The following is a 45,913-nucleotide window of genomic DNA, read 5'->3' as shown; positions in this document are numbered from 1 at the left end:
GGGTCTGGTAAAATCCGGCCGTCAGCCTGTTGAGCTTATCGTACACATAGCCGTATCTCTTGGGTGTCGTGGAAGGGTTGCTCCCAATATTCTCCATGCTTCGCCAGTCCACCTCTGCAATGTTCCCATTGTATTTTGCTTTCACTTCTTTACCCGGGAACTGCACCGGATCAGGACTGGTGATTCCTTCCTTTTCATTGTATTTGATCTTATAGGAAAACAGCTTGCCGCCAAGGTCCGGAGCCGACATCTGGTCTCGGTTGATCCAGGTCAGCCAGCCACGGATGTTATAAGCATAATCGATGCTCTGAAGATTATTTCCTACTTTTTTGTTCGTAAGCTGGGAAAGTTCGTTATAGGTATTATCCGCAAGAAGCACTTCATTTTGATCATCTACTTTATGGTAATGCTGAAGCAGCCGGTTCTGGGTGTCGTAGACAAATCTTTCCTGAAGCGTTACCCCGACTTCGCCCTGCTTTCTCAAATGATACGTATTGGTTCTCTGGGCCACCCCTGCAAAATCAAGCTCGGTTTCGGTTTTGGTATATCCGCCCAGGTGATTGATGGAGTGGGTACCGATGGTTCTTCCTTTTTTATCATACCAGGTGTAGTTTTTGGTCCAGTTATCGTCTTCAATGTTTTTAACATACGAAGCCACCGGTAAGCTTTTGGTACTTACGGGAGAATTCTGGGCATCCTGCGGCAAAACATCCTGTCCTAAAATCTGGGTAGGAATCGCCGGGGTTCCCGGAGGATAGGTATCATAATAATTAACGCTCAAAACCTGGAGAATCGCATTAGTAGGAAAGGTATTGTTTCCATAATAAATATCCATTCCGCTTTTCGTAAAGCCTACAGTACTTGTCCTTTCCTCTGTTAGAGAAGATGCCGTTACAGAATGGAAGTCTACAGCATCCTGGATATCTTTTCTTATATAAGTACTTCCTATGCCTGCTATGGCAGTATAAACAACCCTAGATAGCTTATCATAACGGGTAAGCAGCCAATTTCCTGAAGGTCTCATATTGGCATCCTGGGTCAGGAATACACGGTCTGCTTTGTCATATACAATATACTCCCAGCCTTTTCCGGGAAGTTTCTTTTCGACAAGCCTTCCCTTACCATCGTATTTGTACTGGTAGCAGAGATCGCCAAGTACCGTGTTGGGATCCGCTTCCACAGCCGCTTTCGGGGAAATTACAAAAGCCAGCTGGTTGTATTCGTTGTAGACATAATAGGTATCCGCCTTTTCGGTATCAGTGATCATTTTTCTGACCAGAAGAACCTGCCCTTCCCCGTTTTTGAACTCGATGGTGACATTCCCGTCTTCATCGGTAACGGTATTTTTATACAGCTGGGCTGTCCCATAATTTGTGCTTTGGCTTAAAACCGAACTGGTGGCACCGTTTACCCAAGTGGTAACCGTGGTGTATTTTTTTACCGCATCACCGGTTGTATTGGCATCATACCCGAACTGTATCGGCTTCGTTTCCCAGGCTGTTCCGACCTGCTTCTGCTGGAGGATCCGGTCCAGGGGGGAGCTTTCCAGAACTTTTTCAGAAAAAGGCCTTTCATTCGCATAGATTCCGCTAGGGTCGCCTACAGGAAAATATCCGGAATTTTGCTGGGAGTAGATGGCTCCGTTATTTGTTCCCTGCTGTGGAACAGGAAGGTAATCCATAATCTGTCTTCCGAAGCCGTCGTATAAAATAGGGGTTACCAAATCTTTCCCTTGTGGAGTTGCTTTTACATTCACAATCTGCTTGGGCCGGCCCAGCCCGTCGAAATACTGGACCGTCTCGATCTGTTTTGCCGTGGTGCTGCTCGTGGTAACAGGTTCAAGATATGTCCTGCTCTGTACATAGTTTTCTGTAGAAGTAAGCTGGGCCTGCACAAATCCTGATAACAGGATCGTGCCTATGGGAATTACTATTTTTTTCATCGGTATTAGTTTTTATAATTGTATTTGAATTCTTTCAGGATTTTACCGAATTGGTTATCTTCTCTTATTTCCTTTAATCTATTAGCTGCATCGTAAATGTAGACTTCCCTTATTCCTGAAGGCGGGGTGATGCTTCTTACGCCGATAAGCGGATCATAGGAATAGGTAGTAACCTGATAGTTAGCTAGTGTAGGATCTTTTCTAAATGCATCCAATGCATTGAGTAAGGCCGTTTCATCGTTTCCGGGAGCTGCAGCGGCATCAGTATCTGAAGCACTTACAATAGCATTCTCTAAATTTAATACCTGTAGATAAGTAGCACCCTCTATTTTTGCAATAGGCCTACTTCCATTATAACCCCAAATAATCGCTGTTGGAATTCCGGATTTGCTAATATATTGTCTTGGATTTCCTTTTGCATCGTAATATTTATACGTAACTTCTGTATCACTGTTATTTTGCAGATCAGTAGATATCACGGAAATCGGTAAAGCAAATCCAGTAGTGGTCGTCAATGCCTGGCTATAAGAATAGGGATATAGCGTTTCTACTTTCGAGATGACCTTGCCAGCATCTAAAACATCACTTTTTTTGACTGTGGTGATTTCTAATGGAATGCCCAATTTATTTTTCTCAATTAAAAACTGATTTGCTTTTTCATCAGCGTATTTATAAGATGTTTCCTGTACAGTTCCATTTTCAAAATTTGTTTTCATCTTAGTCAACATATTATGATTGGGATTATCATAATAATATTTCGTTTCTGTTTGCAAAATATTACTTCCAAAATATTTTTTTGTAATATTGGAACTTACGAAATCATTATAATAATACGTTTTTAACTTTTGTGCCCACGCGTTAGAAATATTAATGGAAAGATGGAATTTATCGTATCTGTTAGGATTATCATTATAGGTAATATTCGTTTCTTCCAATAAATTATTGTTTTCGTCTCTAACAAGTTTTTTCGAGAGTTTACCTCTTTCAATGCTCGTATCATCAGGCATTACAAAAATATTAATGGACGAAGGAGAAGGTGTGTAGGTACCGTTCGTTAATTGTGTCATGAAATTAGAATAGTAGATGTACCGGTCCGGCTTATCAATATAAGAGGTGTAATAATCAATAATGCTCCCTTTATTAGTGAGCTTTTCGGTAACCTTAGAATAATTTATTACGGAACTTTCAAATAAATTTTTTGAATATCCGGATGAAACCTGATAAATAACAGTTTCATCTACGGCAACTGGAAATACAGCTGAATTATTAATTTGCTTACGTATTTTAAAGAAATATCTGGGCCAATCCATTAGTATTCCCGAACTTTGGTTCAGATCATTGCTGTAAAAGAATTCACGGATATTTTGATTAGTGCTGGAATCAACATCATAAATCTTTTTAATCCTTGTTCCACCAGCTATTCCTGTCACGGCATATAATGCAGGAATGAACCCATTATTGGAACGTCTCTCCAGCCTTTGTCCATATTGATGAGGTTCATATTCGAAAATAGAGCTTCCACCTGTAGGATAGGTAACTCCTGTCAGTGCATACATTTTAGCATAATCAAAATTCGGCTCCCTAACATCGGTGGTATACTGAAAATCACCATTGCTGTAATAATTAACCCCTGGTACTAATTTGGGTGTTGAAAAATATGGGTCATTTGTTAGCTTCCCATTATAATATCCCCAATAATCCAATGCACAGGTATGGGGAATCGGAGTGCCTGTAGCATTTGTTGCATCATACGATAATGCATAGGGAGTCTTTCCTCTTTCCTGTATATTTTTTAGGAAAATACGTGGATATTGTGTATTGTAGACATCATAAGTGAAATTAATGTCATTAATAAGGTTATTCTGATGATATACTTCAATTCTGTCTAATTTTTTTTGATTTGGCTTGGTCATGGGAGTAGCCGAACCGCTACTACCAAAAATATCGACATTTTTATATAAATTATTCTGGTCAGAATACACAAAATTTATTTTTGTGCCTTTATATACTATGTTAGAAAGCAGTGTTTTCTTTATTATTGAATAAACATTTGAATATCCTGACGAATATTCAGCAGTCATGTGGGTATATTCCATTCCCCAAGCTTGTTGGTCAGTAGAGACGCCTTTACCATACTCATTAACATGTACATTAAAGTCCAAGAGCTTTTTTGTTTCCGCATATTGAGTGAGAGGTTTCCAAAATTGGAGTGGCTGGACATGGCAAAAAGAACTTCCACTCCCATTTATAGGCAGATTATCTTCTTGATAATTATAATTTACAGTCTCCCCGTTCGTAAACTCCATTTTGTATAAATACCAACTATTAATCACAGGTAAGTTACTGGAGTTGTCACCATTGGCATCGGTTCCGAGAAAAACGGAATATTCTATATTTTTACCCTGCTTTCCAAAATAATATTTATTACCAAGTTCATCAGTGATCTTAATTTCCGACTCATATCGAGGAGTACAATAGTTTACATAAGGCTGAGAACTTACTCCTGACAGATCTACGGATAATTTATGAGGTTCTGAAGTTGTAACTTCAACATTGCCATTGGGAGCTATAAAAAATTTCCCTGAAATTCCATTAAAGTTAAATGAAAACATATCAGGTGTTGTTTCATAACGGGTAGTATTATCGTCGGGATATCCTTTGAGCCTGAATTCATAAAAATCGTCATCCTGATTATCCAAGGCTGGTGTCATTTTTGGACTGGCAAAATTATTAAGATCATTGTCTGTTGGCAATAAATTTACATTAGATCCAAATTGCCGAATTCCTGCCAGGTATCCATGCTCGTGACGCCCGTTTATTCCATTCAGGGTCTGAGGAGAGCCTAACTGATCATCTGCCTCACCTCTCACTTCTCTTGTAATAACTCCACCAGCCATCAAGCTCCAGTTAAAACCTACAAGTCCTGATTTTTTGCTTGGGATAAACCCTGAGGCATTATATGCAAGTGAAATATCAATAGTATTACCGTCTTGGGTTGGTATTGATAATAATGGAATATTTAAATCCAATTCCCCCACATTTTTCTTAATTGGAATATTACCGTACCTTATAAAGTCCGTAATTTGTGGGCTTTTTATATTATTTATAAATCCTTCTTTTAATGTATTATTCTGGGCACTTATACAAATACTACCCAGTAATAAAACTGGTATTATATACTTTTTCATTTAAATGTGTATTTATTTTTTTATTAATTTCGCACTTGCCGTCTTCCCTGAATCCGTCTTTACCGATACCAGGTATGCCCCCTGAATTAATGGCTGCGTATTGAGTTTGGTTACTTTGTTTTTTGTCTTAATGCTCTGAAGCTGTCTTCCGCCCATATCGTACATTACGATTTCCACTTCTTTAAAATCAAATCCCACTTCAACATATGCGTAATCACTCACCGGATTCGGATAAATCCTAATATCCTGCTTCTCAATCAGCTGATCAATCTGCTTGTCGCCCAGTTTCACGATCTTCCAGTTCTCTTTGCCAAGTTCTTCGGCACTAGTTCCAGCCAGAATGATCGAGCCGTCACGGTTCAGTTTTATATCAGACAATCTTTCTTCTCTCTTACTTGATTCTCCTTTCACGTGCTTTCGCCATTGCTCATTGCCGTTCTGGTCCAGGTACAGCATCCAGAATTTTTCATCGTCAGCTTCGATCCTGCCCTCCGCCTGCGTATAGCCACCCAACAAAATCCCTTTCGTACTTTTATCATCGGAAGCATGCAACACACTCATTCCCATTAAAACATCGCGGTTTTTAAAACTGTAGGATTTCTGCCAGATTTCTTCGCCTCTTGTGTTTACGGAGATTAACCAAAGGTCCGTCCCCTCTTCAATGCCTACGGTCTTATTGCCCGATATATCTGATCTGGATTCTCCACCAATTAGATACCCCGTGGAAGTCATGGCCAGGGTTCTCAGATGGTCATCGCCTTTTCCGCCGAAGTTCTTTTCCCATTCAACCTTATTATCTTTTGTGAGCTTAACCAAATAATAATCGCCCTCACCATAATTTTCAGACTTTTTGGAGCCTCCAGCACTACTTCTGGAGTAGATGCCCAGCAAAGCTCCGCCATCAATCGTCGGAATCATCTTCTCTACTTCATCAAGTCCTCTTCCTCCTAAAACGAGCTGCGAGATTTCCTTTCCACTTTTGTCCAGCCTTATCACCAGCACATCTTTGGAGCCGTAGCCTTTATCCGCTAACTGAGCCGAGCCGAAGTTAACATTCCCTGCGACAAAGAATCCGAGATCCGTCGTCTGGATCACCGCCCGGGCTTCTTCATCCGCTGCACTACCGATGGTTTTCTGCCATAATNCTAACTGAGCCGAGCCGAAGTTAACATTCCCTGCGACAAAGAATCCGAGATCCGTCGTCTGGATCACCGCCCGGGCTTCTTCATCCGCTGCACTACCGATGGTTTTCTGCCATAATTCATCACCAAATTCGTTAATTCTAATCAGCCAAAAATCGCTTCCCCCTTTGGATTCATCCTTCTTATCAAGCCCTTTTCCACTGTATGAAGTACCTGCTAGTAAAAATCCGCCCTCCTGCGTATTGACGGTCGCCGATAAAAAATCGTGATTTTTTCCGGAGAAGTATTTTTCCCAGACTTCTTCCCCTTGTTGGTTTAATTTAACCAGATGAAAATCGTAACCATTGTTTTGTTTTACGGTCCCTGATCCTATTGAACGGGCTTGAATAGAACTGCCGGTAATCAAGTATTGCTGATCAACAGTGGTAGTCATTTTCGAAAGAAAGTCCTGCGTCGAGGATTTGATATCCTTCTGCCAAATCACTTCCTGGGCAGAGATACCCAGAGATATACATAGAAGAAGTGCGCTCATGTAGAGTTTTTTCATATCATTAGTAATTAATTATTTATCTTTTTTAATTCCTGCAAAAATATAATTTTTACTTCACAATCTAAAGATTTATTATACATTTTTTTATTAATAAAAACAGAATATATTATTCTTATAAATACTATTTATTTTTTACTGATCCATATCCCAATTCAGAATCTCAATATTTCTCTCTGCATAGCCCATTGCTTCCTGTACGGACAAAAAGGGGCGCGAACTGCTGTCGGAGGAGACATAGCCTTTTTCATCGATCAGATATTTTCCGAAATGCAGATAATAGACTGTCTTGTCTTTTCCGATGTTTGATGAAAAAGCAACGGATGCAGATGGTGGCAAATGTGCAGGATCCTGCTCCACCAGTAAGATCGGCAGATAGGTATTTCCGGAATATTTCCATTCTCCTGTTTTAATTATTTTATGCATGATCTGAATGTCTTTTATGGCGTAAAAATAAGCTGTTCAAAAATTTTCAGGATTTCACAAGTATTAATTTCATATTAAATAATGCATACAATAGAAAAACGCAGTACAAACTGCGTTTTTCTATTGTATGCGTGAATGGTCAATGGTCAATTTTGCTATGCAAGTCAATCGTAGATGGTGAATTTTGCTCTGCAAGTCAATGGTCAATTAATTAAAAAATTCATCATTCATCCGAACGAATTTACTGTGGACAAGTGAATTGTGAATGGTCAATTTTGCTTCGCAAGCCAATCGTTAATCTATTAAAATTCACCATTCACCCGGAGAAATTCACTATTGACCTTTTAAGAGTACTCAAACTTTCTCACTGCTTCCAGCGTCCTATCGATCTCATTATCTTTAATAGCATCACTGATGAAATAGGTTTCATAGCCACTCGGCGGAAGGTAGATCCCGTTCTGCAGCATCTGGTGGAAGAAATTATTAAATAAGGCATGGTTGGCCTCCTGGGCTTCATCAAAATTAGAAACCCTGTTCGTATGGAAAAATACGGACATCATCGATCCTTTTCGGTTGATTTTATGGGCAATTCCTTTTTCATTCAGGATTTTCCCGATTTCAAAATCAAGGGTTTCCGTGGTTTTTTCAAGCCTGTTGAAAAATTCAGGGTCGTTTTTGATGAGCTGAAGGGTTTTCAATCCGGCCCTCATCGCCAGAGGATTTCCGCTTAAGGTTCCCGCCTGGTAAACGGCTCCTTTAGGTGCCAGGTAATCCATGATTTCATTTCTTCCCGCAAAAGCCCCAACCGGAAGTCCGCCTCCGATTACTTTTCCATAGGTCACCAGATCTGCCTTCACATTGTAAAGCTCCTGTGCTCCTCCGAAAGACAATCGGAAGCCCGTCATTACCTCATCAAAGATCAGCAAGGCCCCGTTTTGGTCACAGAGGGTTCTCAGTTTCTGAAGGAATTCGTTTTCCGGGAGAACGCAGCCCATATTTCCAGCAACGGGTTCAACAATAACCGCTGCAATTTCGCCCTGGTTATGCCTGAACAGATCTTCTACCTGCTCCATATCGTTGTATCTTGCCAGCAAGGTGTCTTTTGCCGTACCTACAGTTACTCCGGGAGAATTCGGGTTTCCGAAAGTTGCAGCACCGCTTCCCGCTTTGATCAGGAATGAATCCGAATGACCATGGTAGCAGCCTTCAAACTTTACGATTTTATCCCTTCCGGTAAAGCCTCTTGCCAATCTGATCGCACTCATGCATGCTTCTGTCCCTGAAGACACCATTCTGATCTGGTCGATATTCGGAACATTTTCGGTAATAAATTTTGCGATCTCCGTTTCAAGCTCCGTCGGTGCACCGAAAGAAAAACCTTTTTCGGCCTGAATTTTCAGCGCTTCCAGAACCTCGGGATGGGTATGGCCGAGAATGGCCGGCCCCCAGGAATTGATGTAATCGATATAGGTATTGTCATCGGCATCAGTAAGGTAAGCTCCTTTTGCAGATTTCATAAAAACCGGCACTCCTCCTACGGATTTGAATGCACGGACCGGGGAGTTTACACCGCCGGGAATGTATTGGTAGGCTTCATCAAATAAAGCCGAACTTCTTTGGTATCTCATTTTAAAATCTTTCTGTATAATTAATCCTTGAAATAAAGGGTTCCGTCTTCTCCAGCATAATTCCTGACTCCGTTGATCATTGTATAATATAACTGAAAAGCATGGCCGTTCTTCGAAACCGTTCCGAAAGGCTCAAATCTTCCGTTTAAAGTAACCCCATTGGCAAGAATGGTTTTAAAGCGTACATTTTCTCGGTCAGCAGGATCAGGTTCTGAGAGCAGGATCAGATGATGGTGGTCCATCATTAAAATGGAAGCATATTTTACAGGATAAATCTCGTGGGAAAATTCATCGGTTAAGCCGAACAATCCTGAAGAATCTGTAGTTAACAGATAGGGTTTTCCGCTGAATACCTGCCATCCCACATATGCAATATCGGGTGTGCTTCTGTACATTTTCCCGATTTTAGGAATATAAATTCCGATGTGGGCATTTTCTGACAGAATTTCAATATAATCAGCTTTAAAGTTGATCCGGTATTTTGTTTCATCTTCATAGGGTTTCAGCATTTCAAGGTCTCCCGAACTTAGGTCATCACGGGTCAGTGTGGGTACTTTACCGGTTTGGGTACCTGAAAAGCCTTTGTCTTCCACCCACCGGTCACGGACAGGAAATTTTTCAGGGTTTGCGTATTCGCCGAGCCGCATCCTTGTTTTCCTGGAATAGCGGTAATAACCAAAGCCATCAAACACTATGTAATCGGTGCCCTCCGCAAAAACTGGCTGTTCCGAAATAAATGGCATCACCTGTCCCGAATGATAATCTATAATTTCGAATTTCCTGTTTTGTTCTGCATGGAAACCCCCTACCGACGGATCATACCAGCTGATGCTCTGGTACTGTGGCTGAACCACAATGAATTTGCCGGCATCACACAATCCCCACAAGTTTCCCTGCCGGAACGGAATGTACTTATCCAGATCCTGTGAAAAGATTTGTACAGGAAAGAGCAGTAAAAACATCCAGTAAATCCCGGATTTTATGCTGTAAAATTTCATTCGGACATCCAATTTCTAAGGGTTGAAAAATATCAGCCGGATATTAATTTCTTGGTTTTTTATCAATCAGATAGATCAGCTGTCCGGGCGTCGGTTTCTGTCCTTCATCCATTCTGTTTTTGGCGTACAGCTTGTTTAATTTGATTCCTAATTTCTGGGCAATGTCATGCATATCTTCGCCGGGTGCGGCAGTATAGGTTGCCGTATTTCCTTCGGAATTTTTGGATTCAAGGAAAACGATCTCATTTTTCTTCAGCACATCACTTTCCAGTTCGTTCCACTTCATCAGCCTGCTTTCACTGATCCTGAACTTTTTGGCGATAAATTCAACGCTGGTATCCTCAGGAATGATAATGTATTTCAGGCCGTCGTTCGGGTGGCTTTTAATTAATATCGTATTCAGTATTTCCGCCTTAGTCTTAATACGCTCTACCCTTTTCTGCTGTTGGGCGTAGGAGGTCTGCTTGTACGGAACCTCAACGGTAACCGGTACTTTTGTCTTTTTAGTATATTTTTCCGGTTCCATCTGGGCCATAAAGCTCACGTCATTTTTCAGATCCGGATACATTTTCAGGACCGCATACAATACTTCTTTGGAACTGGTATTGTCGAACTCATATAATTTATACCGCTCTATTTTACCGATCAGGATCGCGGCGTAGCGCGGATTGGTGGCATATCCTGCTTTTTTCAGTCCGGTAGCCCACGCTTTGTAATCTTTCATGTCTAAATTGAAGAGATTTGCGTAGTACTTTCTTGTTGATAAAAAGATGGAATGGTCTTCGTAAGACTGTCTCGGATCATCATAAACGCGGAAGCATTCGTTCGGAGCGTCATCGGTATGCTTCATCGTTTTCCCGGTCCAGTCTTCCTTGCATTTGATCCCGAAATGATTTTTGCCTTCCAGTGCCAGCCGGCTCTGCCCGCCTCCGGTTTCCAGCAGTCCCTGCGCCAGAGTGATAGAAGCCGGAATTTTGTATTTTTCCATTTCCTCTACCGCATATTTTGCAAATTTCTGGATGTATTGGTCTTCAGTAGCCCAGGTCTGGGCGGAGAATGTAGATAAAACTAAAAGGCTTATGAGCGTGAAAAGTCTTTTCATCTTATAATTTTTATTGTTTTAAAATGAAAGATGGAACACCGAGTGTTTCATGTTTTCCAATTTTACTTTATACGATTAATGTTCTGTTCTGTTTTTCCAACATCCGGTTTGCTCCCTCTATTCCCTGCAGGCCGCCGGTATGAAAGCATAAAACCCTGCTGTCTTCAGGAAAAAAACCATCTTCAATCAATTCAAAAACTTTCTGCATCATTTTTCCTGTATAAACCGGCTCCAGAGGAATACTGTATTTCTCTTTAAAATCATTGATAAAACGGATATTTTCATCCTTTATTTTACCATAACCCCCGAAGCTTGAATCTATAAGACTGAAATTCTTCTTTGAGGTTAATTCCCGGATCCTCTGTTCCAGCGAATCGTCGTTCACCACTTTAAATCCGATAACGTTCTGATTGTCTCCGCAGTATTCCGAAATCCCGGCAACGGTTCCTCCGGTTCCGACTGCAGTGCAAAGATAATCAAAATCTTTTGTTTCATCATTCAACATCATTTTTACGCCCGCTACGGCGTCTTCATTGGTTCCTCCTTCGGGAACGGTCAGGGCCTCCGGGAATTCCTTCTGCAAAAATCCGGTTAATTTTTCTTTGTGGCGGTATTCTTCACGGGTAACGAACTGCAAGTTCATGCCGTTTCTTTTGGCAAAAAGCAACGTAGGATTGTCGCGCCATTTATCTTTCAGCTCTTCTCCACGAATGATCCCCAACGTAGGAATCCCGGCAAGATTTCCCACTGCGGAAACGGCAGCAATATGATTGGAAAAAGCGCCTCCGAAAGTAATGATATAAGGTTTTTCCGGGGGTTTATCCAGATAACGGTTAATATTAAAGAACAGCTTCCAGTATTTATTCCCCGAAATCTGAGGATGAATAAGGTCTTCTCTTTTCATAAAGAGTTTTACTTTGTTCTCCAAAGGAATTTCAACAATGGGAATATGGATATCCGGAATTTTCATCTGGTGCAAATTTCCGAATTTATTTTAAATGATAATTTTTAAATTCGTTAAACTAAACTTAAAAAATATTTCCATGAAAAAAACTGTTGTTTCTCTTCTTATTGCTGCCTTTGTGATTGCCTTTTGCGGTGGAATTGCCTTTATTACCTTCAGGAATTACTTTCCTTCCAAATCAGTGTTCGATACACCCAATATGCTGAACGACAAGATGGTCAACATGCTGAACACCGAGATCGAAAAAGAAATATACCGTCACACACAGAGCGTTATGTATCCCGGTTACATTCCGGAAGCCGGGCAGAATACGATCAGGTATTTAAAAACGATAAAGTCCATTGAAAGCTATGCAAGATACGGGGTCAACTCTACCCAGCCAAGGAATTATATCGAATTGAAAATTACCTTTAACGACGGAAGCCAGGCCAGCGAAATTTATACGGGCCGCCCCTGCAGTGCGTATATCGAAACCTGCCTCCTGATCAAAGCGGAAATGAAAGACGGCAAAGCGGTGAAAGTATATACCAACGGCCAGGAAAGAAAAGGTTCTCCGGACCGGATAATACCGGACCTGAGCTTACTCATTGATAAAGCCATTGCGTACGACATCGATAGAAATAGAAACCATTATTTCGAGCCTGAAAAGACTCAGAAAGATTTTGACAGGGAATGGGATAATCAGAAATAATATTTTAACAAGATGCCCGAAGTTATGTTTAAAACAAAAATTTCATTAGCAACGCAACTTTGTTATTAGCTTTTGCGCTTTGTTGGTCATCACCGTAGGAATTTAAACATAGTATTAGAATGCAGTGCGGGAAGATTCGCATTTGGATTCTTTTAGAGTGACAAAGATATCGGGAAAATATGGATATAGAAATTCAATACTCTGTTTATCATCATCGCAGGGAATTATTAGATATAAGTGAAGAAAAATTCTGCAAATATAATAAAACACCAAACTCTACAATATTTAACCGCCAAAAACTTTAAACTTTAAACTTTAAACATTAAACCCTGAACTTAGAGGTATTTCGTGAAACTCCAGAACTTCCTGTTATCAAGATAGCCCAAATCCCGTTCATTCGCATAAGCTTCTCTCTCAAAAGAAATTCTCAGGTATGCCTGATCAGCATTCTTCAGCCTGATCAGCCAATAATAATACTCAATCACGTAAAAGATATAAAAGAAAACAATCAGCATTTCGATCTGCTGCCTCAGGTGGATTTTTTCGTGGTTGATCAATATGTTATTTTTCTTATCTTCGGGGTTCCTAATGAAGATAAAAGGAAAAAGAGCAATGCCGTTAATTTTTAATTTTTTTAAAGGCTTTTGGCATATAATTATCATAATAACAAATATAAAGTTTTTTGACTTAGAGATTTAACCTATGGCACTTTTTGACATCAAAGAAGGTGAAGACTTTTACTACAATGAACAGGGTTATAAGGTTTTTACAGAGAAATTTCACCTTAAGCGGGGACATTGCTGTAAAAGTGGCTGTAGACATTGTCCTTACGGATACGATAAAAAAACCGATACATTTATTAAAAACGATAAAAAAAATAAATAAAATGAAGCGCTACATTTTTATTTTGCTAGCTTCGGCTACTCTGGGTTTAACATCCTGCAGTCCTTTCAATGTACGTTCCGATTATGCAAGTACGGCTAATTTCAACACGTACAGAACCTACAAGCTGAGAATTGACGATCTGAAACTGAATGACATTGATAAAGACCGTGTTCTGAACGAACTGTCGAGGCAGCTTCAGGCAAAAGGTCTTCAGCCGGGTGAAAATCCTGATCTGATCATCAATGTAAAAGCCAATCATAAAAAAGTAACCGACATTACCTCCACCTCGCCTTACGGAGCCTGGGGATGGGGAGGTCCTTTCGGATGGGGAATCGGGATGAACAGAACCTGGACCAGCAATTACAATGAAGGGGCCATTATTGTAGACATGGTGGATGCAAAATCCAACAAACTGGTATGGCAGGGAATCGGAAGCGGAATTTCCGTAGACCGTCCGAAAGCCAAACAGAAACAAATCCCTGAAATTATGATGGAAATTATGAAAAACTACCCGCCGCAACCGGGAAAATAAGGCTTCAGTTAATCAAATATACAGAAAGCCGATGCAGTATTGCATCGGCTTTTTTTGCTTTTATAATGAACAGCATGGTTATTATAAAAATTAAATGGTTATCTTTCAAAAGTTTATACATTTAAAAATTAAAATTCAGCCATTTCTTTTTAAAATTAACAATTTCGCAATTTTTTATTGATAGATTTATAGTAATCTTACCTACTTAAATATTCATATGAAAAATTCATTATTTATTATTATCCTGGCTTCCGGGCTGACAAACGCCCAAGCTCCTTCGGGATATTACAGTTCGGCCAACGGTCTTTCCGGAGCTTCTCTGAAAACCGCATTAAGCACCATCATTACAAACGGCCATCAGGACAGAGGGTACAACGGTCTATGGACCGGCTATAAGACAACCGACATCGATAAAAATTATGAAAATGACGGTTCGATCCTGGATATTTATTCTGAAAAACCATCCGGAGCAGACCCGTACAAATTCACTCCCGTAACCAACCAGTGCGGAACGTATTCTACGGAAGGAAACTGCTACAACAGAGAACATCTTGTCCCGCAGAGCTTATTCAGTGAAGCGGCTCCGATGGTTTCAGATATTCATTTCATCAGGGCTACCGACGGAAAAGTAAACGGGATGCGTTCCAATTATCCTTTCGGAAAAGTAGGAACTGCGAGCTTTACCTCCAAAAACGGCTCCAAGCTTGGAAACTCCGTATCTTCAGGATATTCAGGGACGGTATTCGAGCCGATTGACGAATTTAAAGGAGATGTGGCCCGGATGATCTTTTATTTCGTAACAAGATATCAGAGCAAGCTTTCAACGTTTTCTTCGGGAAATATGCTGGGAAGCTCGGCTTTTCCGGGACTGCAGACCTGGGAGCTGAACGTATTGCTGGCATGGCATAATCAGGATCCTGTTTCACAGGCGGAAATCAACCGTAATAATGCCTCTTATTCTTTCCAGGGCAACAGAAACCCGTTTATCGATAACCCGAACTATGTCAGCCAGATCTGGGGACCAAGCTCCACATCGGGCAGCAGCACAACAACTCCGCCAAGTTCTACAGCCTGTGCGAATGAAACGTTTGAAACAATTCCAACGGAAAGCTCAGCTTCTTATCTCACCAGAACCTGGACGAATAACGGAATTTCATGGACGGCTACCGATGCACGAACCGACCAGACTATCTCTTCAAAAGCGATTACCGTAAGAGACGGATCTTTAACTTCCGGCAGTTCCGCAAACGGAATCGGATCTCTGACGGTTACCACCCAGCTGAAGTTTTCGGGATCAAACGGTACCTTCAATGTAAAAGTGAACGGAAATACGGTAGGAACAGTTCCTTATAATACCAATGCCACTACAACCACCATTAACAACATCAACATTTCCGGCAATGTAGCCATAACCCTGGAAAACAATTCCGCCAGCAACCGGGTGGCGATTGATAACCTGAGCTGGACCTGTTATTCGGGAACGTCAAGACAGGCGCAGAACATTAGCTCAACAACTGATGCCGATCAGAAATCATTACGGATTTCCAATAATCCGGTTTCAGGCAATGAAATTTTTGTAAATGGGGAAACACAATCGGTTCAGAAAGCGGAAATCTATAACCTTCAGGGGAAAGTATTACAGACCATTAGCCAACCCTTTAAGAACAGCAGGAATTCCATCAGGATTAAAAACCTCCCTTCTGGAATCTACCTTTTGAAGCTTGACACTTCTGTAATAAAATTTATAGTAAAGTAAATTCAATATCCAATATAAAAAGTCCGTCTCATAATTGAAAACGGACTTTTTTATGATTTTTATTAACCTTCCTGTCAAAGAATTATTTTCACACAGGTAATTCTCAATTAAAATCATTAAATTGTGAAACTAGCTCTAATTTATTTGGACAAGTTCCCAATGATTATTTACCTGCTCTTTTGCTGGTTTCATTATACCCTCTTTTCTCAACTGAGTACCGGCCCATCTCATATCGTACTGCCATGTATAAAGTAAATCTCCTGAATCAGCCAGTTTTTGGTTATATTTTGACCAAATAAATTTACATATCTCTACTATATTTGCTTTTCCTTTATAGTATTCCAATGCTTCTACTACTAGCCTCTTTAAATCATTTTTATTCATAATCTTTATTTGTTAATATAATGATTTTATATTATTAATGATTTTTTTATTTAACATAACAAAGACCGCTTTTCAGCGGTCTTAATTTTTATCTTGTTCTTCCCATGGTGGTAATCTGATTGATTTGCTGCATATATCCGTCCCAGCCTACCGTAGCCAGCATGAAAACGAAATACAGTATCTGAAGACCTCCCAATACAAGACCGATGATACATAAAATACGTCCGGTATTTAAATTCCCGTAATCCGAATAGGCCTCCGGGGTTTTATCATACAGCATTTTATCGTTTTTGTATTTGCTAAGACCGATCAATCCGCAGATGATTCCGATCAGCCCCGTACAGCAGCAGGTTCCTACTACTGAAATAATTCCTAAAATAAGCACCGTTTGTGCATTTGGCAGTTTTTGTTCCATAGTTTAATTTTTATGTGTTGTTGTTAATGGTTTATAAAATGATGTTTGTAAAAGTAGGAGACGACCATAATAATCGCATTCAGAGCTGCTAAAATAACCAGTACGTTTCCATAATTCCTTTTTTTATCTACAAAATTGAGAACAACAGTTGTAAAAAAAAGCAATAAAGTATACACTGCCGGAAACATGTGAAATGCTTCTGTAAACCTACCTTCAAAAACCATGACAATAGCCCTTTGCGTACCGCAGCCGAAGCATTCTACCCCGAATATTTTTTTTATCGGGCATGGGAGCATAAAGTCTTCTATTTTCATCGGAAAGATTTTTGTTTCTCAAATATATAATAAATAATTAAGTAGAAATTTTAGCTCTTAAATATTGATGTGGGAAAAAGCAGTCTTCATCCATTTCGAACGATCCCTGGACTGCTTTATACGGATTCCTTAAAATTTCCCGGGCAATAAAAATAAGATCGGCTTCTCCTTTCTGAAGGATTTCTTCCGCCTGTTCTGTAGTGGTAATCAGTCCAACCGCTCCGGTTTCAGCTTCCGCTTCGTTACGTACTTTTGAAGCAAAAGGAACCTGGTAGCCTGCACGCACTTCAATTTTAGCACCGTGGATATTTCCGCCGCTGGAAACGTCTACCAGATCTACTTTATGCTGCTTCAGGATTTTGGATAATGTAACACTGTCGTCTACATTCCAGCCGTTTTCCGCATATTCCGTTCCGGAAATCCTGACGAACAGGGCAATGTTCTCATCCAGCTCTTCATTCACAGCGTCCACAACCTCCAGCAGGAACCTGATCCTGTTTTCAAAATTTCCGCCGTATTCATCTGTCCGGATATTGGAAAGCGGTGATAAAAACTGGTGAATCAGATAGCCGTGCGCCGCATGAATTTCAATGACATCGAATCCGGCCGCTGCCGCCCTTCTTGCCGCCAGCTTAAAATGCTGTACCTGCTCTTTTACCTCTTCCAGCGTTAAAGCATGCGGAATTCTCTCTTTCGGATGGTACGGAATAGAACTCGGGGCCACGGTTTCCCAGCCTTCTTCTACCGGAATCTGAACATTGTTCCAGGTAGAACCTTTTCTTCCGGAATGGGCCAGCTGGATTCCTATTTTACTTTCCGAATGGCTGTGAACAAATTCTACGATTTTCTGAAGCTTCTCTGCCTGTTCATCCGTCCAGATTCCCATACAGTGGTTGGTAATTCTTCCGCGGGGTTCTACTCCGGTAGCCTCCAGAATAATTAAACCCGTTCCGCCCTGCGCACGGCTGCCGTAATGTACAAAATGGAAGTCATTGGCCAGCCCGTTTTCACAGGAATACATACACATGGGCGACATCACCCAACGGTTTTTCAACTCAACATTTCTGAATTTAATTGGAGTATATAACATTTTAATTTGGTTTTAAAAAATTGAAAGTTGCAAAGAACAGGCCTATATTGCCCAGCTCATGAAAAAGAAGTACTTTTATCCCCCTTTTTTTAATCCACAATATATGAAAAAAGAAACTCAGATCAGTTACGAGTATTTTAAGAATAGCACCGAGCTGAACGATATTGAAAAAAAATTATTCGGAAAAGCCAAAGAAGCGCGCGAAAATGCGTATGCTCCCTACTCCAATTTCCTGGTAGGTTGTTCCGTCCTGCTGGAAAACGGGGAAATCTATTCGGGAAACAACCAGGAAAATGCGGCTTATCCGTCCGGCCTTTGTGCGGAAAGAACGGCTTTGTTCTGGATCGCCGCCAATTTTCCGGATGTGAAAATCAAAAAGATCTTCGTGGTTGGCGGACCGAAAGAATTCCATGAGAAAAATCCGCCGATCCCTCCTTGCGGTGCCTGCCGGCAAAGCCTGATGGAGTATGAAACCAAACAACATGAAAATATCGATCTTTATTTTTCGAGCATGAATGAGGAAGTGGTGAAAGTACATGCGATCAAGGATCTGCTGCCGTTTTATTTTGATGCTACTTTCCTGTAAGGTCTTATCCATTTTTCTACTTCAACCAGCTATACTTTCCAGACCACCCCGTCTCAATTTTCTTTGAAAATTGATCCGCCCCTCCAGCTCGGAGGGGAGTGTTTGCGCATATTTTTCTTGTTATTTTTTTTATCCTGATAAAACTGATGTTCCGATAGTAGCTGAAGGTCGTCAAGATATTCTTTTATGGTTTTTAGCCCCGATAGAAGCGGCATCCTTTTGGGTTGCGGATGGAGCAGAGCAGAGGTTGTGACCCAAAAGATACAGCGGATAGCGGGAAACAGCTCCTGATATTTTAAAAGGTTTTAAGTTTGAGGGTTTAAGAACGAGTGAGGAAATAGACGGGAATTTGGAGAAGGCTTACTTATGGCAGGTTTTTTATTTATAATTGCTTATAGTTTTTATAGTGGCCATACCACAGTTCGGGGTTATTCGGTTTCGGAATTTGCTTTTCCGGTGAATAAGTTTATCTTTGCAAAAATTTTGGTTTCCAATCATTTGGAATGAAAAGGGAATCGGGCGAAAATCCCGAACTGTCCCCGCAACTGTAGATCGCGCAAAAGATTTCTACGACAAACCACTGTGCAAACGGGAAGGTGTAGAAAGCGAAAGTCAGGAGACCTGCCAGAATCTAATTTTTTAAATAATTGTCTTCGGAGGAAAGGCAAAAAAAGAATGGATATAAAAAGATCTCTAGTACTGCTGTTTTCGTCTTACGGTTGTTTTCTTTTCGGGCAGGAGAAAACCATCGATACGGTGTATGTTTTCGATAACCAGATGAGCAAAGTGAAGCTTTTCCATAAAGTGAACAGCATCAGTCCGGAAGACGCAAAAAAAAACTCAGCGAATCTTTCCGAGATATTACGTTTTCAATCGCCGGTCTACATCAAAGAAAACGGACGGGGCGCAGTTTCTTCGCCTTCCTTCCGGGGAACCGGGGCAGGCCACACCGCTTTTGTCTGGAATGGTATTAACATCAATTCTCAGTTTCTGGGACAAGGAGATGTGAATAATATTCCGTCGATGGGATTCGACCAGCTTGATGTAAAAGCAGGAAGTGTGGGCGTTATTTATGGAAGCGGAGCCATCGGGGGAACAGTACATCTCAACAACAGCCTTGATTTTAATAAAGGTTTTCATGCTTCCCTTTTTTCCGAAGCCGCCTCTTTTGGCACTTATAATAACTTTGCAAAAGCTTCTTTTTCAAACAAGAAATTCAGCTTTAAATTTTCGGGGAATTACTCGGTGAGCGAAAATGATTATGAGGTGAAGGAATCCCGAAATTATATCAACCTAAACGGGGAATATTCCAATACGAACTTCAATTTTGCAGCAGCCTATAAAATTGCTCCACATCACCAGGTTTCATGGATTTCCGAATTTTTCAACGGAGACCAGCATTTTCCTGTATTTTTCGACAGCCAGACCAAAACCAAATATGAAACCCAGAATGTAAGAAGCCTTCTGGTCTGGGACTGGAATGCTCCTAAGCTGAATAATGTTTTCAGGGCTGCCTATACGGAAGAAAACTTCCAGTATTTCGACAACATCAGCAACCCCAAAAGCAGTGGCGGAACAGGTAAAAATTATATCCTGAAGAACGATTTTAATTATTTTCTGAGTCCGAAATGGAATCTCAACATCATTGGAGAATTCCAGGTAAACAAAGGAGAAGGTTATATGAGCGGCATTAAAGAGGTCAGCCGGAAGGTAGGTTCGTTAGCCGGATTGCTGCGGTATTTCGCAACAGAAGATTTACGTTTTGAAGCGGGAATCAAAAAGGATTTCGTTGAGGATTATAGTTCACCGGTCCTGCTCTCGTTTTCGGGAAACTGGAATCTTACAAAATGGTATAACCTTAACCTGAATACCGCTAAAAATTTCAGATACCCATCTTTTAACGACCTGTATTGGCAGCCCGGCGGAAATATGAACCTGAAACCTGAAACAGCTTATCAGTTTGACCTTAAAAACCAGTTTACCATCGCCGGGGTAAAGCTTATGCTGACACCTTACTACATCAGGATCACCGATATGATCACCTGGATCCCTACCAGTATGGGGAATTATTCGCCGGTAAATACATATAAAGTGCAGTCCTACGGCCTGGAATCTCAAATTGAATATGAAAGAAAATTCGGGAAACATAGCCTGAGGTCGAATCTCGGATATTCTTACACGAAATCCACCAATGTGGAGACGGGTAAACAGATGATGTATGTTCCGCTCCATAAGTTTTTCGGAAATATCGATTACCGCTATTCTTTCCTGAAAATATATGTCCAGGGGATGTACAACGGACTTACCTATGCCGACAGTGAAGAAAAAAGAAGTACGGCCATCGAACCGTATTTTGTAATGAATGCAGGAATCTCGGGAACCTTCCTGAAGAATTATACAATCGGTGGCAAGGTGAACAATATTTTTAATGAAATCTATCAGACTACTGCTTTCTATCCGCTGCCCAAAAGGAATTACAGCGTCTATTTGAATATTAATTTTTAAATAAAAATAAATGAAAATCAGAAAAATTTTATCTCTTGCATTTGCTTCAGCGCTGTTGTTCAACATTGCCTGTAGCGATGATGAAATTGTAATGGAAACACAAAAGCAGGATTATGCCAACGGTATTATCATTGCCAATGAAGGAGGGTTCACCACACCAACTTCTGATGTTTCGTATGTAAGCAACGATCTCACGGTTATGCAAAACGGAATTTATGCCCAAAACAATAACAAGGAAATTTTAGGAAATGTCCTGCAAACCATCGGCTTCAGAGGAGACAATGCTTACCTTGTGATGAACGTACCCAACAAGATCGAGATTGTAAACAGGCTTAGTTTTAAAAAGCAGGCTACCGTTACTGCCAACCTTGATAATCCTAGATACATCGCGTTTTCAGGAAGCCAGTATTACGTAACGAACAATAACTTCGGATCGGTAAAGAAAATTAATGTTTACAATACCAGTGATAATACTTTTGTAAAAAGCATCAATTTCGACCGTTATTCGGAAAAAGTTGTGGAAGCCGGAGGAAATATCGTGGTACAAACCGATGGTATTTACTATGATTCTACACCACCGTATGCAAGCCATCCGACAGGAAACACCATCACGATCATCAATCCTTCCAGCAACTCGGTTTCTGCTACGGTAAGCTTACCGAACAACGGAGCGATCATCAGGGATCTTGTTTCATACAACGGATCCGCGTACGTACTTACTTCTAATGATACCGCTTCTTATATTTATAAGATCAATACCGCGACCGGAGCTTACCAGACAACTACGCTGGCTGCAATTCCCCAGGTTCAGAAGCTGAAAATCGATTCGGATAAATTTTATTTCGTAGACTACAGCAAGGTGTACTCGATGAGCATTACCGCAACAACGCCACCTACAACGGCGCTTGTTTCATTAACGGGAGTAACGAATCTTTACGGATTCAATGTAATCGACGGAAAACTGTATATCGCCGATGCGAAGAATTTCACTTCAGACAGTAAAGTATCGGTTTACAATGCCAACAACGGATCATTGTTAACCTCTTTCAATACAGGAATCGCCACCAACGGTTTCTATAAAAATTAATATTCGACAACTGCTCGAATACGAAAAATTATTTTTTTTCATCATTTGTGTTTTTTCCGGCCGGTTCCTTTGAAACCGGCCGGATTTAGTTTTCAATACAAGCTGGAAGTGGGAAGCCGGATGCTGGAAGTTTCTGTGAATCTTCCGATACCAGTTTCAAATATCAAATGATTTTGTTACTCTTCTTGAAAGATAAACTTTATTCAAATCCTGATTCATCCAAATGACTTTTTTGTTTTTATCTGATTGAAATAAGCAAATATTTAAAAATTATTTTACTTTACACTATATCTTAGCCAATATAATTCCAGCAAACCGATCAGTCACCAGACAGGAAACCTGATGAAAGTATATAATAGGTAAAGCTACCAACAAATAACTGATCTTCAACTACTTTCTGAACTTCAAAATGAATGGAAATAAAAGGAACGGTCATTGCGAAAAATAAAAATGCAACCAGATAAAATATCCAATTGCATTTCTTTATGATTCTATATTTCCAGACTGAAAAGTCGAAAATTAAAATGATCGTTATAAGGATAACCTGAAAAACATTTAAACTAAAGTTAATCCAAGTTTCTCTGCTTCAGCAATGACGAATTTCCTGGCTTCCCCACTGTCGTTGCCAATTTCGCCCTCAAGGATCGCCTCCTTTACTTTTTCCTTTAAAATCCCGATTTCACGACCGGGCTTCAGGTTAAACATCGCCATGATTTCTTCCCCGGAGATCGGAGGTTGGAAGTTTCTTACCTGATCCTTTTCTTCGACCTCTTTTATTTTAACAGCTACATATTCAAAATTTTTCTTGAACTTTTCCTGCTTTCTGGAGTTTTTTGTTGTAATGTCTGCTTTGCAAAGGGTAAACAAATCTTCCATGTCTTCGCCGGCATCAAAAAGCAGCCTTCTTAATGCAGAATCCGAAGCATCATCGGTAATCAGGGCAATCGGACGGGAGGAAAGCTTTACCATTTTCTGTACATACTTCATGTCCGGACCCAAAGGCAGTTTTAACCGCTGAAACAGGGTTTTCACCATTTTGGAACCTAAAAACTCATGTCCGTGAAAAGTCCAGCCCGTTCCTTCCACGAATTTTTTAGTCGGCGCTTTTCCAATATCATGAAGTAGTGCAGACCATCGCAGCCAAAGGTTATCCGTGTTTTCAGAAATATTATCGACAACTTCTAAAGTATGGTAAAAATTATCTTTGTGGGTCTGGCCCTCCACCTCTTCTACCCCTTTTAGGTCGATTAGTTCAGGTATAATAAGCTTCATCAGGCCGGTCTGCTCCATAAGTTTAAGACCGATCGAGGGTTTTTCCGAAAGCATGATCTTGTTGAATTCCACCATGATCCGTTCGCGGGAAACGATTTTTATTCTTTCCGCTTCCTGTTGAATCGCTTTCAGTGATTCTTCTTCGATCTGAAACTGTAAGGTCGATGCAAAACGGATGGCTCTCATCATACGCAGCGGATCATCGGAATAGGTCTGCGCGGGTTCCAGCGGCGTTCTTAAAATTCCTTTTTCCAGGTCTTCCACGCCATTAAACGGGTCGATCAGTTCCCCAAAATTGCCTTTATTGAGAGAAATCGCCATCGCGTTCACGGTAAAATCCCTTCTCTTCTGGTCATCCTCAATGGTTCCGCCTTCCACTTCCGGCTTTCGGCTGTCTTCCGTATAGCTCTCTTTTCTCGCGCCTACAAATTCCAGCTCCAGGTCTTTGTACCGAATCATAGCCGTGCCGTAGGTTTTGAAAACCGAAACTTTCATTTTAGGATCAATTTCCTTTCCTACGTTTTGCGCCAGTTCAATACCGTTTTGTTCAGTCACAAAATCAATATCCGTAGATGCTTTTCGCTTCATTAGTAAATCACGGACGTAGCCGCCCACGATATATACAGACTGGTTATTCCCGGCGGCGACTTCAGAAATGATCTTGAAAAGCTTTAAATTTTTATTTTGATTAAGATTAATTTTCATTTTAAAATAGCATCAATTCTCACATTAATCATAGTGAGCAAACATTTTATTAATTTTTCCTTCTTCATTAAAAAACATCACTTCAACGGCGTGTTTCTCCATGATTGACTGGTAAAACAATGCCACGGAACCGACGCCCGCAGCAGAATGAATCAGTTTAAAATGCAGGTCCGGAAATTTATCCAGTGCTTTTTGCCAGTAGTCACGAACCGCATCCTTACCGGTTAATGTGCTTTCTTTACCCCCCGTTGCCAGAGTAATCATCGGAGTTGTAATCATGAGATCATCCGAGTAATGTGAAAGGATATTTTCCAGATCATGAGAATTCCAGGCAGAAATCCAGGCTGCAGCAAATTTTTGATGGTCCATCGCATTTATTTAACCGTTGAATTTGCAAAGATAGAATTAAAAAAAGAAATCCTGCCGTCATGAAAAGCAAGACTCTGAAAAGGCCGGGTGGAATAAAAAATTATTCCCTCAAAATTTTTATCCTGTTGTCATTCCATATTTTAATAACCGACGAACCGGAATACCGGGAAACTTTTTCGCGGTCTTCTTCTACGGCATAATCCACCAGGCTAATCATTTCAGGAGAAATATCCGAAAATTTAAGCGGGCTTTTTTCACCACTGAAATTGGCCGAAGTAGAAACCAATGGCCGGTTGAGTTTTGTGATCAGCTTTTTGCAGAAATCATTCTTCACCAGACGGATGCCGATGCTTCCGTCTTCTGCCAGCAGTTCTTTCGGCAGACCCCGCGGATTTTCGTAAACGATCGTCACCGGCTTTTCGCTCAGGTCAATGATTTCCCAGGCCATCTCCGGAACATCCACCAGGTCCTGCAGTCTTTTTTCGGATTCCACCAGGATAATCATGGACTTGTTTTTCTCCCGTTTCTTGATCTCAAAAATTTTGTTGACCGCCTCTATATTCGTCGCGTCGCACCCGATTCCCCAAATCGTATCGGTAGGATACAGGATGGTACCGCCGGATTTTAATATGTTGATAATGTTGTCCATAACTCACTGAAGGCGGGCTTTAGCCCGCTTTTCAAAGATAAAAATTCTATACACTTCAGCCAAATGAATTGTTTTAAAAACAGGTAGAGGTATGGAGATTTTTCTTCAGATTTTATCATAAATAAATATTGAAATCTTATGGCATTATGGGATAATATCAATAGGAACGGGCTTTAGCCCGTTTAAAAAAAGAAAAATTCCATCGGCTTCAGCCGAAACTTACTCGAAGTTGTACTTCTCCTTAAACTTCAGATATTCTTCCGCAAAAGTTTGTTTTGTATGATGGACTTCCTGATTTCTAATGTAATTCCGTACCGGCTCCAGCATGGATTCTGAAATGGAAACTGCAAAATATTCATCCTGCCAAACAAATTTCTCCCGGGTCAACTGGTTTTTATTAATCCAGAAAGAAGATTCCCCCTTGATCAACTGGACAATTTTCTCTATATTCTGGTTTGAACCCAACGAAATTAAGCAATGGCAATGATCAGAAAACCCATTAACCATATCTACATAAATTCCTTTTGCTGCAGCATTTTCTTTGATGTGCTTCCAGACTTTGACTCTTAACGTAGAAGTGTGTAAATAGGGAGTTCTGTTTTTTGTGGAAAATACAGTGTGAATGTAAACTTTAATAAAGGGCATTTGTGTTTGTTTTGCCAAAAATATAAATTATTTTTAAATTTTGGCTAAAGCCGTATGAATGGCGTTACAGGGAAAACGGGCTAAAGCCCGTTCCTACTGATATTTATATTATTTTTAATTCTCAGATATATTGAAGAAAATGCAGCAAATAAAATCGCTACCAGCCACAGAAAATACCCTGAACTTAACTCAACAATCGGAGCGATTCTTCCGCTTTTGGTCATTGTCAGATTTTCAAAACCCAGGAATGACAATGCTAATATGGAAGAAATGAATAAAAGGAAAAAAGCAATATTTTTTTTCATCCTAAACAATAAGAGTAAACCTGAAAAATATAACGGATTAGCCAGCCAGATATATCCTTCGTAAAATCCGCCTCCTCCGAAATGCAGCCACCCAAACAGAAAGGCAAAAAAAGACGGATACTTAATTGTTCCGAAGTATTGATAAGTAACACAATTCTGCGTCAGTGACAGTAAAAATATAAAAACACTGATCACAATTGCATGATATGTCTTATCAAATCTCATAACTTCGGTAAATACCTCTCCTCAATAACATTCAGATGATGCAGATTATGACCGACAATCAGCTTGCCGATGGTTTCTGCGGAAATCTGATTTCCGTTGGCTTTCCCGATATTGCCCAAAGCTGAAGGATTCATGGTTTCCAGTAAAATCAGGGAGGATTTCCTGATTAACTTATATTCTTCGATTAAAGAGTTTAGACTTCTATCACTGGCAAAGGACTGGTTGGAATAAAGGTCTTCATCAAAACCAGGAAGTTCATTTTGGTCTCCTCTTGCAATGGCCAGGATTCTGTATTGGAAAACCCTTTCGGTATCGGATAGATGCAGAAGCAGTTCTTTCAGGGTCCATTTCCCTTCGGCATACGAAAAACGGGATTGCTCTTCCGAAAGCTTTGAATAAATTGCTGCCGTTTTCTCGCCGGATTTTTCCATTTCTTTCAGCCAGTTTTCAGATGGAATCAAATCTAAATAACGCTGGATATATTTTTGAAAATCAGTTATAATTAAAAGTTTAACAATGTATCAGTCTGGCAATGTAACAATTATTGGTAAACTGTTACATTATTAAATTGTTACATTAATTATTAGTCCATTCATAAAAATTCACTTCATCATATATTTCAAATCCGCAGGATGGATATAATTTGTTTCCAATATCGTTGGATTTTCCGGTTTCCAGAAGAATTCCGCAGGCATCGGTTAATTTTGCCATGTCTTTTGCTTTCTCAATTAATTCTTTTGAAAAGCCTTTTCCACGGTCACTTTTTTGGACAAACAAATCGTTCAGCAGCCAGTAGCGCTTCATTCTTGTCGATGAAAACAAAGGATAAAGCTGTACGAATCCCACGAGTTTCCCTTCACTTTCTGCAACAAAAATTTCGGAATCTCTGTTTTCTATCCGTTCGGTTAAAAATTGTCCAGCAGCGGGAAGGTCTGAATCTTTATGGTAAAAAATTCTGTACTGATCGAACAGTTCAGACAGCTGCCCGATGTCCTGAAGCGTTGCTTTTCTTATCATGGTAAGGGTGAATCTTTGGTAAAACTTTGTCAAAGTTAAAAGGAGTGAAATATAACTTTGACAAAGTGATGCAAGTTATTTTATGAAAATGCTCTTTCCAGATCGGCGATCAGGTCTTCCGCATCTTCGATGCCTACGCTTAAACGTACCAGATCATCGGTAATACCCAGTTCCGCACGTTTTTCGGCAGGAATGGAAGCATGGGTCATCAGGGCCGGGTGATTGGCCAGCGATTCTACGCCGCCTAAAGATTCAGCCAGCGTAAAAACCTTTACTTTCTCTAAAAACTTAATGGCATCCTCTTTTTTACCGGACTTAAAGGTAAAAGAAACCATTCCGCCGAAATCTTTCATCTGGGCTTTTGCCAGTTCGTATTGCGGGTGAGATTCCAGTCCTGGGTAAATTACTTTGTCCACAGCAGGATGAGATTCCAGATATTCGGCTACGGCCATTCCGTTTTCCGAGTGTCGCTGAACACGTAATGCCAGGGTTTTAATTCCTCTCAACACCAGATAAGAATCGTGAGGTCCTAAAATTCCACCGCTCGCAAACTGGATGAAATGAAGTTTCTCTCCCAATTCGGCATCTTTGGCCACCAACGCTCCGGCGATTACATCAGAATGGCCTCCCAAATATTTTGTCGCGGAGTGCATCACAATATCCGCTCCCAGATCAATAGGTCTTTGAAGGTAAGGAGTAGCAAACGTATTGTCCACAGCGACCAGAATATCTTTTCCTTTGGCCACTTCCACGACCGCTTTAATGTCTACCAGTTTCATCAGCGGATTGGTAGGGGTTTCTACCCAGATCAGCTTGGTCTTATCGGTAATTACATCCGCAATTTTTGAAACATCATCAAAATTTACGAAAGTAAATTTCAGCTGGTATTTTTCAAAAAGACGGGTAAACATACGGTACGTTCCGCCATACAGATCATCTACCGCTACAACCTCATCGCCGGGATTTAAGAGTTTTAAAACACAGTCGATCGCTGCAAGACCGGATCCGAAAGCCAGTCCTCTCGCTCCGTTTTCAATGCTGGCCAAGGAATCTTCAAGCGCCTGTCTCGTAGGGTTAGCCGCTCTGGAATATTCATATCCGGAATGTACGCCCGGGCTTTTCTGTGCAAAGGTTGACGTTAAAAATACAGGAACATTTACCGAACCTGTTGCAGACTCATGGTGCTGCCCACCGTGTATTACTTTTGTATTGAAATTCATTGCTATATAATTTACCTATGTATCAATATAACAGTCTAGCAATCACTGGTATATCGATACATTTTTAGATTGTTACATTAATTTTACATTTTTATCGCAGATTTTACGGCAAATTCTTCCGCGATCTCCTCCATCCACTGGGCCACATCTTCTTCGCCTGTTGCTCTCTGATAAGTATTTCCTAAAGAAACCAGGATCTGGTGGATGAACATCTTCATCTGGTCCACCGGCATTTCTTTGGTCCACAGATCGATTCTCAAAGCTTCCATCGCTTTATCGTCCCAAACGGAAATCATCGTTGCCTTGGTCGCTTCCTTTTCAATACCGCCGTCCTGTGCGTTCCAGGTAATGTTTTCCGGGATATGGTTTTCGTCCAGTTCTACATCTATCGTAATCTGAGTTTTTCTCATAACTTTCTCTTTGTTTCTAAATTTGATGCAAAGTTAATACTTCTTCAGCTTATCCAAAATTTCTACAAAGTTATCTTCGTCCGGAAACGGTGTATTCAGGTTAAATATTTTCCCTTCAGGATCAATGATAATAAATCTCGGAATCGACTGGATTTTATACATACTCAGTACTTTTTCTGCATTTTCAAGCCAGAATTGAGGAATATCGGACGGTTTTGTCTTCAGATAATTTTTCCATTTCGACTGGTTTTCATCGACGCTTACCGAAATAAATTGAATGTTACTATAATATCTATACTGATTATTTCTAGCCTCAAAAACCGGCCGGATCTGTTTACACGGTGCACACCAGGTAGCCCAAAGATCGATCACCACATATTTTCCACGAAACTTGGAGAGATTCACTGTTTTTCCATTGTCATTTAAGAAAGCCAGATCCGGAAATACGGCGCCTTTTTGGGACCTATTGATCTGCTCCAGCTTAGAATACAGTGTTTTTCGGTAATCAATGTTTTTTACGTTGTTAATTTCACCCGCAAATAATTTGTTCCTTGTCAGGCTATCGGTTTGAAGCTCCATGGTTTTAGCCAAATGTTTCGACAAAAGTCGGTCTTTCTCCAATCCTTGCGGCAACCTGTTGATTTTTACAAAAAGGATACTGTCCGCATTGACCGACTGATCTTTATCCGTTAATAAATGATCCAGCTTAAACTGAAGGTAATTTTCGTTTTTGCTTAAAAGCAACGATGGCTTGCTGATATTGGCATTGAGATCATCCACAAAAGCTTTCGGAGGGGCAAACTTAGGATCTTTCCATGAGGTCATTTTCCGGTAATTGCTGATTTCATTTAAATAATTAATGGCCATCAACTGCCTTCTGTATGTTTTATATTCCTCCGAAAGGGCATTGTTGGAAGGATCGGCAAACCCATTGAGAATTCTTTTCTTCTTGTTCCAGTCGTCCTGAGCGGCTTCATAAAACTTGTCGGGTTCGTTGTTGTAAGGCTGATCGTCCAGCACGTACGTGAAATCCCTTCCGAAAGAATCCTGTTTTTCGCGGTAGACCTGATCAGCTTTTCGGTTCGATTTGATGTACGTCACCATTTCGGTATTATTAAATTTTAAATTCAGATCAAACCAGTCGCCGCTTCCCATCACCAGGACCAGTTTTTTGTTTCCGATTTCGATCAGGTATTCATCCAGCGGAAGTTTTTCTTTGGTCGACCAGGTGAAGGTATTGTTTACCACCGGTACCGCTCCGATTTTTTTATGGAAATCTGAAGTAAAGATTTTAACGGAATCAATTTTAAGATCGGTATCTAATGTTCCTTTCATGGAAACGCCTGCCGCAATGCTTTGATAAGCCCTCGGATGCTGGATAAAATAAAGCAAACCTGCTCCGGCTGCAAACAATGCGGCTGAAACAACCATCTGTTTTTTAGTTTTACCAAAAGCATTTCTAAAGCCTTTTCTGCTGTACCATATATAACCGATGATCAGGAAAATCACCATCCAGAAAACGCTCATGTACTCGGAATGGGAAATAAAAGTATTCAGGTTTCTGATTTCCGGCGCATTCCAGAAGGTACATAAAGAACCATAGGGATTAAAAAAGAAAGACTGTTTCTGAATGAGCGAGGCAATATTCGACGCGATGCCCAGCGAACCGATCAGGAAAGACCAGATAAACCCCTGGAAAGCCACGGAAATACAGAGCTGGAGGGCCGCAATTCCTAAAATGGTAATGCACATTCTGATATAGGTCTTAAGGGCCCAGAGCACATGGAAGTCCATGATCTTCACAGCATTCGGATGAATATAATAATCTGCCGTGGCCATAATGATGCTGAAGATGAAATAAGAAGAGATACAGATCACGCTCAATATGACCACGATAATGTATTTGGAAAAATAAAGCTGGAAACGGCTTACAGGCTGCGTTTCCATCAGTTGCCAGCCGTTGTTCTTATGATCGGTCTGGGCGATCCTGTTGGCCAGAATAATAATCAGCAGGGGCAGGATAAAAAATACGAAATATCTCAACTGTTCCCCACCGATCGCATCTTCAAAGACAGAATATTTCAATATACCTTCGGAAACCGTTTCCCGTATAAAAAATGAAGGAACGTAGATCAGCAAAGGAAGCAAAGCGCCCAAAACAACGGCCATATAAATAATTCCCAATCCTTTTATTTTCAGCCATTCCGTACCCGCTGTTGTTAATAATTTTTTCATTTGTTTTAGTTTTTAGTGATTTCCATAAACCATTCTTCAAGGCCTGCGCTGTTCTTAATTTCGAAGATCTCCGCATCTTTCAGCACCAGCTTTTTAATGAGAGCCGTAATATCTTCCCTGGATTCGGCGGTAATCTCAATACCCGCTTCGTCCAGCAATCTTGGGGAATAATTTTCGGGGATTTCGTGAATGAAAGTTTCGGCATGATTCAGTCCGATCCGGATACGATTGTAGCGGTACATTTCATTAAGGTCTTTAATACTGCCGGCAAACCGGATTTCACCATGAGAAATGATGGCAAGATGCGTAATCATTTTTTCAATTTCCTGAAGAAGATGGCTGGAGATAAAAATGGTAACGCCTTCCTCTTTATTCAGCTTGATGAGCAGTTCGCGGATTTCCAGCATTCCGTTAGGATCGAGTCCGTTTACCGGTTCGTCCAGGATCAGGAGATCGGGTTTTCCGAGCAAAGTGATGGCGATTGCCAAGCGCTGCTTCATCCCCAGTGAATACCTTTTCATCTTCATATTCCGGCTTTCCCACAGGCCGACCAGATACAACACCCGCTCACATTCTGAAGTCGGAAGGTTTCTCAGCCTGGAAATAACCAGCAGGTTGTCCCAGCCCGAAAGGTGGTCATAAAAAGCTGCCGTATCAATAAGGCTTCCGATTTTATTAAAACCGTCGGGATAGAGCATATCCACCTTTTCGTTAAAGATGCGGATGGCGTGCTGCTCATCGGGAATACTTCCGATCAACATTTTCATCGTCGTAGATTTTCCGGCACCATTAGCCCCCAGAAACCCGAAAATACTTCCTTTGGGAACCGAAAGACTGATGTCTTTTAAAACAGGTTTGTTCTTGGAAAATTCAAAACTGAGGTTCTGAATCTGTATTACATTTTCCATAGGTTATTATTTATATGCCACAAATATATAGATTAAATAGTAATATGCAATACAAAGTAGTAAAATTAACATAAGAAAAAAAAACCCTCAGGCAGTGCTGAAGGTTGAGGTATTTGAATTTAAATCGTTTAGTCTAATCCTGTTCTAAATTTTTATTTCATGATTTTTATGGACTTGTACTTAATGTGCTTCATTCAAATAAACGAAGTCTATTCTTAACATTAATATGTTCAGCTTATTAAGCGATAAAAAATAAGAAATTAACCCTCAATTCTTACTATTACAAAATATATTTAGAATTAAAAAAGGCTCTTATTGTACTTTCGGTTTATACCCTGACTGGTTGAAAATTACCGTGGCATCCATTTTCAGGAAATCCTGGAGTTTGGTATCCGGTTTTTCTTTCAAATATACTTTGCAGATCTGCCAGCCTGTGAAAATACCGATCTGCGGTGAAGATTCGTTATCGATCTCCGTATAAAACTTGGAGAATGGTCCAGGCGCAATGAAACGGTCTTCAAGACGATGGTCATCACCAAAGATCAGGTTGTTCTCTACAAAATAATTCCAGATGTTCGCTTCATTAGCTACCGCCCATTCATATTGCTTCTGTGTGTAGTTCATTTTAAGATATTCCGGATATGTCGGCAAAAAGGCGTCTTTTAGGATCATGATCTTACCGTTAAGAATCATCATATCTATAAATTTCTGATGATCGGGAGACTCTTTTACAAAACCTTCGGCGAAGAGCTGCGCTACTTTCGGTACGATGTTATTCGGATTCATGGATTTCTGGAAGTACATTTCCAGCCCTTTGTAATTGGGATTTCCGTCTCCCATAAAACCGGTAACGTCTATGAATAAAAGATTTTCCTGGGCGTTATAGAAAATCGGGTCCTGCACCATCTGTAAAGCAGATGAAAACAAAAATACCTTCGGGCTTTTGAACGAAGGAAAATAATATTTGATGTGTGAAAAAAGATCCTGAAGATCCGTCTGCAGCTTTTTCTGGTCTATTTTGGCAACGGCTTCCTTATAGAGTTTAATTTCTCCGGCATCCGTCCTTCTTTTGGCAAAGTCGGCATCGCTCACGGTTCCCTGGAACCACGGGAATTTAGCTTTAAACTGATCCGAAGAAACAGCCGGGTTGTAGAGTTCTCTGGAAATATCCGTAATCTCCACCTTTTCCGCAGGCGTTGCAATTTCTACGTTCCAAGGGTTCTGAGATTCTTTTTTACAGGAATTCAGGGCTAAAACTAATCCCAGAGAAAGGGCGGTAATTCTGAAAATCTTCATATTTTTACACGAAATTAAAGTGTACAAAAATAGTGATTTAAACACAACCTGATGATGAAAAACAAAATAATTACAGCACTGTGTATTATTTCTGCCGTTATCCCGATCAACGCTCAGCAGCTTATTTTTAAGGATAAAAATTTTGAAAAGACTGTGCTTGAAAATTACGACCTCAACAGAGACGGGAAAATAAGCATTTCTGAAGCCGAAAGAGTGGAAAATTTATTTCTGATGAACAAAGGCATTACTTCTGTAGAAGACGTCTCTTATTTTAAAAACGCCCGGATGATTATTCTGGATCAGAACAATATTCCCCGGATATCACTGAAAAATATGGACAAAGTTCAGTTGATTTCCTGTGCCGGCAGCAAAGTTGCGGTTTTTACCGCAGAAAACCTGAAAAGCCTCACCTCACTGTATCTGGATGGTAACCAAATTGAAAATATTTCCCTGAAATCAACCCCGAAAATTAACCAATTAACCGTATCTTTAAATAAAATTAAGACGATTGATGTGAGTGCCCTTAAACATCTCAAAAAATTAAATCTGGAACATAATCTGATTCAACAGCTTGATATTTCTTCAAACATCAATCTTGAGTCTCTCAATATCATGAAAAACCCTATCAGGGAAAAAGATCTTAAGAAAGGGCCGGCAAATGTCACCATCTTCGGATTTGATCAACCTTAAGCATATGTACTTAGAAACGGAACGGCTTATTTTAAGAAAACTTGAGGAAACGGATGCCAAACGTCTGTTTCTCCTCGACTCCAACCCTGAAGTTATGAAATACATCGGCGTTCCTCCCGTTTCAGACCTCAGCGAATCACAAAAGATCATCGGCAACATCCGGCAGCAGTATCTTGATCACGGGATTGGAAGACTGGCCGTCATCGAAAAAGAGAGCGGACTTCTTATCGGATGGAGCGGGCTAAAATTCTTGACACAGGAAACCAACGGCTATAAAAACATTTATGAGCTTGGCTACCGCTTCCTTCCGGAATATTGGGGGAAAGGCTATGCTTCGGAATCGGTGCGTGCTTCGCTCGACTTCGGTTTCAACGATCTGAGAACGGATGTTATTTACGCTTATGCCCATTGTGAAAATAAAAGTTCCCTGGATGTTCTGGAAAAGTCAGGCTTTGTAAAGACAGGCGAATTCGCCGAACCTGATGGAATTTGCTTTTGGTACGAACTTCGCCGTGAAGATTATCATTAAACCCCATCAAAATTTTTAATTTTGAATCATAAATAACAGACTAAAAATATAAACAATGCAGACCCAAAAGATTATCGATCATATTGTAAACTGGCTGAAAGATTATGCCGTAAAAGCAAACGTAAACGGATACGTTATCGGTGTTTCCGGAGGCGTAGACTCCGGAGTGGTTTCAACGCTTTGCGCCATGACAGGCCTTGAAGTGTTGCTGCTGGAAATGCCGATCCGCCAGAAAGAAGATCAGGTGAACCGAGCTCAGGAGCATATGGAATACCTAAAGAAAAAATTCCCGAATGTACAATCCAAAACCATCAACCTGACTCCTGTTTTCGAAAGTTTTGAGCAGGTGGTCCATGACCATGTGGAAGGAAGATGGAGCAATAATCTTGCGCTGGCCAACACAAGATCCCGATTCAGAATGCTGAACCTGTATTATTTCGGTCAGCTCCACGGACTTTTGGTATGCGGAACCGGAAATAAGGTGGAGGATTTCGGGATCGGATTTTACACCAAATACGGAGACGGCGGTGTGGATGTTTCCCCTATCGCCGATCTTTATAAAACCGAAGTCTATGAGCTTGCCAGAGGTTTAGATTTAATTGAAAGCATCCAAAACGCCATTCCTACGGACGGGCTTTGGGATGCGGAAAGAACCGACGAAGACCAGATCGGAGCCACTTATCCTGAACTTGAAAAGATCCAGAAAGAATACGGAACAAAAGCCGTTGAGGATTATGAAGGGCGCGACAAGGAAGTATTCATGATTTTCGACCGGATGCACAAAGCTGCAAAGCATAAAATGGTTCCTATTCCAATCTGTGATGTTCCGGAAGAATGGAGATAAATTGATTAAATCAATTTATCAGTGTAGCAATTTATTAATGTAACAGTCCAGCAATTGGTTAATTATTCAAATATTGATAATTGATATATTTAAAAAAATTGTTACACTGTTACATTAATACATTGTTACATTGTTACACGGCTATATTGTTAAATTAAAAATATGAATAATAAAACGAGACCGCTGTTTTTTATTTGCCTAGGGCTTTTGTTCGGGGTATTTGTAATGTATGTTTACAAAAATTTCATTACAGACGCGAAACCGGTTTCTACTGAAAAGGTGAGTGAAGCAGGACTAAACGATTCACGGAATTCTATTCAGCAATCGATCGATCAGCTGACAGATGAGAAAACAGTCATCCGGTATGTTAAACAAAACCATAGGCTTCCGGATTATTACATCACGAAAAACCAGGCCCGAAATCTCGGCTGGAATCCTTCAAAAGGAAATCTTTGTGATGTGGCACCGGGAAAAGCTATTGGCGGAGACCGCTTCGGCAACAGGGAAAGAATGCTGCCTGATGGCAAAACCTATTTTGAAGCCGATGTAAATTATCATTGCGGAAGCAGACAGGCAGACCGGATCGTTTTTACCAAAGACGGTGAAGTGTATCTAAGTAAAAACCATTATAAAAGTTTTGAAAAACAGTAGTTTCAAAGTAGTACTGTTATGCTTTGCCTTCATTATTTCCTGCTCGGAAAAACAGCAGGAAACGATAAAAGAAGACAAAGCAATCACTATCCTGGTCCAGCCTTTTAAGGATATGAAACCGGAAAAAGTAAAGCGTCTTGCGAAAGAAATCAGAAAAGTATACCCACATGTCCGCATTCTGGAACCCATCGATTTTCCACCGAATGCGTATTACAAACCCCGTAACCGTTACCGGGCAGATTCTTCGATTGCTTTTCTGAGCAGGAATACAAAAGACGGTTTTATAACAATCGGGCTGACATCAAAAGACATCAGTGCTACCAAAGGTAAAATAAAAGATTTTGGACTGTTTGGCCTTGGCTTCAGACCCGGAAATGCCTGTATTGCTTCAAACTTCCGGCTGAATAAAAGCAATTCCGACGAACAGTTTTTTAAAATCTCCATCCATGAGCTCGGGCATACACAGGGCTTGCAGCACTGTCCGGCAAAAACGTGTTTCATGCGGGCTGCGGAAGGCAAAAACCCGACCGACGAAGAAACCGGTTTCTGTAAAAAATGCAGACAGGTTTTAATAAAAAGAAATTGGAAATTCAATTCAGTATGAGTACAGTATATATCGATTTTACAGACATAGGAGATTACGAGGACTTCTATGCGCAATTAAAAGAAAAACTTCCGCTTCCGGAATATTTCGGAGACAATCTGGATGCACTTTCGGATGTGATTACGGGCGGACTTGAAATGCCGCTTCACCTCGAATTTGTCAATATGACCGTTGACCAGCTGGAAATCTTTGAGGATCTTCTGACAACCCTTGAAGATGCGGAAGACGAAGTGGAGGATTTTACTTTCACTTACTTCCTCGAACAATATGAGGATGACGAAGATGATGCGGAAGAAGACTAGGTAAAATATTATAAAGGCTGTCAAGAAATTTTGACAGCTTTTTTTATTCTGATAAGGTAACAGGTTTGTGAAACCCGTCACGTCTAATTATTTTCCCACTTTCTTTAAATTACACAATCTGCCGTCCATTATAAATGCATAAATTTTTCCTGCAAGACAACTCGGGAATACCATTCAATAGCAGTTACAGGCTTTTATCCATACTTCAAAAAACCCTTATTTAACCTAAAATTCTAAAAATCTTCATTAAAAGCCTAAAAAGTCTTCATATAAGACATTTTTGGGGCATCTATGTGGTACTTTTAGGTTTTACGGCGATAGGTTATTTTATTAATTTTAACATTTACAATCAACTATAAAAATAATCTATGATCATCTCAGAAAACCTATTGTTTTCGTACGGAGCTGAGCTGCAAAATTATCATTCCGGCGATACAATCATCGAGGAAGACAGCACCCCAAAATATTATTTTCAAATAAAATCCGGTACTGTAAAACTGAGCAGCTTTTTGGAAGACGGTAAAGAATTTATTCACGGGATTCCCTTTGACGGTCATTGTTTTGCGGAGACCTATCTGTTTACGGAAAAAAAATATGCGGTAAATGCCATCGCCGTTACGGACTGCGAAATTATACGGTTTGAAAAAAAAAGGCTGACCGATCTCCTTCTGGAAAAGCCGGATCTTATCCTTAAAGTATATTCCTATACGGCAGACCGGATGCACTATCGCTACCTGACTTCCGCCCCGTTTTCATTCAAAGACCCGATGACCAAACTGCATATCCTGATGCGGCACATTAAAGACCATTTCGGTTTTAAGGAGAAATTTTCATTTCCGGTTCCGTATACCCGGCAGCAGCTGGCTTCCCTTACCGGAATGCGGATCGAAACAGTCATCCGGGCCATCAAAAAAATGGAAAAACAGAATGTGCTGAAAATCGATAACAGTAAGATTTACATTTAACGAAGTAGAAATCTGATTAACAGGCCGGAAGAGGAAAGCTTAATGTTGGAAATTTATCTTATCAACCTTATTTTTAAACTATTCTTTATCAAATAAGATCATTGGTTATTATGCAAAAATAAAATCCATCTAACATCCTTATTCACCGATCTGAATTCCAATTTTTAATTTTAATAATCGAATCAAAATTATATTTAATCAAACCTTTATCTGCCATAAAAAATCCTTAACTGCCAAGGCGGTTAAGGATTTTAATTTTTATACAATGAATTTTACTTTCCGATCGCTTCGCTGATCGGGTTTCCTACATTCCCGCTCGGGAACTGTATTTTCAGTAAAGAGGAAACTGTTGGCGCGATATCGGTCATGAAATAAGCTTTACTGCTTTCGCCATGCTGGATTCCCCAACCCATGAAGATTAGCGGAATGTGTGAATCGTAAGAGTTCCATACGCTGTGTGTAGTTCCGGTTTTAGAATACGGAGGAAGCATGGAATCGTGCGAAATCAGCTGAATATCCCCGCTTCTCTGCCTGTTGATTCCGTTGATGATCCTTTGCTTGATCGGCTCCGGGATTGTTGCTTCCGAAACTTTTGTTACAGCTACAGCATACAGGTCGGAAGGATCGTTTTCAATTTCCTTTACCGTGAAATCAACGACATCTTCCAGTTTAATATTGTTTTCTTTCAGCAACTTTCTGTCGAAGTAAATCTGGTAATTATCCACCGCATTGATTAGCTTATCCACCCCGAATTTTTCTTTCAGTTTCTGATTGACATTTTTATCCATCCCGTCGCCGAAGAAGCCGGTGGTAATTTTATGCTCCTGTAAAAATCCTACGGAATGTGCCCCGCCATGGTCTGCCGAAAGGAAAATGGTATACTGCCCTTTTCCGACTTTAGCATCCAGATAGTTGAAAAACCGGGCTAAATCCTGGTCCAGCCTTAGATAAACATCCTCTACTTCAATGGAATTAGGGCCGAATTTATGGCCTGCGTAATCGGTAGAAGCCAGGTTGATCGCCAGCATATCCACAATATCGTCTCCTCCTAATTTTTCGCCTTCGATGGCAGCTTCGGCCAGTTTTAAAGTTAAGGTATTACCAAAAGGCGTATAACGGATATTGTCTTTTTTAGCCTGGTAATCGGCCGCCAGGTTGCTGTATGGGAAAGTTGGGGTTTTGGCACTCCCCAGAAGGCCTTCCCATGGCGAATTGTCCGGCGCACTTTCTGTGTACTGATTAATCGGCAACAAGGTATTCCAGCCGTTTGCCACCAGTTTCTCCGGCATATTCTGAGAGTTAAATGCCTTCACCCACTGCGGAAGATCGTTCATGTACCAGGTGCTGGTGATGAAATTACCTGTAGAATCGTCGAACCAGAAGGCCCCGTTCGGCGTATGGCCCGCAGGTAAAATAGAAGCCCTGTCTTTCAACGAAACCCCGATTACTTCCCCCTGGAAATTGGTGGCCAGCTTCAGCTCATCAGTGATGGTAGTCGACCAAAGGTTTTTCGGGGAATGGCTCCCGATCTTGGCATTGGTGGTCCCTACCGGCTGTACGCTTTCATCGGTGGTACAATACACATTCTTCCCGGTTTCCTTATCCGTCCAGTCGTTTCCCGCAATCCCGTGAATGGCAGGGACCGAACCGGTATAAATGCAGGTATGACCCAAAGCGGTAATGGTAGGTACATAAGGAATATGAACATTGTTTAAGGAATAACCGGTGTTTAATAATCTTTTGAAACCATCGTTGCCGTATTTGTTGTAAAACCGGTACAAATAATCCCATCGCATCTGGTCTACTACCAAACCGACAACCAGTTTGGGCCTTTCCAGCTGAGTATTTTTGTTCTTCTGTGCATTGATTGTGATTATGGACAGTCCCATGGCCGCCGCAACCGAAATTTTCCTTAACATCCGCTAAATTTTTATTGGGAACAAATTTACGGGTTTTGAAAGTTTCGGTGTATGAAGTTTTGATTAAATTTAAATACATAATTATTTAAGGACTGTTTTAATGATTCAATATGATCAAAACGAACATGCAAGATGTTTATCGCAAGGATAGACAGAGCCGCTTCGCTTATTTATGAAATACAAAAAATTGTGCTTTGTTTTACTTTGTTAAGTGTAACGGCCTTGTTTATCTTATTCTGATCGCATAAAATTTACGTCCTTGTTTATCCTTGCGTTTAAATTTTTATTCCAATCCTCGATCATTTCTTTCACAATACTGAACTGGTCTTTTCTAAAAAGTAATTCCGAAGTTGTCTTTAAAGACCTCGATCAAGTTGAATTTTTTTTGATGAAGAAAGAGATCCTCATAAGATTAATTCAAAATTTAATATTCTAAAATTGCCTGGAATCAGGAGATTTTAATGAGATTTTATTTAAATTTGAATCAGCACAAAATAACAATATGGTAGAACTTTAAACTCAGTATTCATTAATATCTTCAGGCGTTAAATATTCAATATGGAAATCAGAAAACTGGAAAAACTCATCGGAAATCCTACACTTTTATGGGGAGAGAATGGCTACCGTACCGATAAAATTTATGTTGTCTCCGCCATTGAAATCGGAACTTCTTTTGAGTTCAGCTTACGGGAAAAAGATCAGCCGTACACCAAAACCCGGGAAATTAGTCCCGGAGATACGGAACAACTGAATACTATTATCGGACAGGGGCATTCTTCAGGAGCATTTCATGAAGAGGAACTGATCGGCTGGGCCATCTGCGACTACAGATCCTGGAATAACAGCCTGTTTATTAAAAGCCTGTGGGTAAGCGAAGCATTCCGGGGGCACAGTATCGGCAAAATGCTGATCAAAAACGTTAACCGTAGAGCCCGCGAACTGCAATGCAGGATCGTGGAAACTGAAACGCAGAATACCAATTATCCAGCCATTCAGTTTTACCGGAAAGCAGGATTTGCGATCACCGGAATCAATACCAAATTATATGATAATTCTACGGAAACTGCTGTTTTTATGAGTTTCGAGCTGATTTAAAAAAGGTCATAAAGTTTTGAAACATGAAAACCCCATTAGATTTTAGTGTTTTTGGTAGCTGAGCATAGCCGCCGCATAGTTTAGAACATATCGGATTAAAATCAAAGTATTTTTTAAAATCTGTTGAAATTTCTCACCATTCAGCAATTAAGATATTTTAGCTTGAAAAATCAATTTATTAAGTATTACTTTATTCATTTGATTCATTGAAATTGAGCACAAGATTCCACAGTAGAAAAAGTTAAGAATAAAAAAAGTTGATTTAAAATTTAAACTAATTTTAGAAATTATTGACTTATCCACAATATTTTAAAAGTTATCCACAAATTCTCCACTTTTATCCACGATTTCGTTTCCCCAGTCGGTAATGGCTTCCAATACCGGAATAAAGGTCTTCCCGAAATCTGTCAGCGCATATTCTACGCGGATCGGAGGCTTTTGTCCATAAACAGTCCTGGAAACAAGACCGTCTTTTTCCAACTGTTTCAGCTGAAGACTGAGCGTCATTTCCGTAACCGAAAACAATTCTTTCCGCAGCTCACCGTATCTTTTTGTGCCTTCTTTCAGATGATAGAGAATAACGGTTTTCCACTTTCCTCCTACCAGATCCATCGCCAGGCTTACCGAACATGGGTAGAGCTTTCCGTTTACCTTGACATAATTGCCGGTGCATTCTTTTTTCATTTTTTTAAAACTATCAAATCGGATAGGTATTGCAAATGTAACCGACTCAAAATAATTTTGCAACTATACATTATATAGTTTAAACAAAAATTCAATACATGGCATTAATTATTCTCGGGCATCCGAATATTGAAAAGTCCCTGGCCAACAGAACCATCCTGGAAGAGCTGCAAAACAGTGACCTGGATATCGAAATCAGAAATCTGTCTGCGCTTTATCCCGACTACAACATCAATGCAAAAGCCGAGCAGGAAGCGCTGCTCAGACATCCACAGATCGTGTTCCAGTATCCGCTGTACTGGTACAATATGCCGGCTATCCTGAAACAGTGGTTCGATGTGGTGTTTGAATACCAGTTTGCCTACGGATCGAAAGGAGATAAATTAAAAGGGAAAGATTTTATTCCCAGCTTCACCGTCGGGGCTCCGGAAAGTGAGTATCACACGCTGGGTGAACATCATTTCAGGATTTATGAGTTCTGTAAAAACCTGGAACAGACCGCCTATTATGCCGGGATGAATTATGTGGAACCGGTTTATTTCCACGGAACTTCTGTGAATGCGGGATACACGGAAGAAGACGTGAAAACAAAAGCAGGACAGCAGGCAAAAAGGCTGATACAAAAGTTACAGGACTTTAGGCGATAATTCTAAAATTCATAAATAAAAAAAATTAAATCACATCATAGTGTATTAAAAAATAAATTTGTATATTCGTTATCAGCAAATTAAAACAGTATTCTTATGAAAAACCTAAAAAAATTAGTCCGCAAAGAATTATCTTTGATCAATGGCGGCGACGGCCGATGTCTTGAACCGAAACGTCTATGCGAGCCTTGGGAAGAAGGCTGCGGCTGTGTTTACATTTAATAAACTTTCAGATATTTTTTCAATGGAGCGGTTTTACCGCTCTTTTTTTGTGAAACTAGATCATAATCTGATTATGGTTTCCCGTAATTCGTTTAATTTTAAATAATTATATTTGAAATATTAATATCATGAAATTCTAAATAATGAATGAAAGAATACTTTTAGCATCATATGCAATAAGAATTAAACATAAAAAAGAATATGCATATTTAAGCGCATTTAACAACGTTGATGATTTTTATAACTTTTTAAAAAAATTTTTTGATTATATATTTAGAAATGTAAATCAATTAAAAGATAGAGCCGGAAATGAAAATATTCACTTAACCTTAGATGAAATACCCACATCTAATGATTCGGAAAGGATATTTTACGGATACTTTTCAAGTGGAGTCAGCGGCGATAAGTATAAAGTTAAAGATATAGCAACTAACACAACTCTAATTGATGTTGATAGAAAAAATCATGCTTCTTTTAGAGACGTTTTTTTCTACTTTTATATTCCAAAAAACAAATCGATTGGCTATTTAATCTTACAACGTAAAACACATTTTGGAATAAAGACTAAACTTACTCCTGCATTAAACAGCTTTCTAGCAAAAGAAGGTTATATGGAAAATAATTTAGAACTTAAAAACATTATACATATTTCTGTTTATGAACACATGATGCAATTTGGAAAACTTAAAAAGGTCGAATTAGTCAAAAATAAAATTCCTAATAATTTAGAAGATTATATAAATAATAACCAAAACTATCAGCAAACTAGAGGTACCTTCAGGACTTCTTTTACTAGTAGAACCTCATTACCTGATAACTGGAAAACATATATAGATAGGTTATTGAAAAAGGAACTAAATGAAACCATAGAAATTGATGGTTTAGACGATAGCTTTACCGATTTGGAGTTTCAACTTGATTTGAATGGGAAACAAAAAACTTTTTATATCAAAAATCAGCATAGAGTCCAGCCTGATATTGACGTAACCAGTAATATCAAGTTTGAAAATGAAGCTCCAACAACAGAATCTTTAGTTAAAAATGCCAGAGAATTGATAGATGATATAATAAAATTAGTTCCTAAAAATGTTTAGTAGAATAAATATTAATAAAATTATAAAAGCTCATTATAAAAGTTTAAGCAGCTTAAATGGAGAAGGAACATCCTTTTTAGACTTAGTTTTATTTATATTTATTCCGTTAATTGTATCTATTTATTTAGGAATAAATAATATTTCAATTAAATCCCAAATTTCAAACTTAGTTACTGCATTATCAATTTTAGCAGGATTTTTATTTAATTTACTAGCAATAATACATAATTCTTTAGGAAAAATAAAAAATGAGATAAGAGCAAGAAGTTTAAATGAAGATGCTTTAAAATTAAGATTTGCTAATGAAATTCATGCAAATATTTCTTATAATATCTTAATTGCTATTATAACTGTTGTGTCACTAGTATTATATGGATTAAATGTAGAATTTATAGATCCTAATATTAATAAAATACTTTTACTTTTTCTTAATTCTATTTGCATTTTCTTAATAATACATTTTTTATTTACTTTACTGATGATTTTAAATAGAATTTACGTATTGCTCGATAAAGAATAATTTGTAAAAAGAACCGCGCCTTTCGGGCGCGGTTTCAATATCTAAGTTTTGTTAGTCAATTAAAACTTCAAATCCCCGTTCACCTCTCTTACGGCATTCGCTGCTTCAGCAAACTTCAGTTGCTCATCGGCTGTAAGGGTAACATTAACGATTTTCTCAACTCCGTTTTTCCCGATGATGGCAGGAACGCCTAAGCAGATATCGTTTTGTCCGTATTCGCCTTCCAGCATTAAAGAACAAGGGATCATTTTTTTCTGATCACAAGCGATCGCCTGAACCATTACGGAAACCGCCGCTCCCGGTGCATACCAGGCGGAAGTTCCCAATAATTTGGTAAGGGTTGCCCCTCCTACTTTTGTTTCTTCGATGACGTACTTCTGCTGCTCAGCATCTAGGAATTCCGTTACAGGAACGCCGTTTCTTGTTGCTTTGCTCAATAGGGGCAGCATTCCGGTATCACTGTGGGCAGCAATTACCATTCCGTCTACATCGGAGATCGGAGCTTCCAAAGCTTCCGCCAATCTGTATTTGAATCTTGCAGAATCCAGAGCACCACCCATTCCGATGATCTTGTGCTTAGGAAGTCCTGATGTTTTATGTACCAGATAAGCCATGGTATCCATTGGGTTGGAAACCACAATGATGATAACTTCCGGGGAATGTTTTACCAGGTTTTCCGTAACTTCTTTTACGATTCCTGCGTTGATCCCGATCAGCTCTTCTCTCGTCATTCCCGGTTTTCTTGGAATTCCAGAAGTAATAACCGCTACATGAGAACCTGCGGTTTTGCTGTAATCTCCTGTTGTTCCGGTAATTTTCGTATCGAATCCGTTGAGTGATGCCGTCTGCATCAGATCCATTGCTTTACCTTCCGCAAATCCTTCTTTGATGTCTACCAAAACCACTTCCGAACAGAAGTTCTTCATTGCGATGTATTCCGCACAGCTTGCTCCTACAGCGCCTGCACCTACTACAGTTACTTTCATAATACTTTTATTTATTTTAATTTGTTTGTATCGTTTGTCCGCTCTCCGTTGAGAACTCCCAAATTTAACAATTCCTGAAAAATTGGGCAATCTTTCAGGAATTTAATTGTATATGATATAAATTAGTTAACGTTCAGCAGGAAGTTGTACAGTTTCTTCGCCCCGGACAATACCTCATCATAGTTTTGTTCATTAACTGCCGTGTCCAGCACTTCTTTGAAATTCTTCCACATTGGTCCTGTATTTTCCCGGTAACACCCGAAGAAATTAAAGGTTATTCCATCGAATCCCTCCGTTTTGGAAAGCTGTCTGGCAATAACGTTTCCGCCCAAGGTAGAACCTTCGATCACATATAAAGCACCCAATGCTTCATTTTCACCGGTAAATTCCAGGTCGTGGGAAACGCTTTCAGGTTCCAGGGAAAGGCTGGCCAGATCTTTTTCGATGAGAGGAAGTTTCTTCCGGTCTTCCAGCTGCAGCTTCCCGGCGAGCTCACCGGAAAGGCTTTGGAAAATCTTATCTTCCGAATGAAGCAGCATCAGGTAATTGGTGCTGATAATCTTTTTATAATCTTCAAGCGTAAATGTCCTGTCGAATATTTTTTTTGAATTAAAAAGTTTTTCGGCAGCGTCATGATAGACTGCCGTATGTTGTTTCAGATATTCAGATACCATAATCAGGATTTGAAAGAAGCCAGATTTAAGGCTTTTTAAATGTTAAAAT

47 protein-coding genes and 1 riboswitch (1 of these 48 running past the window's edge) are annotated in these 45,913 nt (G+C 39.9%); of the genes, 18 read left to right on the top strand and 29 right to left on the bottom strand.

Annotation, left to right across the window (positions count from 1 at the left end):
* From ACED20_RS17975 to ACED20_RS17940, 8 genes are all read right to left on the bottom strand, one after another.
* Positions 1 to 1,942, bottom strand: a 1,942-nt coding sequence (locus tag ACED20_RS17975; RefSeq protein ID WP_378106131.1) for a DUF6443 domain-containing protein, incomplete at its 3' end; no start/stop codon positions are given.
* 5 nt (positions 1,943 to 1,947) lie between these two features.
* A complete protein-coding gene (locus ACED20_RS17970; protein ID WP_294237331.1) occupies positions 1,948 to 5,130 on the bottom strand; it encodes a hypothetical protein in 3,183 nt (1,060 codons plus the stop codon).
* Between the two features lie 12 nt (positions 5,131 to 5,142).
* A complete protein-coding gene (locus tag ACED20_RS17965; RefSeq protein WP_378106129.1) occupies positions 5,143 to 6,819 on the bottom strand; it encodes a T9SS type A sorting domain-containing protein in 1,677 nt (558 codons plus the stop codon).
* A gap of 135 nt (positions 6,820 to 6,954) precedes the next feature.
* Positions 6,955 to 7,245 carry a hypothetical protein gene (locus ACED20_RS17960; RefSeq protein ID WP_294237327.1) on the bottom strand — a complete coding sequence of 97 codons (291 nt, stop codon included), beginning with the start codon at positions 7,243 to 7,245 and terminating at the stop codon, positions 6,955 to 6,957.
* Positions 7,246 to 7,589: 344 nt separating this feature from the next.
* Entirely contained in the window at positions 7,590 to 8,873 is a 1,284-nt protein-coding gene (gene hemL, locus ACED20_RS17955) for a glutamate-1-semialdehyde 2,1-aminomutase (RefSeq protein WP_378106126.1), read from the bottom strand.
* Between the two features lie 20 nt (positions 8,874 to 8,893).
* Positions 8,894 to 9,871 carry a hypothetical protein gene (locus ACED20_RS17950; RefSeq protein ID WP_378106124.1) on the bottom strand — a complete coding sequence of 326 codons (978 nt, stop codon included), beginning with the start codon at positions 9,869 to 9,871 and terminating at the stop codon, positions 8,894 to 8,896.
* A 43-nt stretch (positions 9,872 to 9,914) separates the two neighbouring features.
* A complete protein-coding gene (locus ACED20_RS17945) occupies positions 9,915 to 10,973 on the bottom strand; it encodes a glucosaminidase domain-containing protein (RefSeq protein ID WP_378106122.1) in 1,059 nt (352 codons plus the stop codon).
* Positions 10,974 to 11,040: 67 nt separating this feature from the next.
* A complete protein-coding gene (locus ACED20_RS17940; protein WP_294237321.1) occupies positions 11,041 to 11,943 on the bottom strand; it encodes a 1-aminocyclopropane-1-carboxylate deaminase/D-cysteine desulfhydrase in 903 nt (300 codons plus the stop codon).
* Between the two features lie 73 nt (positions 11,944 to 12,016).
* Here ACED20_RS17940 and ACED20_RS17935 point away from each other — a divergent pair, with 73 nt between their 5' ends.
* On the top strand, positions 12,017 to 12,628 hold the full coding sequence (locus ACED20_RS17935; protein ID WP_294237318.1) for a hypothetical protein: 612 nt from the start codon (positions 12,017 to 12,019) through the stop codon (positions 12,626 to 12,628).
* Positions 12,629 to 12,963: 335 nt separating this feature from the next.
* Here ACED20_RS17935 and ACED20_RS17930 read toward each other — a convergent pair whose 3' ends face one another.
* Positions 12,964 to 13,290: a hypothetical protein gene (locus ACED20_RS17930; RefSeq protein ID WP_294199036.1), complete on the bottom strand. Its 327-nt coding sequence runs from the start codon at positions 13,288 to 13,290 to the stop codon at positions 12,964 to 12,966.
* 40 nt (positions 13,291 to 13,330) lie between these two features.
* Here ACED20_RS17930 and ACED20_RS17925 point away from each other — a divergent pair, with 40 nt between their 5' ends.
* The 3 genes from ACED20_RS17925 to ACED20_RS17915 all read left to right on the top strand — a co-directional run bounded on the left by ACED20_RS17925 (position 13,331) and on the right by ACED20_RS17915 (position 15,801).
* Complete coding sequence (locus ACED20_RS17925) at positions 13,331 to 13,513, top strand: DUF5522 domain-containing protein (RefSeq protein WP_029294953.1); 183 nt, start codon at positions 13,331 to 13,333, stop codon at positions 13,511 to 13,513.
* A 1-nt stretch (position 13,514) separates the two neighbouring features.
* Complete coding sequence (locus ACED20_RS17920) at positions 13,515 to 14,045, top strand: DUF4136 domain-containing protein (protein ID WP_294199035.1); 531 nt, start codon at positions 13,515 to 13,517, stop codon at positions 14,043 to 14,045.
* 217 nt (positions 14,046 to 14,262) lie between these two features.
* Positions 14,263 to 15,801: an endonuclease gene (locus ACED20_RS17915; RefSeq protein WP_345766261.1), complete on the top strand. Its 1,539-nt coding sequence runs from the start codon at positions 14,263 to 14,265 to the stop codon at positions 15,799 to 15,801.
* A 135-nt stretch (positions 15,802 to 15,936) separates the two neighbouring features.
* On the opposite strand, the gene ACED20_RS17910 is transcribed toward ACED20_RS17915, so the two are convergent.
* The 4 genes from ACED20_RS17910 to namA form a co-directional block, all read right to left on the bottom strand.
* On the bottom strand, positions 15,937 to 16,185 hold the full coding sequence (locus ACED20_RS17910; protein ID WP_294199033.1) for a hypothetical protein: 249 nt from the start codon (positions 16,183 to 16,185) through the stop codon (positions 15,937 to 15,939).
* Between the two features lie 88 nt (positions 16,186 to 16,273).
* Positions 16,274 to 16,600 (bottom strand): CCC motif membrane protein, encoded by a 327-nt coding sequence (locus ACED20_RS17905; RefSeq protein ID WP_294199032.1) that lies wholly within the window; start codon positions 16,598 to 16,600, stop codon positions 16,274 to 16,276.
* Between the two features lie 23 nt (positions 16,601 to 16,623).
* Entirely contained in the window at positions 16,624 to 16,914 is a 291-nt protein-coding gene (locus ACED20_RS17900; protein ID WP_378106117.1) for a DUF2752 domain-containing protein, read from the bottom strand.
* Positions 16,915 to 16,951: 37 nt separating this feature from the next.
* Positions 16,952 to 18,004 carry an NADPH dehydrogenase NamA gene (gene namA / locus ACED20_RS17895; protein ID WP_378106115.1) on the bottom strand — a complete coding sequence of 351 codons (1,053 nt, stop codon included), beginning with the start codon at positions 18,002 to 18,004 and terminating at the stop codon, positions 16,952 to 16,954.
* Positions 18,005 to 18,107: 103 nt separating this feature from the next.
* On the opposite strand from namA, the gene cdd reads away from it, so the two are divergent.
* From cdd to ACED20_RS17880, 3 genes are all read left to right on the top strand, one after another.
* Positions 18,108 to 18,590, top strand: a complete 483-nt coding sequence (cdd, locus tag ACED20_RS17890) for a cytidine deaminase (protein ID WP_294199029.1) — start codon at positions 18,108 to 18,110, stop codon at positions 18,588 to 18,590.
* A gap of 467 nt (positions 18,591 to 19,057) precedes the next feature.
* Positions 19,058 to 19,234: riboswitch (cobalamin riboswitch) on the top strand.
* A gap of 31 nt (positions 19,235 to 19,265) precedes the next feature.
* Positions 19,266 to 21,095, top strand: coding sequence for a TonB-dependent receptor plug domain-containing protein (locus tag ACED20_RS17885; RefSeq protein WP_378106112.1), 1,830 nt, complete (start codon positions 19,266 to 19,268; stop codon positions 21,093 to 21,095).
* Positions 21,096 to 21,105: 10 nt separating this feature from the next.
* Complete coding sequence (locus ACED20_RS17880; protein WP_294199396.1) at positions 21,106 to 22,182, top strand: hypothetical protein; 1,077 nt, start codon at positions 21,106 to 21,108, stop codon at positions 22,180 to 22,182.
* Between the two features lie 555 nt (positions 22,183 to 22,737).
* Here ACED20_RS17880 and ACED20_RS17875 read toward each other — a convergent pair.
* The 11 genes from ACED20_RS17875 to ACED20_RS17825 form a co-directional block, all read right to left on the bottom strand.
* Positions 22,738 to 24,159: a CCA tRNA nucleotidyltransferase gene (locus tag ACED20_RS17875; RefSeq protein WP_378106110.1), complete on the bottom strand. Its 1,422-nt coding sequence runs from the start codon at positions 24,157 to 24,159 to the stop codon at positions 22,738 to 22,740.
* 24 nt (positions 24,160 to 24,183) lie between these two features.
* Positions 24,184 to 24,528 carry a nuclear transport factor 2 family protein gene (locus ACED20_RS17870; protein WP_294232704.1) on the bottom strand — a complete coding sequence of 115 codons (345 nt, stop codon included), beginning with the start codon at positions 24,526 to 24,528 and terminating at the stop codon, positions 24,184 to 24,186.
* A gap of 100 nt (positions 24,529 to 24,628) precedes the next feature.
* A complete protein-coding gene (locus ACED20_RS17865) occupies positions 24,629 to 25,177 on the bottom strand; it encodes an L-threonylcarbamoyladenylate synthase (RefSeq protein WP_294237293.1) in 549 nt (182 codons plus the stop codon).
* 219 nt (positions 25,178 to 25,396) lie between these two features.
* Positions 25,397 to 25,822 carry an IS200/IS605 family transposase gene (tnpA, locus tag ACED20_RS17860; protein ID WP_378106107.1) on the bottom strand — a complete coding sequence of 142 codons (426 nt, stop codon included), beginning with the start codon at positions 25,820 to 25,822 and terminating at the stop codon, positions 25,397 to 25,399.
* A 526-nt stretch (positions 25,823 to 26,348) separates the two neighbouring features.
* Positions 26,349 to 26,783, bottom strand: coding sequence for a DinB family protein (locus ACED20_RS17855; protein ID WP_378106105.1), 435 nt, complete (start codon positions 26,781 to 26,783; stop codon positions 26,349 to 26,351).
* 145 nt (positions 26,784 to 26,928) lie between these two features.
* Positions 26,929 to 27,369, bottom strand: a complete 441-nt coding sequence (locus ACED20_RS17850; protein ID WP_294265051.1) for a GNAT family N-acetyltransferase — start codon at positions 27,367 to 27,369, stop codon at positions 26,929 to 26,931.
* A gap of 80 nt (positions 27,370 to 27,449) precedes the next feature.
* Positions 27,450 to 28,589, bottom strand: a complete 1,140-nt coding sequence (locus ACED20_RS17845) for a cystathionine gamma-synthase (protein ID WP_294201698.1) — start codon at positions 28,587 to 28,589, stop codon at positions 27,450 to 27,452.
* A gap of 83 nt (positions 28,590 to 28,672) precedes the next feature.
* Positions 28,673 to 28,999, bottom strand: coding sequence for a gliding motility protein GldC (gene gldC, locus ACED20_RS17840; RefSeq protein ID WP_089853771.1), 327 nt, complete (start codon positions 28,997 to 28,999; stop codon positions 28,673 to 28,675).
* Positions 29,000 to 29,032: 33 nt separating this feature from the next.
* On the bottom strand, positions 29,033 to 31,234 hold the full coding sequence (locus ACED20_RS17835) for a thioredoxin-like domain-containing protein (protein WP_378106102.1): 2,202 nt from the start codon (positions 31,232 to 31,234) through the stop codon (positions 29,033 to 29,035).
* 5 nt (positions 31,235 to 31,239) lie between these two features.
* On the bottom strand, positions 31,240 to 32,142 hold the full coding sequence (locus ACED20_RS17830; RefSeq protein ID WP_294265057.1) for an ABC transporter ATP-binding protein: 903 nt from the start codon (positions 32,140 to 32,142) through the stop codon (positions 31,240 to 31,242).
* Between the two features lie 312 nt (positions 32,143 to 32,454).
* Positions 32,455 to 33,438 carry a gliding motility protein GldB gene (locus tag ACED20_RS17825; protein ID WP_295212739.1) on the bottom strand — a complete coding sequence of 328 codons (984 nt, stop codon included), beginning with the start codon at positions 33,436 to 33,438 and terminating at the stop codon, positions 32,455 to 32,457.
* A gap of 51 nt (positions 33,439 to 33,489) precedes the next feature.
* On the opposite strand from ACED20_RS17825, the gene ACED20_RS17820 reads away from it, so the two are divergent.
* The 7 genes from ACED20_RS17820 (at position 33,490) to ACED20_RS17790 (ending at position 38,023) form a co-directional block, all read left to right on the top strand.
* On the top strand, positions 33,490 to 34,128 hold the full coding sequence (locus tag ACED20_RS17820; RefSeq protein WP_294324758.1) for a leucine-rich repeat domain-containing protein: 639 nt from the start codon (positions 33,490 to 33,492) through the stop codon (positions 34,126 to 34,128).
* 4 nt (positions 34,129 to 34,132) lie between these two features.
* Entirely contained in the window at positions 34,133 to 34,657 is a 525-nt protein-coding gene (locus ACED20_RS17815) for a GNAT family N-acetyltransferase (RefSeq protein ID WP_345766276.1), read from the top strand.
* Positions 34,658 to 34,712: 55 nt separating this feature from the next.
* Positions 34,713 to 35,501, top strand: coding sequence for an NAD(+) synthase (nadE, locus tag ACED20_RS17810; RefSeq protein WP_294201709.1), 789 nt, complete (start codon positions 34,713 to 34,715; stop codon positions 35,499 to 35,501).
* Positions 35,502 to 35,663: 162 nt separating this feature from the next.
* The gene (locus ACED20_RS17805; RefSeq protein WP_294223999.1) at positions 35,664 to 36,152 is read left to right on the top strand and encodes a ribonuclease domain-containing protein; all 489 of its coding nucleotides are present in this window, start codon (positions 35,664 to 35,666) and stop codon (positions 36,150 to 36,152) included.
* A complete protein-coding gene (locus tag ACED20_RS17800) occupies positions 36,139 to 36,756 on the top strand; it encodes a Zn-dependent protease (protein WP_345766277.1) in 618 nt (205 codons plus the stop codon). The genes ACED20_RS17805 and ACED20_RS17800 overlap by 14 nt, the downstream gene beginning before the upstream one ends.
* Positions 36,753 to 37,058, top strand: a complete 306-nt coding sequence (locus ACED20_RS17795; protein WP_294224003.1) for a barstar family protein — start codon at positions 36,753 to 36,755, stop codon at positions 37,056 to 37,058. Before ACED20_RS17800 ends, ACED20_RS17795 begins: the two co-directional genes overlap by 4 nt.
* 368 nt (positions 37,059 to 37,426) lie before the next feature.
* The gene (locus ACED20_RS17790) at positions 37,427 to 38,023 is read left to right on the top strand and encodes a Crp/Fnr family transcriptional regulator (RefSeq protein WP_294224006.1); all 597 of its coding nucleotides are present in this window, start codon (positions 37,427 to 37,429) and stop codon (positions 38,021 to 38,023) included.
* A gap of 272 nt (positions 38,024 to 38,295) precedes the next feature.
* Here ACED20_RS17790 and pafA read toward each other — a convergent pair whose 3' ends face one another.
* Complete coding sequence (pafA, locus tag ACED20_RS17785; protein ID WP_378106097.1) at positions 38,296 to 39,942, bottom strand: alkaline phosphatase PafA; 1,647 nt, start codon at positions 39,940 to 39,942, stop codon at positions 38,296 to 38,298.
* A gap of 558 nt (positions 39,943 to 40,500) precedes the next feature.
* Between pafA and ACED20_RS17780 the strand changes: the two genes are divergently transcribed.
* On the top strand, positions 40,501 to 41,037 hold the full coding sequence (locus ACED20_RS17780; RefSeq protein ID WP_345766280.1) for a GNAT family N-acetyltransferase: 537 nt from the start codon (positions 40,501 to 40,503) through the stop codon (positions 41,035 to 41,037).
* Between the two features lie 309 nt (positions 41,038 to 41,346).
* Here the strand turns inward: ACED20_RS17780 and ACED20_RS17775 are convergent, their stop codons facing one another.
* Complete coding sequence (locus tag ACED20_RS17775) at positions 41,347 to 41,721, bottom strand: helix-turn-helix domain-containing protein (protein WP_294201717.1); 375 nt, start codon at positions 41,719 to 41,721, stop codon at positions 41,347 to 41,349.
* A gap of 98 nt (positions 41,722 to 41,819) precedes the next feature.
* On the opposite strand from ACED20_RS17775, the gene ACED20_RS17770 reads away from it, so the two are divergent.
* The 3 genes from ACED20_RS17770 to ACED20_RS17760 all read left to right on the top strand — a co-directional run bounded on the left by ACED20_RS17770 (position 41,820) and on the right by ACED20_RS17760 (position 44,204).
* Positions 41,820 to 42,368 (top strand): NAD(P)H-dependent oxidoreductase, encoded by a 549-nt coding sequence (locus ACED20_RS17770; protein ID WP_294201718.1) that lies wholly within the window; start codon positions 41,820 to 41,822, stop codon positions 42,366 to 42,368.
* A gap of 365 nt (positions 42,369 to 42,733) precedes the next feature.
* On the top strand, positions 42,734 to 43,684 hold the full coding sequence (locus ACED20_RS17765) for a hypothetical protein (protein ID WP_294236712.1): 951 nt from the start codon (positions 42,734 to 42,736) through the stop codon (positions 43,682 to 43,684).
* Positions 43,677 to 44,204 carry a hypothetical protein gene (locus ACED20_RS17760; protein ID WP_378106094.1) on the top strand — a complete coding sequence of 176 codons (528 nt, stop codon included), beginning with the start codon at positions 43,677 to 43,679 and terminating at the stop codon, positions 44,202 to 44,204. The genes ACED20_RS17765 and ACED20_RS17760 overlap by 8 nt, the downstream gene beginning before the upstream one ends.
* Positions 44,205 to 44,263: 59 nt before the next feature.
* Here ACED20_RS17760 and ACED20_RS17755 read toward each other — a convergent pair whose 3' ends face one another.
* From ACED20_RS17755 to ACED20_RS17745, 3 genes are all read right to left on the bottom strand, one after another.
* Positions 44,264 to 45,190: a malate dehydrogenase gene (locus ACED20_RS17755; protein ID WP_294201721.1), complete on the bottom strand. Its 927-nt coding sequence runs from the start codon at positions 45,188 to 45,190 to the stop codon at positions 44,264 to 44,266.
* A gap of 122 nt (positions 45,191 to 45,312) precedes the next feature.
* Positions 45,313 to 45,864: a biliverdin-producing heme oxygenase gene (locus ACED20_RS17750; protein ID WP_294308860.1), complete on the bottom strand. Its 552-nt coding sequence runs from the start codon at positions 45,862 to 45,864 to the stop codon at positions 45,313 to 45,315.
* Positions 45,865 to 45,889: 25 nt separating this feature from the next.
* Positions 45,890 to 45,913, bottom strand: the 3' end of a protein-coding gene (locus ACED20_RS17745) for an ATP-binding protein (protein WP_294224500.1). It continues 2,169 nt past the right edge of the window; only the last 24 of its 2,193 coding nucleotides appear in the window; its start codon lies beyond the right edge, outside the window; its stop codon occupies positions 45,890 to 45,892.

This window comes from Chryseobacterium sp. sg2396 (genome assembly GCF_042610505.1).
In the GTDB taxonomy this organism is placed as follows: Bacteria; Bacteroidota; Bacteroidia; order Flavobacteriales; family Weeksellaceae; genus Chryseobacterium.
This window is presented reverse-complemented; position numbering and strand designations above follow the sequence as displayed.

Coding starts and splice junctions, on each gene's coding strand:
- ACED20_RS17970 (WP_294237331.1), bottom strand. CDS start 5,130: ATGAAAAAGTATATAATACCAGTTTTATTACTGGGTAGTATTTGTATA.
- ACED20_RS17960 (WP_294237327.1), bottom strand. CDS start 7,245: ATGCATAAAATAATTAAAACAGGAGAATGGAAATATTCCGGAAATACC.
- hemL (WP_378106126.1), bottom strand. CDS start 8,873: ATGAGATACCAAAGAAGTTCGGCTTTATTTGATGAAGCCTACCAATAC.
- ACED20_RS17950 (WP_378106124.1), bottom strand. CDS start 9,871: ATGAAATTTTACAGCATAAAATCCGGGATTTACTGGATGTTTTTACTG.
- ACED20_RS17945 (WP_378106122.1), bottom strand. CDS start 10,973: ATGAAAAGACTTTTCACGCTCATAAGCCTTTTAGTTTTATCTACATTC.
- ACED20_RS17940 (WP_294237321.1), bottom strand. CDS start 11,943: ATGAAAATTCCGGATATCCATATTCCCATTGTTGAAATTCCTTTGGAG.
- ACED20_RS17935 (WP_294237318.1), top strand. CDS start 12,017: ATGAAAAAAACTGTTGTTTCTCTTCTTATTGCTGCCTTTGTGATTGCC.
- ACED20_RS17930 (WP_294199036.1), bottom strand. CDS start 13,290: ATGATAATTATATGCCAAAAGCCTTTAAAAAAATTAAAAATTAACGGC.
- ACED20_RS17925 (WP_029294953.1), top strand. CDS start 13,331: ATGGCACTTTTTGACATCAAAGAAGGTGAAGACTTTTACTACAATGAA.
- ACED20_RS17920 (WP_294199035.1), top strand. CDS start 13,515: ATGAAGCGCTACATTTTTATTTTGCTAGCTTCGGCTACTCTGGGTTTA.
- ACED20_RS17915 (WP_345766261.1), top strand. CDS start 14,263: ATGAAAAATTCATTATTTATTATTATCCTGGCTTCCGGGCTGACAAAC.
- ACED20_RS17910 (WP_294199033.1), bottom strand. CDS start 16,185: ATGAATAAAAATGATTTAAAGAGGCTAGTAGTAGAAGCATTGGAATAC.
- ACED20_RS17905 (WP_294199032.1), bottom strand. CDS start 16,600: ATGGAACAAAAACTGCCAAATGCACAAACGGTGCTTATTTTAGGAATT.
- ACED20_RS17900 (WP_378106117.1), bottom strand. CDS start 16,914: ATGAAAATAGAAGACTTTATGCTCCCATGCCCGATAAAAAAAATATTC.
- namA (WP_378106115.1), bottom strand. CDS start 18,004: ATGTTATATACTCCAATTAAATTCAGAAATGTTGAGTTGAAAAACCGT.
- cdd (WP_294199029.1), top strand. CDS start 18,108: ATGAAAAAAGAAACTCAGATCAGTTACGAGTATTTTAAGAATAGCACC.
- ACED20_RS17885 (WP_378106112.1), top strand. CDS start 19,266: ATGGATATAAAAAGATCTCTAGTACTGCTGTTTTCGTCTTACGGTTGT.
- ACED20_RS17880 (WP_294199396.1), top strand. CDS start 21,106: ATGAAAATCAGAAAAATTTTATCTCTTGCATTTGCTTCAGCGCTGTTG.
- ACED20_RS17875 (WP_378106110.1), bottom strand. CDS start 24,159: ATGAAAATTAATCTTAATCAAAATAAAAATTTAAAGCTTTTCAAGATC.
- ACED20_RS17870 (WP_294232704.1), bottom strand. CDS start 24,528: ATGGACCATCAAAAATTTGCTGCAGCCTGGATTTCTGCCTGGAATTCT.
- ACED20_RS17865 (WP_294237293.1), bottom strand. CDS start 25,177: ATGGACAACATTATCAACATATTAAAATCCGGCGGTACCATCCTGTAT.
- tnpA (WP_378106107.1), bottom strand. CDS start 25,822: ATGCCCTTTATTAAAGTTTACATTCACACTGTATTTTCCACAAAAAAC.
- ACED20_RS17855 (WP_378106105.1), bottom strand. CDS start 26,783: ATGGAAAAATCCGGCGAGAAAACGGCAGCAATTTATTCAAAGCTTTCG.
- ACED20_RS17850 (WP_294265051.1), bottom strand. CDS start 27,369: ATGATAAGAAAAGCAACGCTTCAGGACATCGGGCAGCTGTCTGAACTG.
- ACED20_RS17845 (WP_294201698.1), bottom strand. CDS start 28,589: ATGAATTTCAATACAAAAGTAATACACGGTGGGCAGCACCATGAGTCT.
- gldC (WP_089853771.1), bottom strand. CDS start 28,999: ATGAGAAAAACTCAGATTACGATAGATGTAGAACTGGACGAAAACCAT.
- ACED20_RS17835 (WP_378106102.1), bottom strand. CDS start 31,234: ATGAAAAAATTATTAACAACAGCGGGTACGGAATGGCTGAAAATAAAA.
- ACED20_RS17830 (WP_294265057.1), bottom strand. CDS start 32,142: ATGGAAAATGTAATACAGATTCAGAACCTCAGTTTTGAATTTTCCAAG.
- ACED20_RS17825 (WP_295212739.1), bottom strand. CDS start 33,438: ATGAAGATTTTCAGAATTACCGCCCTTTCTCTGGGATTAGTTTTAGCC.
- ACED20_RS17820 (WP_294324758.1), top strand. CDS start 33,490: ATGATGAAAAACAAAATAATTACAGCACTGTGTATTATTTCTGCCGTT.
- ACED20_RS17815 (WP_345766276.1), top strand. CDS start 34,133: ATGTACTTAGAAACGGAACGGCTTATTTTAAGAAAACTTGAGGAAACG.
- nadE (WP_294201709.1), top strand. CDS start 34,713: ATGCAGACCCAAAAGATTATCGATCATATTGTAAACTGGCTGAAAGAT.
- ACED20_RS17805 (WP_294223999.1), top strand. CDS start 35,664: ATGAATAATAAAACGAGACCGCTGTTTTTTATTTGCCTAGGGCTTTTG.
- ACED20_RS17795 (WP_294224003.1), top strand. CDS start 36,753: ATGAGTACAGTATATATCGATTTTACAGACATAGGAGATTACGAGGAC.
- ACED20_RS17790 (WP_294224006.1), top strand. CDS start 37,427: ATGATCATCTCAGAAAACCTATTGTTTTCGTACGGAGCTGAGCTGCAA.
- pafA (WP_378106097.1), bottom strand. CDS start 39,942: ATGTTAAGGAAAATTTCGGTTGCGGCGGCCATGGGACTGTCCATAATC.
- ACED20_RS17780 (WP_345766280.1), top strand. CDS start 40,501: ATGGAAATCAGAAAACTGGAAAAACTCATCGGAAATCCTACACTTTTA.
- ACED20_RS17775 (WP_294201717.1), bottom strand. CDS start 41,721: ATGAAAAAAGAATGCACCGGCAATTATGTCAAGGTAAACGGAAAGCTC.
- ACED20_RS17770 (WP_294201718.1), top strand. CDS start 41,820: ATGGCATTAATTATTCTCGGGCATCCGAATATTGAAAAGTCCCTGGCC.
- ACED20_RS17765 (WP_294236712.1), top strand. CDS start 42,734: ATGAATGAAAGAATACTTTTAGCATCATATGCAATAAGAATTAAACAT.
- ACED20_RS17760 (WP_378106094.1), top strand. CDS start 43,677: ATGTTTAGTAGAATAAATATTAATAAAATTATAAAAGCTCATTATAAA.
- ACED20_RS17755 (WP_294201721.1), bottom strand. CDS start 45,190: ATGAAAGTAACTGTAGTAGGTGCAGGCGCTGTAGGAGCAAGCTGTGCG.
- ACED20_RS17750 (WP_294308860.1), bottom strand. CDS start 45,864: ATGGTATCTGAATATCTGAAACAACATACGGCAGTCTATCATGACGCT.